Below are 46,301 nucleotides of genomic sequence, written 5' to 3'. Positions count from 1 at the left end.
GTGGGCGGTGGGCGGTGGGCATGCTGGACCGCGAGGTCCCGCGCAGGGGCCTACCGGCCGGTCCAGGCCGCAGGGCGCTTCTCCAGGAAGGCACGGACGCCTTCGGCGGCGTCGACGGAGTCGCGGATGGCGTCGAGGGCGGCGGCGGTGGCCTGCCAACCGGCGGCGTCGGCGTCGGGGGCGAGGGCGGCGTTGACGGCCGCCAGGCAGGCCCGCACGGCACTCGGCGCGTTGCGGCAGATCCGCTCGGCCAGGGCGACGGCCGCGTCAAGCGCTCCGCCGGGTTCGGCGAGCACGTTGACCAGGCCCGCCTCGTACGCGCGCCGGGCGTCGAAGGGATCACCGACGAGGATGAGCTCCCGGGCCAGGTTCAGCGGCAGGGCCCGCGGACCACGGAACAGCGCGCCGCAGGTAGGGACGACCCCGATCGTCACCTCCGGCAGGCCGAAGCGGGCGTCGGTGGCCGCCACAACGAGATCGCAGGCCAGCACGATCTCCAGGCCGCCGCCGAGCGCGGGGCCCTCGACCGCGGCGATGAGCGGCGTGCGGCGCCGGCGGCGGACCACCCCGTACTCCCCGCCCCGCTCGGTGACGTAGTCGCCGCCGGCGGTCAGGTCGCTGCCGGCACAGAACACGGTCGGGGTGCCGGTGAGCACGCCGACCCAGAGGTCGTCATCGTCGTCGAGCAGGTTCAGCGCGGCGTCGAGGGCGTCGGCCATCGCGCGGTCGACCGCGTTGCGCCGGCGCTCCCGGCGCATCGACACGACCAGCACATGGCCCTCGCGGCGGAGGTCCACCCGTTGCTCGTCCCGGTCCGTCATCGCCCGCTCCACGCCCCGTCCCGCCGTGCTCCCCGGCCCGGCCGCGATCCGGATGACCAGCGCCGGCTGGAGGCACAGAATAGTCTTCCAGGCTGGCAGGAACGATGTTTCCGATCCGGCCGCCGGCAGCGCGGCTCCGCCCGAGGAGATGGGTGCATGCAGGAACAGCGACGCGGCCGAAAGATCGCCATGGAGCGAGCGGAGGTCGACGCCTTCCTCGCCGAGGAGCGGGTCTGCCGGGTGGCGACGACCGGCCCCGACGGCCCACACCTGACCCCGCTGTGGTTCGTCTGGGATGGCCAGGCGCTGTGGTTGTGGTCGATCGTGCGCAGCCAGCGATGGACCGACCTCACCCGCGACCCACGGGCCGCCGTGCTCGTCGACGCCGGGATCGGCTACGGCGAGCTGCGCGGGGTGGAGCTGCGCGGCCGGTTCGCCCCGGTCGGCGAGGCGCCGCGCGCCGACGTGCCGAACCCCGGACTGGAGGTCCCGGAGCGCCTGTTCGCCGCCAAGTACGCCGGCGGCGGCACGACCGGGCCCGACGGCCGCCACGGCTGGCTCCGCCTCACCCCCGAGAAGATCACCAGTTGGGACTTCCGCAAACTTTGACATCCTTTCCATCCTGAAGGGACATCCTTCTTCACGAGCCTTCGCCCCCAGTCTGGGGGCCGAAGCACTAGCCCGCATTTCGGTAGCGGGCGGCGAGCTCGACGACAAAGCGGTGGGCGGCGTCGCACTCCGCCTTCGTCGTGGCGCGCGGCTCGGCCATCGCCGGCAGGTTGCCGGGCTTCTCGGTACCTTTACTGCCGGCCGGGAATCACCCCGGAGCGAGGTTCGAGGGCTTCCCGCGCCTTGGCGAGGAGAAGGTGTTCAGAGAAGGGCTTTTCCAACAGGATGACACCGGGATCGATTTTTCCCTGGGTGGTGAGAACGGGGTGCGCATAGCCAGACATGTAGAGCACTCTAATACCCGGCCGGATGGTGCGGATGCGGTCGGCAAGCTCCTTCCCCTGCATGTGCGGCATGATGACGTCGGTGAGTAGCAGATGTATCTCGCCGGGATGGCCGGCTGCGATGGGGATGGCATCGTGGGCGGAGGCTGTGGTGAGAACCTGGTAGCCGTTGCGAGTGAGCAGACGACGGGTGACCTCGAGGAGGGCGGATTGGTCCTCGACGAGGAGAACCGTTTCTCCGTTGCACGCGGAGGCTTTGGGGGTGGCTTCCTCCTCGGCGGTGACCGCCATAGCGGTGGCAGCAGGGAGGAGACATCTGATAGTGGTGCCGACTCCGGGCTCGGAGTAGATCGCAGAATGTCCGCCAGCCTGGCTGATTATTCCATAGACAGTGGCCAGACCGAGGCCAGATCCTTCGCCTTTCGGCTTGGTGGTGAAGAATGGCTCGAAGACCCGGGTGACAAGTTCCGGTGACATGCCGGTTCCACTGTCGGATACGCGGAACTGTGTGTAGCGGCCGACTTTCACGTCTGGCCGTTCGGCGGCGTATTCGTAATCCGCATCGATGTTGGTGGTGTCGATGGTCAGGACGCCGCCGCCGAACATGGCATCGCGGGCGTTGACGGCGAGGTTGGTCAGGACCTGCTCTATCTGGCCGGGGTCGGCCATGACGGGCCACAGGTCGGGCTGGAGACTGGTCTCCAGCATTATATGTTCACCCAGGGTACGGCGCAGCAGGTGCTCCATATCAGTGACGACCTGATTTAGGTCGATTACCCTGGGCTGTATGATCTCGCGGCGGCCGAAGGCCAGCAACTGGTGGGTCAGAGTGGTGGCCCGGCCGGCGGCTCGTTGGATCTCGTCGATATCGCGTTGGACATCGCTCCACCGATCTGTGCCTGCGTCCGCCGCCGCGGCCTGGGCGACCTCCTCGGCGACGAACGTGGCGTAGTTGATGACAACGCCGAGCAGGTTATTGAAGTCGTGCGCCACGCCACCCGCGAGCTGTCCGAGGCTCTCGAGCCGCTGCGACTGGTGCAGTTGGCCTTCAAGGCGGCCGCGTTGCGCCTCGGCGCGTAGCCGTTCCTTTTCGATGCGGGCATCCAGCCGTCCGGTCACATCCCGCACGGCCGCGGCGACAATGACACCGTCGGGGGTGTCGATGGAGGACAGCGAGATCTCCGCGGGGAACTCACTGCCGTCACGGCGACGCGCAGCAAGCTCCAGGCCGGCCCCCATCGGCCGCGGCCGCGGATCATCCAGATAGGCACGACGGTGAGCCGGATGCGCGGCGCGGGCGGCATCGGGAACCAGGATATCGATCGACTGACCGATTAGCTCATTACGGCCGTAGCCGAACAAACGCTCAGTCTGCGCGTTGACCAGAACAATCTTCCCGTCAGACCGGACCCCGATAATTGCATCCGGTGCCGCCTCCAACAAGCCGCCTGCCAGGTCAGTCGGCGAATCCTCCATCACGCCCCACCCTCAGGTATCCGCGCACCTACTTCAAGTGGACGGCGATTGACGCTAGCAGGTGAGTCGATGATTCGCCGCGCGTCGGGAGCGACGCCGAGCCATCCTGCTGGCAGGTAGGAGCCTTGCCGATCTCTCCGGGGTAGACCTGACAGAGCCGTTGCCAGCGGTCCTGACGAAAATTGCGATGTTTGCGGCGCAGGTGATTCCCGGCGCCGACGGCGCCGGCCCGACTTTGATCGAATCGGGCCAGCCGGGCACCGTGGCAGCGAGTGCGCCATTCGTGGTTCCTCGCGCTTGACTAGAACTTGTGATCAGACGATTACGGGATGCGCCTGGCCTGTTGTTACGATGTGTAGCCAGATTGGACGGGTGTGTCGGGACGCGGCGTAGCGGGCGCGGCGTTGCTGGTTGGTGACGTTGGTCAGGCCGAAGGCCACCCGGTAGACAAGTTTGATCAGCCGGTTGACTCCCTCCGCGGTCGCGTTGGACAGGCCGCGAAGCACCGCGTTGGCGATCTCGTGTCGCCAAGCCGAGATCGTCTCGGCGAAGGTCACGACTTCGGGGACGGTCACTCCGACGGTCGCGCAGGAGGTGAAGAACCTGGTCAGGGCGTTACCGATCCCGGCGCGGCTGGTCGGCCGGCCGGTGTGGGCCGGGACCGGCGCGAGCACGGCGCGCAGCAGTTCCCTGGCCTTGTGGACGGCGGTGAGCCGGCGGCCGCCGTCACCGGTGTCGGCCAGGGCCCACAGCATCCGACCGCGGGCAGCCCGGGACAGGGACTCGACGTTACGGACCAGCAAACCCCTGATCTTGTATTCGGGGTCGTCGGCGTGGCCGCGGCGGCCGTAGCGCTCGAAGATGACCCGGCGGCGGACGTCCCCGACCGCCTTGTTCGCCAACTGGACAATGTGGAACGGGTCGATCGCGTGCGGGAGCGCGGTGCGCACCGCCGACGTGTAGACGGTGGACATGTCGGTCGTCACCGCCCACACGTTCGCCCGCCACTGCGCCGGCTGGGCCGTGATCCAGGCGGCCGTCGCGGACGCGGTCCGGCCCTCGACCTGGCCGAGCAGGCCGTGGCCGCCCGACGAGTCGACGAACACGGTCTGCCACCGGTCGGCCACGGCGATGGTCGTCAGGCCCCAGCACCCCGACCAGCGGCAACGGCCCGGACACCGACCGGCGCGCGGGCGCGCCCGCCGGGACGGCCCGCTCGAACCCGCCGTGCGCCGCCACCGGCCCGTCCTCGGTGAAACTCGCCCGCCCGCAGACGGGGTTCCCACAGGAGAACCGGGTCTTGTGCAGGTCAGCGCCACCGGCGCCACCACCAGGTGCACCAGCCGCTACCCGCCGAGCTCCGTGACCCGGCCCGAGGCCGTCCCGCAGCCAGGGCCGCACACCACCGCGCCCGCCGCGGTCACCACATGCGCGGACCACGAGCCGTCCGCCTCGCGTTCCACCACCGTGACCTCGACCCCAGCCAGACCCGGCAACCCGGCCACCACAGAACCGCTAACCCCTGACACACGCATCCGCCCGTCTGGCGATCATGTTCCTCCCGAATTTCGGTATAGATCGCATCAACAGTCCACTCGCTCCTTACAACACCCGCCTCGAGCACCGAACGGAATCTTCCGCTCGGTTGCGCTTCCGCTCGGTGGCCAATTTATGTATGACTCCGAGAGAGAGTGGCAAGGACGTTTCCTGCGGAACGCGAGGCACAGCCAGCCCGTCACCCATCCGCCTTCGCGCCTCTGTTTGGTGGAATTTCAGGGTAGTGTGCGTCTCGCTCCGCTTGACGATTCGCGGCGGGGGGCGACAGGCAGCGCGGGGTCTCGCCCGCCGGCGCGCCGATCATGAAAGGCCTGTCGGTCCGTCGAGATAGCCCAAACCGATCATGCAGGCCACGCTCCACGCTCCGCAGGGCTTTTCGGCTCCTGAGGCCCTACGCCAACCGCAGCCTAGCGGGCGACGGCTGCCTGGTGGCCGAGTCGGGCGGCGAGCTCGACGACGGAGCGCTGGGCAGCATCGAACTCCGCCTTCGCCGTGGCGCGCAGCTCGGCCATCGCCGGCACCCGGAAGGCCAGCGTCGCATCGGTCGCCACGACCGTCACCGCCATCCCGAGGGAGCGGCCGAGGACCAGCTCGACGGGCGGGACCGCGTGGTCCCAGCCCGCCGTCGGGCTGCCGGGGCCGTACTGCGCGCCGCGGGCGGAGACGACGACGGCCGGGCGGCCGGCCAACGGCTGCTCCCGGGTGTCGAATGGTGCGGTGACGCCGAGGACGTGCACCTGGTCGATCCACGCCTTGAGCGTCGACGGGATCGACCAGTTGTACATCGGCGCGCCGATGACCAGCACGTCGGCGGCAAACAGCTCGGCGAGCAGGAGCTCCTGCGTCGCCGCGGCGGCGGGATCGGGCGTCTCCCCCGGGCGGCGCAGCCGCGGCGCCCAGTGCAGCGCGGCGTCGCTCAGATGCGGCGGCGGGTCGGCGTGCAGGTCGCGGTAGGTCACCGTGTGCTGCGGGCCGAGCCCTCGCCAGGCGTCGGCGAAGGTCCGGGTCAGCGCCCGCGTCGTCGAACCGGTGAGATCGGCGGAGGAGTCCAGGTGCAGCAGTCCGGGCATGCGCACTCCCTGCTCGCGGGCGGCGGGCACGGGTGCGCGGCGCAGGCCGCGGCGGCGCAGGCCGCGGCGGCGCAGGCCGCGGCGGCCCAGGCGTTCCCGCCCCCGCCGCGGAATCCGACCGCGTGACCGCGGCCGACGCAGCGCCAACTTTACGCCAGCAATCCGGCCCGAAGCAGACGCTTTACGCGACGCCGGGCAGCTTCACCAGCCGATACCTCGACCGATGCCGCCGTCGCGGCCGGGTCCGCGCCGCCCAGCATCACGGCGCTCACGGCGTCGTCCTGGAGGATCTGCCGAGTTCACCTAATGGTCCCGTTATCGCCATGCGCCCGACCGCTCACCGTCCGCCGGGCGCGACAGCATGACCGCCCGTGACTCCTCTGGCGGTTGAAGCCGTCAGCTTCTCAGGCCGCCTGCGCGCCAGCCCGAAGGACAAGCCCTGCCCGAAGAATGTTGACAGCCGCGTTCTCGTCCGCATCCGCGGTATGCCCGCACCGCACGCAGGCGAACTCGGCCCGGGTGGGCCGGTTCTCTCTGGCGACGTGGCCGCAGGTCGCGCAGCGTGGGGAGGTGCGGCGGGCGTTGACCTCGACGACGACCCGCCCGGCTCCTGTCACGGCCGCCCGTTCCGCGCGTCGATCCACCGTCGCACAGCCCCAGCAGACACGGCACCGACAGCGGCAACGAAGCACGACCAGGACCAGGACCAGGACCAGGACCAGGACCAGGACCACCAGACGAGCATCCCGGACCGCAGATGCGCGAACTCGGCGCAGCACGTGGGACGTGGGACGTGAAACCCATCACCTGGTTGGCGATCTACGACGGGGAATGCGTCGGGTGAGCCCCCTCGACGAACAGATGAACAGGGTCCAGTTCGATCCCCGACGCGACAACCGGCCAGCCGCACTCGGCGCGCCGCTCCCGGATGAGCACGTCAAGGCGGCCCCGGACCAGTCCGGACGGGACGGGCGGTACTTCGAGCACCACACGGCGTGATAGCCGAGGTCGTAGGCGCCACCCACGCCGACCGTCACCCGACAGCACATGCATCTGAACTACACCAGCGTTGCCGGTCCAACCGGTACGAGTCCGTACCGGATTTCCCTGACGCCTGAAGGCGACAGTCCCCTCCGGAGGTCTTTGATGGACGCGAATCCCACGGCCGGGTCGGCCAGTCCGTCCCGGCGCACCCTGCTGCGCACGGCTGCGATCGGCGGCGGGCTGACCGTCGCCGCCGGCCCCACCCTGTGGCGGCAGCCGGCGTTCGCCGGTACCGGCCCGGCCACCGTCCCCGAGCAGGTGCATCTGGGGTGGGGCGACGACCCGGCGACGGCGGTGACGGTGTCCTGGGTGTCACCGGCCGCCGTGCGCCGGCCGCGGGTGCGGCTCGGCACCGCGGCCGGCGGGTTCGGCCGGTTCGTCGACGCCGAGGAGCGGACCTACGTCGACGGGCTGAACGGCCAGCGCGTCGTGACCTACCACGCGAAGCTGCGCGGCCTCGTCCCGGGCACCGCCTACGTCTACCGGGTCGACACCGCCGATGGTCCTGCCGGCACCGATACCAGCCCCGGTGGGCCGGGAGCCCCTGGTGGGACGTTCACCACCGCGCGCCGCGGCCGGTTCCCGTTCCGCTTCACCAGCTACGGGGATCTGGCCACCGACAAGGCGTGGACGATCTCGTCTCCCAACGCGTTTCACGCCGTGGACGCGGTCGAACGCTTCGCGCCACTGTTCCACCTGCTCAACGGCGACCTGTGCTACGCGAACCTGGCTTTTGCCCAGCAGCCGGCGGTGTGGCGCGACTTCGGCGTCAACGTGGCCCGCTCCGCGGCGAACCGGCCGTGGATGCCGGCGCTGGGCAACCACGAGATCGAGTTCGGCAACGGCCCGCACGGCTACGACTCCTACCTGACCCGGTTCAGCCTGCCGTCGAACGGGATCCGCGGCCTCGCCGGCACCTTCTACAGCTACCGGGTCGGCTCGGCGCTGTTCGTCTCCCTCGACGCCGACGACGTCATCTACCAGGACGGCGGCGCCTTCGCGGCGACCGACGTCGTCCCGCCGAACGGCGCGGCGACGATCCCCGCCGGTCACAGCCAGTACAACCGGCTCTACACCGGCCCGCTCGCCGCCGGCCCGAACGGCACGCTCGCTCCCGGCGGCAACCTGCAGACCCGCTGGCTGGAGCACACCCTCGCCGCCGCGCGAGCCGACCGGACCATCGACTGGATCATTGTCCAGACGCACCAGTGCCCGCTGTCGAGCTCCGCCACCGGCAACGGTTCGGATCTTGGCCTGCGCCAGGCCTGGCTGCCGCTGTTCGACCGCTACCGCGTCGACCTCGTCGTCTCCGGGCACGACCACGACTACGAGCGGACGTTCCCGGTCCGCGGTTTCGACCGCGACCGCGGGACCGAGGTCGTCGGCGGCGCGACCGTGGACACGCTGCGGCCCCGCCCCGTGGTCACCGACCCTTCCGCGGACACCTTCGACACCGACGCCGGCACCGTCTACCTGGTCCTCGGCGGCGGCGGGACCAGCGGGCCCACCGACAGCTACGGCACCACTCCGGCCGGCGCCCGGCAGGGCAAGGTCATCACGAGGCGGACGGAGATCAGCCGCAACCCGTCGACCGGCGCCTACGCCAAGTCGCCCGCCGACGCCGTCGAGGAGGCCGTATGGTCGGCCCGCCCGGACGCGACCGGCCACCCCTATGGCATTGCCGTGTTCGACCTCGACCCCGGCAGCCGCCCCGGTGGCCCCACCACCATCACCGTCGAGTACCACCACGCACCCCGCGTCCAGGCTGGCGACCCGCCGCCCGCCTACACCCTGCTGGAACGCTTCACCCTGCGCCGCCGCCGCTCCGACTGACCGTCGACCGCGGGACCACCGGCGGTCCGCCGACCCGGCTAGGCTCGTGGGCGTGGAACTGCGTGAGGTGATGCGCACCGCCGGCGCCGTGCGGGAGTTCACCGCCGAACCGGTGCCGGACGAGGTGCTCGAGCAGGTCCTCGACGCCGCCCGGTTCGCCCCGAGCGGAGGCAACCAGCAGCCATGGGTCGTGCTTGTCGTGCGCGACCCCGAGTTGCGCCGGCGGCTGCGGGACCTCGTCCGCGAGGGCTGGCGGGAGTACGTGGCGCAGCGCCGTGCCGGGGTTCGCCCGTTTGCCCCCGGGCCGGACGGGCGCTGGCACGGGCCCGCGATCGACCTCGACGCCGCGGCCCGCACCCCGGCGCCGAGCGCCTTCGTCGACGCCTTCGACCAGGTGCCCGTCCTGCTGGTCCTCGCCGTGCGGCTCACCGCGCTCGCAGTGACCGACGTCGACCTGGACCGGCAGAGCGTCGTCGGCGGCGCGTCGATCTATCCGTTTGCGCAGAACGTCCTGCTGGCGGCCCGGGACGCCGGCCTCGGCGGGACGCTGACCACCTTCGCCGCCCGGCGCGAGCCCGCGGCGGCGGCCCTGCTGCACATCCCGCCCGACCACGGCATCGCCGCCGTGGTCGCCCTCGGGTATCCCGCGCGGCGCGCAGCCCGGCTGACCCGCCACCCGGTCGAAACCTTCACCCGCGTCGACACCTTCGACGGGCCCGCGTTCGGCTCGGTCTGACGCGCATCGCCGCGCGCATGGAGGGCGTCTTCGACCTGCTGGACGTGCGGACCGGGTGGTCGAACCGGCGGACGAGCTTCGCGCCGCGCCCGATCGTCCGCTCGCACGGACGGCGCCCACCGCGATCCCCCTGTGGGAGGAAGCGGACACCGCTCGCGAAGACCATCACCTGCCGTGCACCTGCAAGCCCGATAGCGAGCCGGCAGAAGGAGTGGCGCAAGATTGTGAACTTTTCCGTACCGGTGTATGGTCATGTTGTTTGGCGTCCCGCTCAACGGCGTGCCGGGAATGATCTATTCAACGGATCATGAAGGTGGCGGGTACTGATGACCGATATTGTCACGATAGTCGCCTCGATCGACGAGATTCCTACCGTCGAGGAAACCGACGCGATGCTAAACGAGCTGCGACCACTTTTCCGCGACGCGAGAACAGTCCAGCTGATCGACGATCTTCTCGAGTTGCGATCGCTGCTCGATGCGCCACGCCGAGGCCGCGCGCCGAGAAGCAAATCCTCCAGGGCGCTGGAGCCTTACCTCGAGGATCTGGAACGGCCCGCCAGCGAAGATACGTACCCGGAGGGCTAGACCACAGGCGAGTGCCGATCTTCAGTACGTCGGGTTGGGCGGGTCGCTGGTAGCCGGCGTCCGGCCGCCGGGCTTCGCAAACTGAAGCCTGGCGGCCGGGCTCGCGGCGGCCGGCCGCGGGGCCCGGTTCCGCGCTGGCCACGCCGATGGCCGGCCGGCGGTACCCCGCGCGGCGAGCATCCGCCGTCACAGCGCGAGCCGCTACTCAGCGCCGAGCCGGGCGAGCTCGGGCTGCCAGCCACAGCCCGCGATATCGCCGGAGCGCCTGATCGTCAATTTCGAATCATATGCGCTACCGCGTTCTGCACAAAGTCGCCCTCTATACAAAGTTCATTCCCTTCAAGCTAGAAACTCCGCACTCCATTCTGTCGGAATTAATGATATATATGCTATACAATTCCTCACCGCTTCGATCGATTTCCTTGAACTCCGATAAAATCTCGTACTGGCCTTTGTACTCATGTCCATCAATGATCGTGGAGATGATTCCCCAGGAGTAAATCCCACCGAGACGCCACAGGGCAGCCTGTCAACTTTGTCGACAAGTTTTCCGTAACTACATTTCCAGCTTCCCTGGATCTTCGCCGCAACAGAAGCGGTATCGAGAGAAGGGGAGATTCCACCGACCCGACAGCCGCCGGCGCTGCCAGACCACCGGGAAGGCGTCGGGGGTCCGGCGGGTTTGGCGAGGCCTACTGCTTTGAGAATTCGGCGCTGTGCGGTAAATTCGTCGATGCCGTACAGGTCGCAGTAGGAGACCGTGCTCAGCATCCCCGGCAGGGTGCAGTCTGCGACCCGCAGCGGGGTCGGCTTGCGTCCGCCCGGGGCATCGGTCCATTCCTGCGTGCGCCAGTGCGCGGCGAAGTACGCCGGTGAGCAGATCGCGATCGTCCGCGCGGCAACGGTCATCTGCTCGCCGATCCAGACCACGAAGTTCGTTCCCGCCGGGGAATCCCATGCCTGTAGCCGCACCTCCACGCCCGCCTCTTCCAGCACCCAGGCGACCCAGGCGGCCCACTTCTCATCCTCCTTGGTGTAGGAAACGAAGAAAATCACCGCTTTCGCCGAACCCGCGGTGCCGTCTGTCGGGATGGCTCCTGTGCCCATGGGGATGCAGCCTGCCATCCACTGACGAAGATGGATGTATCTCTCCACATCGGACAGAGACGCCGAGGCAGGAGGACCCGGTCGCGCTCTCCGTGCGGCAGAACCACGGAAGCGAACCGAGGCGTTCACGATTGAGATCACGTTGGTTACGAGGGTTCAGGGCCGGAAGGCGGATGGGCCGGTCGGATCGGGACCAGCGCACGCCGTCATGGCGGCAGGACGGCCGACGGTGCCTGGGCCCACGCGGTCAGCGGGGAGCAGGGGCAGGTAGGGGCCGAACTCGTCGGCGAGGCAGAGACGGCCAAGCTCGCGGTACTCCAGGCCGACCGCGACAATCACGTCTCGCGTGCGCACCGCCTGCAAGACACCATCACCGGCACGCCCTCCGTCCCGCGACGCCGGCGAGGGCGGCCTCACCGGCTCCGCGCCCGGCGCGGTGGGTGGAGCCGACCTCGTCGGGGTGGCGGCGTCCGGGGACACCATGATCGCGGTCGGCAGCGCGTCGGGCATGCAGGGTCCACCGACCCGCCCCCGACCGGTGATCAAGGTGTTCCGCGGAACCGGAACCGGGCGGAATCCACTCCAGTCCGACCCGGTGAATTAAAGATCAGTAGCCCTATTGACGCCTCGAAAGGCCAAGTCGGACGCCACAATGCAAAGACCGCCGGAGGACGCGCGAGAACGCGCGTCCAGATCACGCAGAAAAGGAGCAGAATGTCCACTGACATCGGGGGACCCGACGGGAGCCGGCCGGGCGAGCGCCCGCGGCACGGTCCGAACCGGCGGGCTGCCGTCGGCCTCGTGGCCGCGGCCGTCGCCGGGGCCACCACGGCGGCGCCGGGCGCGGCCGCGGCGGCCGTCTCGGACAGCACGGCCGTCTCGGACAGCACGGCCGACCAGGCCCGAACCGGGGCGACGGGCCGCATCGACGTGCACCATCACGCGATGCCGGCCGAGGTACGCGCCTGGCTGGTCGCCCACGGCCAGCTGCCACCCGTGGGCGGCCCGCCGTTCGCGAACTGGTCCCTGACGGCCGCGCTCGACACGATGGACCGCGGCGGGATTGCGACGGCCGTGCTGTCCGCGGCCATTCCGAGCGAGTTCACGTCGACCCCCGCACTCGCCGCGCAGCTCGCTCGGCTCGCCAACGACTCGATCGCCGCCGTGGTCCGCGAGCATCCCAGCCGGTTCGGCCTGCTCGCCTGCATTCCCCGGGCCACCCCGCAGATCGCCGTCGCGGAGATTCGCCACGCCTACGACGACCTGCATGCCGACGGCGTCCTACTCATGGCGCACGACGGCCTCACCTACCTCGGCGATCCGGCGCTGGATCCAGTGATGGCCGAGCTGAACGCACGCGACGCGGTGGCCCTGGTGCACCCGTTCGCTCTGCCCGGCGCGACCGGCATCGCCGTTCCGGCGTTCGTCGCCGACTTTCTGGCGGACACGACCCGCGCGGCGGTGCAGCTCGTCGTCAACGGCGTGCTGGATTCCTATCCACGGATTCGGTGGATCCTCGCCCACGGCGGCGGCTACTTCCCGTACCAGGCCGCCCGACTCGCCCTGGCCCGCGGCCTCGGCTACGGCACCGACCCCGCCACCGTCGACCGGGCCCTGCGCCGCTTCTTCGTCGACACCGCCGGGCCCATGTCCCCCTACAGCACGCCGACGCTGCTGGCCGCCATCGGCGCCGACCGGATCCTGTACGGCTCGGACTACAACGCCGTGCCCGCCGACGCCGTGTTTACGGGCCGCGACGCTTTCCTCGCCGATCCGGCGCTGACCCCGTCGGCCCGCCACCGGATCGCCCGGGGCAACGCGCTCGCCCTGTTCCCGACGATCGCCGCCCGCCTCGCCACCGGCCACACCTGACCGGGCCGCGCTGCGCCCGGCGCCCCGCGGCGACTCGTCGACTACCAGCGGCCGCGGTGGACGACCTCGTCGAAGGGGCGGCGGTCGAGGCGCTCCACCGGCCGCAGCGGCCCGTCGGCGGGATAGCCCAGGCCGATCATGTAGGCGACGCGGTGGGTCTCCGGCACGCCGAGGATCCGGCGGGCCTCCTCCTGGTCGCCGACAGCCGAGTGCCCGCCGCCGACGCCGAGGTCGGTCGCCGTGAGCAGCATCAGCATCGTCGCCTGGCCGAGGTCGTACTCGTCCATGAGCCGGTAGCGCTCCGTCTCCGGCTCGGGCAGGACCAGCACGATCGTCGCCGCCGAGCTCGCGATGTGACCGGCACCGCGCCAGATCGTCGCCAGTTCACCGAGAACCGCCCGGTCGGTGACGAGCACGAAGTCCCACCGCTGCCGGTTCGACGCCGAGGGCGAACGCCACCCGGCCTCCAGGATCCGCTCCAGGTCCTCGGCCGGCACAGGCCGGTCCTGGTAGCTGCGGACATTGCGACGAGCACGGATCGCGTCCCAGGTCTGCACGCCCTCGACCCTAGACCCGTCGACCAGTGAGTCCAGCGTCAGCGGTCGCCAGGGGATCTGCTCGCCGATGGTGGGGCGGCGGTGCTGGTCCGGTCTCGACGGCGACTTGGGATACTGGGAGACGCAGCACGCCCTGTCGATGCGGCCAGCGCCAGCGGCCAGGAGCGCGGGCGGACGGATGGGACGGGTGAAGGAGGACGTGGTGGAGGCGTTGGCGCCGTCCGGGCGGCAGGTGGAGCTCGTGCACGCGGACAGCAGCGTGACCATCACCGAGGTCGGGGGTGGGCTGCGCGAGTACACCATCGGCGGCGCGCCGGTTCTCGACGGCTACGACGTCGCCACGATGGCCAGCCGCGGGCGTGGGCAGCTGCTGCTGCCATGGCCCAACCGGATCGCGGACGGCCGCTACCCGTTCGGCGGCACCACCCACCAACTCCCGGTGAACGAGGTGGCGCTCGGCAACGCCAGCCACGGTCTGACCCGCTGGTCAGCCTGGGAGCTCGAACGCCTCGGCCCGGCCGCGGTCCGCGCCTCGTTCATCCTGCGCGCCCAGAGCGGCTACCCCTTCACCGTCGGCTTCGCCGCGGAGTACCGCCTCGCCGACGACGGGTTGACCGTCACCATGACGGCCACCAACCTGGGTGGCCAGCCGGCTCCCGTCGGGATGGGCGCACACCCCTACCTGACGGCGGTCGGGGCGGACGGTGCGACGGTGCGCGCGGACGACGTCGAACTCACCGTGCCGGCGGCGACGAGGCTGGAGACCGACGACCGTTCGATCCCGACCGGCGCACGGGCCGTCGCCGGCGAGCCATTCGACTTCCGCCGGCCACGCCCGGTCGGTTCCCTCGCCCTGGACACCTGCTATACCGACCTCGACCGCGATCCGGACGGGCGCGCACGCGTGCGGCTCGGGGCGCCGGGCGGTGGATCGGTGACGGTCTGGATGGACGAGACCTGGCGCTACGTGCAGGTCTTCACGGGGGACACGCTGGGCCCGCAGGAGCGGCGGCGCAGCATCGCCGTCGAGCCGCTGACCTGCCCGGCGAACGCCTTCAACAGCGGGGACGGCCTACGCGTCCTCGAGCCCGCCGCCAGCGTCGGCGGTACCTGGGGCATCCACCCCACCCGCGCCTGACCCCCGGGCACCGAACCCACTCCGGCACCACACCCGCTCCGGCATCGAACCCACTGCGGCACCGAACCCACTGCGGGCGGTCGGGTGGATACGGCGGCGCTGGACCGGTCGTGCCGCAGATGCGGATGCGCCCGGTCCCGGCCGGTGCGCGCGGCCGGCCGGGTGCCGCGTCATCGGCGACCGTCTTGTCCCTGGTGGACGGGAACGGGATCGAACACATCCCGGACCATCCCTCCACGCGCGTTACGTTCAGCGCACCCAAAAAGAACGAACCTGTTACGCGTCATCCGGTCGTAACGCCGAGACAACGGCCACCAGCCGGCCATCCCGCGCGAAATCTTCCGGCTCGAAGGGGAAACATCCGTAGATAATCGCCACATCGCCCTGATTTCAGCAAAAATTTCGCACGATCCGCCCCGCCGACCTCCACCGCCGAGGCAGGTTCCGGTCGGCGATGCGGCCACCCGAGCCGACCCTCCGTCGGGCGGCAGTCTGACTACTTCCGCAGATCAGGGCCCCTGTCCGCGTGACAGACGCAGATGCGGAGGCTATGGTGCATTCCATCCGCTTCCGCGGGTCTCAGATGCGCCGAAGCATCGCGCGCTCGCTCGCAGTTAGCACCCAGCGCACACCGTCCGTGCGCAGCTAATCACCATTTGTTTCCTTGACTCTATTCGCCCGGCGGGGGAAGAACGTGGCATCACGCTCGGCACTGTTTTCGCGACGCATCCTCGTGGGTTTGCCGACCCATCGGGACGGTCCTCACAGCTCGTCCCATCTCCCGTCCGTCGAACGCCACTCGGGAAGCGGGCGCACGAGCATGCCCGGACCGGTGACAATGCGTTCCCGCGGGTTGGCCCGGCCCACTGCGTCGCGGCGGTGGCTGACCCTGGGGATGGCCGCCGCGGTGGCGGCACTGGCCGCCGGCTGCGGCAGTTCCTCCTCGGACGCCAGCCCGCCGGCGCCCACCACCCAGGTGGTGACCAGCCTTTCCGGGGAGAAGGTGACGGTCCCCCTGAAGATCAACCGGATCGCGGAGCAGTTCCCCGCCCACACTGTCACCGACATCATGCTCGGCGTCGGCGACAAGCTGGTGGCCATCCCCCAGAATGTCAAGACGATCCCGTTCCTCCGGAAGGTCTACCCGGGCGTCAACGGCCTTCCGGAACTTTTCCGCAACGGCGGCAAGGTAAACATGGAGGAGCTTCTCAAGCTCAAGCCGGACGTCGTCTCCACCATCAGCGGCGGCGATACCCTCACGCCGTTCCAGCAGGCCGGCCTGCCCGCGGTCAACATGGATTTCAACACCTTCCCGCAGCTGGTCCCGTCCATTCAGCTCGCCGGAAAGGTGTATGGCGGCGCCGCTGCCGCCAAGGCCAAGGCATACAACGACTACGTGACCGCCAAGCTGGCGATGGTCCAGTCCCGGCTGGCGAAGCTGCCAGCGACCGAGCAGCCCAGCGTGGTGCACATCGCCAGCTATCCGCCTGTGGTCGTCGACGGCGGGAAGTCCCTCATCGACGGCTGGATCAAGATCGCCGGTGGCACCGACTCCGCGAGCGGCGTCAAGGGTACCCACGTCACGGTGTCGATGGAGCAGCTCCTGCAGTGGAATCCGGACGTGCTGATCGTCGAAACACCGGGTGGTGACCAGGGCCTGGCGGCCAACTCCGCCCAGTCCGTCATCGACAACCTGGCGAAGTCGCCGGGGTGGGCCGATCTGAAGGCGGTCAAGGCCGGTCGCGTCTATCTCAACCCGCAGGGTCTCTACCCGTGGGACCGGTTCGGTCCGGAGGAGGCCCTGCAGATCCAGTGGGCGGCGAAGGTGCTGCACCCTGATCTGTTCACCGACCTCGACATCCGATCCGAGACCAAGAACTTCTACTCGAAGTTTTTCAACTACCACACCACTGAAGCGGATCTCGATCAGATCCTGCAGGTCAGCTCCAAGTAAGTACCTCATCCCGGTATCGGCACCTCTTTCGGTTCGGAAAGGACCGCGCCCCGGCGCAGTGATGACCATCTCCATGCGATTCGGCCTGCCCGGAGGGCGCGGCGACCTCGACGGGGCGAGTTCCACCTCGACAGTGGAACTCGCCCGCGTCGCCGAGGCTCTCGGCTACGACAGCCTGTGGTTCACCGACGGCCACCTCAGTTCCGTCGGTTCCCGGACGATGAAAGCCCGCTCCTCACCGATCCCGCTGGCGGCCGCCGTCGCCGCGTCGACCAGCCGGATCCGGATCGGGTTCACCGCCCTGCACCTGACGCTGCACGACCCCATCCGGCTGGCGGCGGACCTCGCGACGCTCGACCGGCTTTCCGGCGGCCGGGTCACCCTCGGGGTCGGCTGGCCCATCGCCCCCTACACCAGGGCCTACCAGGGCGCCGATCCGGTCCGGGTCGACCTGCCCGACGCCCTCGACACGATCGTCGGCTACTGGCGGGGCCGGACCCGCCTGGCCGACGGCGCGCAGTTCCGGGTCGAGCCGACCCCCGCCCAGCATCCCCACCCGCCGATCGAGGTGGCCGCCAGCAGCGACGAGACCATCGTCTGGGCGGCCAGCCGCGGCTACGGGCTGCTGCTGTCGGCCGTGCAGACCGTCGCCTCACTCGCCACCTGCATAGAGCTCTACACCTCCCACGGCGGGACGGCCGGTGATGTCCGGGTGGAGAGGTTCTGCCTCGTCGCCGAGTCCGATGCCGCCGCCCGGGAACGTGCCACCCCGATCATCGTGCGCCTGACCCGGCGGCTGGCCGCACTCGGCGGCGACGAGCACGGCCACGAGGCCGTCGGGACGGCCGACCTCGACCCATTCCGGTTTCACGAGGAGACAGCGGTGATCGGTGGACCGGCAACAGTCGCCCGCAGATTCGCGGAACTACGCGACGAGCTCGGCGTGCAGCGGGTGAACCTGCGCCCGTCGTTCAGCGGAACCGCATCGCTGGCCCTGCAGCAGAGCACCGTGCGGATGTTCGCCGCGAAGGTGGCGCCGCTGCTCGCGCAGCCCGCCATCCGGCGGGTGAACTCTTGACCCGGCCCGCTGTCCCGACCGGCACGGACCCGGTCCCGGCGACCGAGCAGGACGGTGCCGGCGAGGTCGTCGACCAGGATGCCGGCGGGGTCATCGGCCAGCGCGTCGACCAAGGTGTCGTCGAGAGCGTCGGCGAGGGCGGTGACCCGGCGGTTCAGGACCGCAGGCCCGGTGCCCGGGCGGCCGCGAGCGCACGGATCCGCGCGACACTCGGCGATCACCTGCGCGTCGTGCTGCTCGCCGTGGGCCTGCTGGTCCTGATCGTGGTCTCCTTCGGGCTGGGCCGGTACACGCTGGGCCCGGTGAGCGTCGTGCGCGTCCTCGCCCACGAGCTGTTCGGCCTCGGGGGCGACGTCCCCGGGCAGAACCGGGCCGTGGTGATGGACATCCGGATGCCCCGGATCCTCGCCGCGCTGCTCGTCGGGGCGGCGCTGGCCTCCTCCGGCGCCGCCTACCAGACGATGTTCCGCAACCCGCTGGTCTCCCCCGAGATCCTCGGGGTGGCGGCGGGGGCCGGCTTCGGCGCCTCCGTGTCGATCCTCATCGGCCTGGACACGACGCTGCTGCAGATCATCGCGTTCGGCAGCGGGTTGCTCGCCGCGGTGCTGTCGCTGACCATCTCCCGGGTGGTCGGGAAGGGATCGCTGATCATCCTGGTGCTCGGCGGCATCATCATCGGCGCGATGTTCAACGCACTCATCTCCAGCGTGCAGTACTTCGCCAACCCGGAGACGACCCTGCCGGAGATCACCTTCTGGCTGTTCGGCAGCCTGGCCCGGGCGAGCATGCACGGGCTGATCGTGCCCGCGATCATCGTCGCGGTCTGCCTGGTGATCCTGTACGCGGTGCGCTGGCAGCTGACGGTCCTCGCCACCGGCGACGACGAAGCCCGGTCGCTGGGCGTCAACCGTACGCGGATCTGGGCACTGACGATCGGCGCCTCGACGCTCATGACGGCGACCGCGGTCAGCGTCGCCGGCATCATCGGCTGGGTGGGGCTCGTCGTCCCGCACCTGGCCCGGTTCGCCGTCGGGCCGTCGTTCAACCGGCTGCTGCCGGTCACCGCCCTCATCGGGGCCGGCTACCTGCTCGCCGTCGACGACGTCGCCCGCACCGCCTCCTCCCTCGACCTCCCCCTGGGCATCCTCACCGCACTCATCGGCGCGCCGTTCTTCGTCGCCCTGCTCGCGAAGGCAGGCCGGCAATGGCTGTGACAACCGAGACGCCGGACGTCGAGGTCAGTGGGCTGTCGTTCGGCTACGGCCGGCACGGCCACCGGATCACCGACGTCTCGCTGAGTGTGCGCGCGACCGAGGTCTGCTGCCTGCTCGGGCCCAACGGCGCCGGCAAGACGACTCTGCTGCGCTGCCTGCTCGGCCTACTCAAGCCGGAAAGCGGCACGGTGCGCATCACCGGGCGGGACATCGGCACACTGGCGCCGCGGGAACTCGCCCGCAGCGTGGCCTACGTTCCGCAGAGCACCTCCTCGCCGTTCCCGTTCACCGCGCTCGACATCGCCGTCATGGGCCGCACGCCCCATCTCGGCCTGCTCGAGGCGCCCGGCGCCGCCGATCGCCGCAGCGCCCTGGCCCAGCTCGACCGGCTCGGGATCGCCCGCCTGGCCGACCGGTCCTTCGCTGCGCTGTCGGGTGGCGAGCGCCAGCTCGTGCTGCTCGCCCGCGCGCTCGTCCAACAGGCGGCGATCCTCATCCTGGACGAGCCGACCGCCGCGCTGGACTACGGCAACGAGGTGCGCACCCTGCACGTCGTCGCCGAGCTCGCCCGGGAGGGGCATGCCGTCATCATGACCACCCACCAACCGTCGCATGCGCTCACCTACTCCAACCGGGCGGTGCTCATGCGCGACGGGGTGGTGATCGCCGACGGTCATCCCGACGACGTCGTCACCGGCGAGAGCCTCAGTGACCTCTACGGCGTGCCCGTCCACGTCACCGGCGTGACCCTGCCGCCCGGCTACGACCGGCGCGAGATGCGGACCTGCGTCCCGATCCCCGCGCCTTGGTCTGACCCGCAGCCTGAACCCCGAGCCCGTCCAAGGACAATCCCACGACCGGAGTAATCCGGCCGCCCGGGGAATCTTTCCGAAAGACCTCACAGCCCACCCCCGAGCACGTTATAGTTTCACATTGTCGGTCCGTTCCGGTCCACGGACCAAATCGGCAGGCGCCGCAGTCCGTCCGGTCCACGGCTTGCGTCGGGCGCCGCCTCCCAAGGCATTCGCGGTCACCGCGAAACCCCGCTGGCATGGAACTCAACGCACCAGCGCGCCGTCCTCACGAGGCTTCTCTGGGCCCTTTTGGGACCTTTTTCCGGCGCTCGATCCGGCCCGGCCTCGTCCGACATTCCACCGGCCCCGCGGCATCCATAGCCCAGGCCCGTGCGCGTCAGGAGGAGTACAAAGATGCCCGAGTCCGAGCTCGTCGTCGATCCCGCCAGGATTCGACAGTTCGGGGATCCGACCGACACCGTCTTCTGTCTCGTCACGAATGCCTCCCTGCTGGACGACATCCGGCTCGTCCGGACTGCCCAGTACCTGGACTACCGCATCCTGGAGTTCCGCGGTGGCGAGGATGAGTTCGCCCGGCTCATGCGTGAGGAAGTGCCGGAACAGGCCCATGTGCTGGTCATGTCGCCCGACTGCTTCTTTCAGTCGCCGCCCGTGGACGTCCTCGGTCCCCGCCGCAAACTGCTCGGGATGGCCTGCAACTCGACCCCGACCGACCGCGCGACGCTGCGGCACTTCCTGCGCTGCGTCGAGGCCACCGATCCGCAGGCCCAGGAGGATTTCTCCGACCGCTTCTTCGAGCTCGCCGAGCGCGGCGAGGCGCTGGAGTACCGCGACGCGCGCCACGGCACGGCCGCGACCCTGCGCCTGTTCGACCGCGAGCTGGTGTGGAACCAGCAGGCCGGTCTCGTCGACTGGGGCGAACAGCAGATCGTGCCCGCGGGCGAGATCAGTGTGCTTCCCATCGAGATCAGAGAGTTCGGGGACTATCTCCGGCTCCCCCTGGACGGCGAGATCGTGATCCAGGGATACCCGATCCTGCATTCCGGCACGCCGTCCTTCTCCCGGCGCGACCAGGAGCGTATTCACGGTGAACTCTGGCCGCTGCACGAGAACGCGGTCGTGGCCCGGGTCGAAAACGGTCTCATCACCGAAATGACTTCCCCCGACCCCGCCGGTCATGGTATCCTGGAGATGTTCGAGGCGCTCTTCCAAGTCGACTCCCGCTATCGCATAGTCTGGGAAATCGGGCACGCGCTGAACACCACCCTCGATCTGCTTCCTGGTAATCACGCCATGAACGAGGTCTACGGATCCTCCGAGGGCTGTCTACATTGGGGAATCGGGCTCACGCCCTACACCCAGTACCATCTCGACATCATTTCCCCGGGAACAGTCGTCACGAACGATCTGGGCGACGTCCTGCTCGGCACGCCGACGGTAACGTCCGCGATGCCCCTCAAGAGTCCGGTCGGTTTGGCCAACTGATCGGTCCGGGCGAGGGTCTCCCTCGTCTGTCCACCGCATTCCAACGGATTGACGGAAGGAGGTGATCACTGTGGAGAAGGTCGCGCAGAAGAAGATCCAGGTGAAGAAGAACGACCGCTACCTGGGCACCCTCCTCGGCTAATGCCGTTGAGAAGGGGTGGGTCGGCCGGACCGGGCCGACCCACCCCGACTGGGCCGCTCGCCCGGCCCGCGTTCGCACCGCCACCGGTCCGCCCCGGTCCTCCCGGTCCTCCCGCCAACCAGCCTCTCGCGCCGCGCCCCCTGGTGGTCCCCATGGCACAGTTCCTCGTGCGTCCCGACCTGCATCGGGAGTTCGCCGGCCCGAACTCCACGTTCTGCCTGCTGACCCAGGCCGACCGGGCCGCGGACTTCACCCTCGCGCCCAGCAGCCGCTACCGCAGCGTCGTGCACCGCACCCTCGACGCCGAGGAAAGCCTCACCGACGCCCTGCTCGCGCAGCGAATCCCCGCCGACGCCGACGTGTTCGTCGTCTGCCCGGACCGCTTCCTCGTCTCCCCCGACCCCACGACGGTCGGGCCGGGCCGGCGGATCGCGGTGATGCCCTGCGGCTCGACGCCCGTCACCGACTCCCAGGTCGCCTACTTCCTCACGGTGGTGGAGCAGACCGACTCGGTGGCGCTGGAGTCCCGCGCGGACCGGCTGTTCGACGCGCTCGGCGAGGCCGACCACGTCACGCTGGCGGACCTCGCCGGGCACGCCTCCGCCCGCTTCGTCATCTCCGGCGACTACGAGTGGAACCAGCAGGCCGGCGCGCTCGCGGCCGGCGAACAGCAGATCGCGCCGTCCGGCGAGGCCAGCGCCGTCCCCACGGACCTCTACCGGTTCGACACCAGCCGCCGGCTGGCGCTGGACGGGCAGATCGCTCTGCGCGGCGCCCCCATCGTGCACCGTGGTGACAACCCCGCGGTGCTCGCCGAGCAGGCCCGGCTCTTCGACGACCTGGACGTGCTGCGCACCGCCACGGTGGTGCTCGACCTCGCCGACGGCATGGTCACCGGCTGCCATGCGGTGGACGCCGCGGGCAAACGCGCGGTCGACGCACTGGACGAGCTGTTCGCCACCGACGAGGCCTACCGGGTCGTGTGGGAGTTCGGCATCGGGCTCAACCCCGTGCTCGACCAGCAGCCGGGGAACTGCGGGATGAACGAGATGTACGGCGCGGCCGACGGGATCGTCCACCTCGGGTTCGGGTTGACCCCGACGACCCGGTACGCGCTCACCTTCACCTGCGCCGACACGGTCATGTCCGACCCGGCGGGGACCCGGCTCGCCGGCCCCGCCCCGCGCCGGATGCGCCGGCGCCGCACTCCGACCTGCGGCTGCTGACCGGCCGCGGCAGCGCAGCACCACGGCTCGGCCCGCCGCGGGCACGTCGATTCCTCGGCGAGCCGGCCGCACACCGCCCACCGCCGAAGGAGCCCACCGATGACCGACGACCCGCGCACCTGGTACGGGGACCCGAGGGCGGCCGCCGCCGCCCGCACCGCTGACCTGACGGACCTGCGCACGCAGGTCGACACCATGCTCGACACGATGATCAAGAAGTTCTACGACGAGATCCCGTACGCGGACCACCAGGCCCGCGGCGAAGAGATCAACCTGGAGTACTACAAGCGCCACAACGTCGAGACCATCCTCCGGCTGCGCCGCAAGCGCACGATCGACGCCCTGGCCATCGGCTACTTCACCAAGCGCGACCCGGTGCGCGGCGCGGCGTGGGCCCACTACGTCGAGGACGAGATGCTCCACGACGAGTGGTTCGCCGGCGACCTCGCGAAGGTCGGCGTGACCAAGGCGGAGATCTACGCCACCGAGCCGTTCCAGGCCACCAAGCTGCTCACCGGCTACCTGCAGTACGGCATGGAGTTCGAGGGCACCCCGCTGGCCCTGCTGTGCAGCGTCTACTTCGTCGAGTACACGACGACGAAGACCCAGCCGTCCTGGGTGAAGAACCTGGAGGAGCAGCTCGGCCGGGAGAAACTCGCCGGCGCCCGGCGCCACGTCGGCACCGACATCGAAGACGAGCACGCCGACTTCGTCTGGGGGGTGCTCACCTCGCTGGTGGCCTCGCCCGCCGACGAGGCCAAGGTGCTCGCGCACATCCGGACCGTCGCGAACCTGTGGGTGGCCTACTTCATCGAGCTTTACCAGGCGGTGGTGGCCCCGGCGACCAGCGCGTTCGAGGCCGCGGGCAGCGTCGCGGCCAAGTTCGCCTGAACGATCCCGGCACCGCACCGACGGTCATCAGAACGGGGAGATGATGTCCATGTCGTCGCCGCCGGCCGCGTCGGCCGCCGCAGCCGAGGCCTCGCAGCCCTACGCAGTCGTCCGATTCTCCCAGGACTGCGAGCTCGGCTCGGCGGAGGACCGCTGGCTGCAGGAGGGGCTCGTCGCGGCCCTGCCCGACCTGCGGATGGCGGAGCTGTTCGCCGCCCGTCCCGGCCTGCTGCGCGAGGCCGAACATCTCGTCGTCAACGTCGACCGGGCCAGCGGGCAGCCGGTGTCCGTGCTGGGGGCGAGCTGGATGGCGACCGCGGCCGGCCGGCGGTTCCTCCACATCGGCGTGCAGTTCGTCAGCGCCCGGCTGCGTCGCGGACCGGTGTTCAGCACGAGCTGGCTGGCGCTGCTCGAGGACGCCGTCGTCACCGGCGGCTTCCCGGTACTGTCCGCGCTGCGCACCTACAACCCGGTCGCGTACTGCGCCATGCGGGCCTACGGCCGGCTGCCCGGCGCCGTGATGTACCCGGAGGTCGGGCCGGGCGGCCAGGACCCCGACGTGACCCGGTTGGCCGGCGAGATCGCGGCGACGCTCGCCCCGGCGGCACCGTTCGATCCCGACAGCGGCCGCCTCGCCGGGATCGGCGTCCCGCGCGGGCTCTACCTCAGCCGTCCGCGCTGCGACGACGCGGCGGTCAACGAGCACTTCGAGCGGCACACCGTTCCCGGCGACCGCATCCTCTGCGCCGTGCACATCCGTGAGACCGCGACGGTGGACGCGATCGTCGAGAACTTCCTGCGCCGCGCGGCGGGGTCGGCGCCGGCAGCAGCCACGCCGTCCCCCTGACGGGCGACCCCCCACCCGCCGATCACGGCGGACCCACCACGTAGACCGAGGCTTCGGGAGCTGGAGATGCTGGAACTGACAGACAGGGTCGCGGCGGTCGTCGGCGCGGCGTCGGGCATCGGACAGGCCATCGCGATCGCCCTGGCCGAACAGGGCGCCGTCGTCGAATGTGCTGACGTCGACACCACCGGCGTCGAGGAGACGGTGGCGACCATCGTCGCCGCCGGTGGCACCGCGAAGGCGTCCACCGTCGACGTGCGCGTCTCCGCCGAGGTGGACGACCTGTTCGCCCGCGTGGTCGCGGACCGGGGCCGCCTCGACATCGCCGTCGGCACCCCCGGCATCAACATCCGCAAGCCGCTGGTCGACTACACCGACGACGACTACACCGCGGTCACCGACGTCAACCTGCGCGGCAGCTTCCACGTCCTGCGCGGCGCCGGCCGGATCATGGCGAAGCAGGGCGGCGGAAGCATCATCGTCATCTCGTCGATCAGCAGCCGCGCGGTCGAACCCGGCCAGGTGATCTACGCGGGCACGAAGGCGGCACTGGCGCAGATGGTCCGGGTGCTGGCCGCCGAGCTCGGGCCGTTCGGGGTCCGCGTCAACGCGATCGCCCCCGGCCCCGTCGAGACCGCGCTGACGGTGCCGATCCGCGCCAGCGCCGCCTGGGCCGGCGCCTACGCCGACAAGGTCGCCCTCGGCCGCTGGGCCCGACCCGCCGAAATCGCCGGTCCCGCGGTCTTCCTCGCCTCCGACGCCGCCACCTACGTCAACGGCGAGGTCCTGTTCGTCGACGGCGGCTGGGTGGACCTCGACGCGCAGTTCGCGGACGAGAACACCGTCAGCTCCAGCTGACCCCGCGACGACAGCAGGTCGACGGACCAGCAGGTCAGCGGACCAGGAACATGGTGGAAGGGGACAAGCGCAGTGGACATCGCCGTCATCGGCGCGACCGGGGTCGTCGGCCGGGAATGCCTGGCCCTGCTCGAGGCGGGACTGCTGCCCGACGTGGGCCGGGTCGTTCCCGTCGCGTCGGGGGGCTCGGCGGGCCGCGATCTCGGTGCCGAGCTGGGACTGGAACTGAAGGTCGAGCCGGTCGTCGCGCTGGCGGACTTCGATCCCGCGGGGGTGGACGTCGCGGTGTTCAGCGCGGGCGCCCCGATCAGCACGCAGTGGGCGCCGGTGGTCGCCGCCGCGGGCGCGCTCGTCGTCGACAACAGCTCCGCGTTCCGGATGGACGACGACGTCCCGCTCGTCGTCCCCCAGGTCAACCCGCAGACGCTGCGCTCGCGCCCGGCCCGCGGCATCGTGGCCAACCCGAACTGCTCGACGATCCAGCTCGTGCGGGCCCTGCATCCCCTGCGCGCCCTCGGCGAGCTCGACCGAGTGATCGTGTCCAGCTACCAGTCGGCCTCCGGCGGCGGCCTGCGGGGACTGGAGGAGCTCGCCGGCACCACCCGGGCACTGCTCGACGGCGCCGATCCCGCCGACGCCCGGCCCGGGAAGTTCGGCCAGCCGCTGGCGTTCAACCTGATCCCCGAGATCGGCCTGCGCGACGCCGACGGGCACTCCCACGAGGAACGCAAGCTACGTCGCGAACCCCGCAAGATCATGGACATGCCGGGGCTGCGGGTCGCGGCGACCGCGGTGCGGGTTCCCGTGGTCAACGGCCACTCGGAGGCGGTGCACGTCAGCTTCACCGCCCCCGTCACCCCCGACGACGCCCTCGCCGCGCTGCGAGCCGCCCCGGACCTGCGGGTCTACGGCAACGACCCGGCGGATGGCTACCCGATGCCGCAGCCGGTCTGCTCGTCGCCGACCGAGCGCCGGCTCGTCCACGTCGGGCGGGTGCGGGCCGACGTCGACGACCCGTGCGCCCTGTGGCTGTGGGTCGTCGCCGACAATCTCACCGTCGGTGCGGCCCTCAACGCCCTGCAGATCGTGGGCCTGGCCGCCGAGATGTCATGGCTGTGACGCCCTCGACGCCCTCGACGCCGAGATCGTGGTGACCGGCCCGGGGGACGTCGTCGTCCTGAAGTTCGGCGGGGCGGCGTTCGCCGCGCCGGGCGCCCATCACCTCATCGCCCGCCACGTCGCCGCCCGTCTGCACGCCGACAGCTCCGAGCCCTCGACCGGTGCGGCGGACGCCCCGGGCCGGGCCGTCGTCGTGGTCAGCGCGGTGGCCGGCGAGACCGACCGGCTCGGCCGGGCGCTGCGCGCGGTCAGCCCCGAGCCCGACCGGGACCTGCTCGCCGCCGCGCTCATGACCGGCGAGACCGTCAACGTGGCACTGATGACCTCCGCCCTGCGCGACGCCGGGCTCGCCGCGGTCCCGTTGACCGCGGCCGACACCGGCTTCCTCGGTGCCGGCGATCCCCACCACGCCGAGCTGCGTTCGCTCGACCCCACCGCGCTCGCCAGCCGCATCGACCCCGCCGGGACGGTGCTCGTCGTCCCCGGCGGGCAGGCCGTCGGCGACGACGGGCGGCCGGTCATGATGGGCCGCAACAGCTCGGACCTGTCCGCGATCGCGGCCGCGATCGCCATCGGCGCTCCCGCCTGCGAGATCTTCTCCGACTCGCCGGGAATCTGCACCGCCGATCCGCGTCTCGTGCCGAGTGCGCGCACGCTGGCCACCATCGACTACGACACGATGATGACGATGTCGCGGCACGGCGCGAAGGTTCTCCACCACTCGGCCGTCGACTGGGCCCGCCGGCACGGCGTGGAGATCCGCTGCCGCTCCCTGCTGCCCGACGGTCGGCTCTACTCGGTCGTCCGCGCCGCCCAGACCAGCGCCGCCGCGGTCCTGGTGCACGGCACGGGCACGGTCTGGGCCGGCGAGCCGAACCTTGTTCAGGCGACGCAGGCGGAGTTGGCCGAGCTCGGCTCGGACGCCGTCGCCGTCCCGGAAACCGGCGCCGTCCCGGACACTGCCGCCGTCCCGGAAACCGGCGACATCGCGGCAACCGGCGCCGTCATGGAGTCGGCCGGCGGCCCCGTCGCCTATCTGGTGCTCGCCGACGCGGCGCGCGATCTGCGCCCCCGGGGACTGCGGCACCGGGCGGACCTCCGCCTGGTCACCACACTGTTCCCGGACGGGCGGCTCCATCATCGCCTCGTTCCCGCCGCCGAGGCACCCGCCGTGGCCCGTGCCGAACACGACCTGGTCGTACCCGCTTAAGGCAAGTAAGCCGAACCAGGGCGGGGGCCGGTCTTTACCTCAGCCCGTCCCGATCGACTCGGCGAGCACCCCGGCGGCGGCCTGGCCGATCACGGCGGTCCCTCGATCGAGCACGTCGGCGCGCCACTGCTCGTCCGGCGGGTCGAAGGCCTCCCGCATGAGCTGCCCGATCCGGGCGACCCGCTCGGCGTCCACCGGCTCACGCTGCTGCCAGAGCCAGTTGTCCGCCTGCAGCGCGCGCAGCACGGTCAGCCCGTCCTGGGTGCCGAACTCGCAGGTGATGGCCGTGATCTCCGCCTTACCGAGGTCCTGGAGCAGGGCTCGGGCGGAGTTGCCGCCGATCGGCGTCGAGCTCGACGTGCCCTCCTCGGAGTTCGTCAACGCGTCCCCGTACCAGGCTCGGGCCCGCCGCGGCGCGCCCGGGTCCAGGCCACCGCGGAAGATCGGCTCGGCAGCGGCCCGCTCGCCGAGCCCCGTATGCAGGTCGACATATGCGACCCGCTCGTATCCCGTCAGGTACTCGCGGATGATCGTGTGCCAGGTCTCGTGGGACCAGCTCGGCGCCGAACCGCCGTAGAACAACCCGTCCGGATGGGTGTACTGGCCGGAGGTGACGATCTGCTGCACCTCGCGCACCCCGAGCCGGCCGGCATGCGCGAGGAGCAGGGCGTCGGCCTCGGCGTGCCCGGGACCGTCCCAGTCTGTGGGCAGCAACGCGGAGTGCAGCATGCCGTAGCCGCCGTCGGGCGGCACGGCGGCGTGGTCGACGAAGTTGCGGTTGACGTCGATGTTGTCCTCGTTCACCCGGCGACGATGGGAGAAGCCGAACGGGTTGAGCGCGTGCACCAGGACGACCGGCAGGCCCGTCCACGCGGCCTCGTGCAAGGCCCGAAGCTGACAGGCCGACCCGGCGAATCCCTCCGCGCCATGGGTGCCGCTGACCAGGACGAGCACGGAGGGCCCGCGGCTCGCGCCGATCCGGGCCACGTCCGTGCTCAGCAGCTCGTCCCGAGCCCCCCGCAGCTCCCCGAGGGGGAACGACTCGAGGTGCGCGCCACGATCGCGGGCCGCAGCGAGAAAACGCTCTCGTGCCTCACCGTAGTTCGCGGAGAAGTACATCTGCCCCCCTGGCCGTGGCTGGTTCAGGCCGTGGCTGGTTCAGTCGTTCGATGGACCCGCGGCCGAGACTACGGCCGCCTCGACGCCGCCCGCGCCCGCGCCGGCGCCGCCCCCGTCGGCTGCGCGTCGAGCCGAGGCCGACCGCGAATCTGGCCGAGCGCCATGACGACGCCTGTGATCGCGATGAGCAGCACGAACAGCCCCCGGTAGCCGGAGGAGTGGACGACCGCCCCGGCGATGAGCGGAAAGACGAGGATCGCGACCTCGAACAGCAGGCCCGCCATCGGCAGCATCCGCACGCGTTCCTCGGGGCCGGCGAGGTTCACCGCGCGGGCCTGGAAGGCGGGCAGGCCCAGGCCGTAGGTGCAGCCGAGCAGCAGCGAGGCGAGGCAGTACAGCACCGGGCTCGTCCCGACGAACACGAAGGCCACCGCCGCCGCGGTCATCCCCACGGTCGTCACGGCGACCACCCGGTCGGATGCACTGTCGGGCAGCATCCGGGCAAGACCCAGCCGCACGGCGATGACCGCCACCGTGTAGGTCACGTAGAAGATGTCGAAGTCGAGCTGCCGGCTGTCCGCGAAGGTGGTCTGGAAGCTGTTCATGGTGGTGAACACGCACGCGCTGAGCAGCACCATCGCAAGTGGAACCACGCTGGGCGACCGCAGCGCGCCACGCCACCCGGTCCCCGCCGCGCGACCCGGGTGCCCCGGCTCCCGCACGGGCTGGGACAGGGGCTTCTCATCGGCGGCGTCGCGCTGTCCACCGGCCGCCGGCCCGGCGGCCAGGCGGCGCAGCTCGATGGTGAGCGGGACGACCAGCACGGCCGCGGCGAGCGCGAGTGCCGCCCCGACGGCGAACACCTGCTGGTAGGACATTCCGGCGTCACGCAGGGCATTGCCGAGGACGGGACCGATCCCGAACCCGGCCTGGATGGTCCCGGTCGCGTAGCCGATGAGCGTGGCCCGACTGCGGTCCGTGGCGAGCTCGGAGGCGATCATCGGCGCCGCCGTGTACGTCACCGCCCAGGCCGTGCCCATCACGATCGCCGCGACCACGAGCACGCCATTACGGGAATGCACCCCGGCCATCAGCGCCGCGGCGCCCGCGTACACCAGGCAGGACCCGGCCAGCAGCAGTTGCGGAGGCACTGCACGCGGAAACCGCAGCAGCAGCGCAAGCGCGGCGGCGGTCGGCACCGCCGCCGCGGCGGACAACGCGCCGTAGGTCGCCTCGCTGCCGCCGACCGTCTTCACGAACGGTCCGAGCAGCAGCAGCACCCCGTAGGCCGATGACGCCAGCAGAACGCAGGTCAGCAGCAGCCAGAGCACCGCCTGCTCGCCGCGGACGGAACGACGGCGCTGCAACCGCGGGGCGTTCGCGACGCCGTCTCCATGTCCACCTTCGATGACTCGCCCCGTCCTCCGACTGCATCAGTAATCAGCATCTGCGGAGACTCTGAGACGAATAACCCGCAGCTGCGGATGAAATTTAGCACGTTTGCCGAATGTTCGGATAGGAAAGGCCGCCGTGGACGGCGGTCGGCTGCCGTGGACGGCGGTCGGCGCATGCGGGCGAGGTAGCCGTCGGTGAGCAGCCAGGTGATGTTCATCCGGGCCGGCGCACCCGGGATGAGCGAGCCGCCGACCTGGCACCGGAGGCGGACCATGACGGCGGGCAAAAACCACGGTCACCGGGATCGACCGAGGGCCGCCGGCTCGTCCGACCACTGGCTAGTCTGCTCCGCATGGCCGAGATTCCCGACCCCCCGCCGACGCCGGGCCTGCGCGTCTCCGACGCGGAGCGGGAGGAGATTGCACAGCTCCTGCGCCAGGCGCTCGCCGAGGGGCGACTGACCTTCGCGGAGTACGACGAGCGGGTCGGTGCCGCCTACGCCGCCCGGACCCGCGCGGACTTCGCCCCCCTGACGATCGATCTGCCGAACCAGCCGAGCCTGTTCGCCGCAGTGGCTGAGTCGGCTGAGCCGCCCCGGCCGGCTCAGCCGACTCAGCCCGCCGGGCTGGCCCCTTCCGGCGACGCCGCGACCAGCTCGGTCGGACCCGACCACGCGCTGGACCCGACCCGGCGGGGACCGGCCGAGGTGGACTGGACGGTCGCCGTGATGAGCGGCAACGAGCGCGGCGGGCGGTGGCGCCCGAGCCGGCACACCCGTGCCGTCGCGGTGATGGGCGGCATCGAGCTGGACCTGCGGGAGGTCGCCTTCCCCACGGAGACGCTGATGATCACGGCGGTCGCGGTGATGGGCGGCATCGAGATCATCGTTCCGGAGGGGGTGGAGGTCGAGGTGACCGGCGTATCGGTCATGGGCGGCCGCACCGTCAAGGTGGCCGACACGCCACGCCGATCGGGAGCGCCCGTCGTGCGCATCCGGGCGGTAGCGGTGATGGGCGGCGTGGAGGTTCGCAGCAAGCCGCCGCGGGCGGCCACGGGATCGGCACACAAGAGCCTCGACCCGGGTCGGGGCGACGGGCAGCTCGGCCGCGACCGACCCGGCGCGCCCGAATGAGTCGCCCGTTCCGTCAGGTCGACGTCTTCACCACCACGCCCTACCAGGGCAATCCCGTGGCGGTGGTCCTGGACGGAACGGGACTCGACGACGACGCGATGCGGCGGTTCGCCCGCTGGACGAACCTGTCGGAGACCACCTTTGTCCTGCCGCCGACGTCACCGGCGGCCGACTACCGGGTCCGGATCTTCACCCCGTCGACCGAGCTGCCGTTCGCCGGGCATCCCACGCTCGGCACCTGCCATGCCTGGCTCAGCGAGCGGCCGGCGTCGGCTCGACCGGCCCGGATCGTCCAGGAGTGCGGGGTGGGGCTCGTGCCCCTGCGGCGGACGGCGGACGGCCTCGCCTTCGCGGCGCCGCCGTTGCGGCGCTCCGGGCCGGTCGAGGGGACACTCGTCGCGCGGATCAGCGCCATGCTCGGCATCGCCGCCGACGACGTCGTCGCGGCGGAATGGGTGGACAACGGCCCTGGCTGGATCGCCGTCCTGCTTGAGCACGCCGAGTCGGTCCTGGCGCTGCGACCGCGCGGCGTCGATCTGCCGCTCGGTGTCGTCGGGCCGTGGCCGCCCGGCTCGACGACGGCGTTCGAGGTACGGGCATTCGTACCGGCGGGCGACGCCACGGTGGAGGATCCGGTGACGGGCAGCCTGAACGCATCGCTCGCGCAGTGGCTACTGCGCACCGGCCGCGCGAGCGCGCCCTACACGGCCAGCCAGGGCTCGGTGCTGCATCGGGCCGGCCGGATCCATATCTCGACGGACGCCGACGGCACAGTCTGGGTCGCAGGCGGAACGGTTACCTGCTTGTCAGGCACCACCGAGCTGTAACCACCGCGGGGTGATCGCCGGCCCCGCAGGCCGCGGCTCGCCCGCCGTCGCACGCGCGCCGGTCAGTTCTCGACCCAGCCGTACTTCTCGGCGATCCGGATCAGCTCGCTCCTGATCCTGACGATCTGCGTCCCGGTGAGGGTGGGCTCGACACGCAGCAGCGTCTCGGTCACCTCCTGCGTGAGTTCACCGACCGGGAGGACGTCACAAAGACCGTCGGAATCGTCGGCATGCGCAGCTACCCGCGGCGCGGCGGGAGGAGCCGAGGGACCGGAGCTGACGATACGCGCCGCGCTGGCCTTTAGGCCACGCTCGCCCTCCTCGACGTCGAACTCCATGAAGGTTCCGGGAACGATGAGATTCTTCTCCACCAGAAGATCGTTTGCGTGCAGAAAAATATCGTCGCCGCCGTCACTGGGGGCTATGAAGCCGTAACCCCGCACGTGATCGAACCGAAGGACCTTACCTGTACTCACGACTCACCTCAACAGCACCAGAAAGACCATCATCTCGACCATGACGCCCCCGTCCGCCCAACCGCCACGCGGCGGACCTGGGTACCAGGCCGCCAATCATACCCGCTTCGGCACCATGCGGACCCCGACCCACCGAGCCCATCCCACCGGCCTGCGCATAGCGGCCGCCGATGCGAGTGACACGGCACGGGGTTCCTCGCCGGTCCGGCGGCGTATTCCTCGCTGTCACGACCACTTCCTCAAGAAACAACCACAGGGCCAAGAATGATGCGAACTAGTGTTCGACACCGCCGACCGGTCCGGTTATGCTTGTCGCTATCACCATGCCGCGGGCACGCCAGATCCGTTATCGAGAGGTGGTCAGTGCATGCGTTTCCCCGTCTCGCTCCTCCGGGTCATTTCCTGGTTGGCGTGCCTCGCGGTGTGGAACCGGAGTGGCGGTGTCGCCTCAGCAGATACGCGGGAGCTCCGAGCCGATCGGCAGGTCGATCACGCGGGTTCCACCGAGCCCGGTCCTGGCGACCACCATTCCCGCATTGTCCTCGGTGACGGTGCCGATCGCGGTGGCGTCCCGGCCGTCCGGATGCGCCCGCATCACCGCCAGCACCCGATCGGCGTCCGCCGCCGGCACCACGGCCACGAGTCTCCCCTCGTTGGCGATGGCGAACGGGTCGAGCCCGAGGATGCTGCAGGCGTCCGCGACCGCAGGCGCCACGGGGACGGCCCGCTCGGTGACGGCGATCCCCACCCGCGCACCCCGCGCGATCTCGTTGAGGGTCGCGGCCAGGCCGCCACGGGTGGGGTCGCGCAGCGTGTGGATGTCCGCGCCGGTGTCGAGCATGGCGGCGACGAGACCATTCAGCGGCGCGGTGTCACTGTGGACCTCCGTCGAGAACTCCAGTCCCTCGCGGCAGCTGAGGACGGCGATCCCATGCGCCCCGATCTCGCCGCTCACGAGGACGGCGTCTCCCGGGCGGGCTCGTCCCGGTCTGATGTCAACGCCGTCGGGAACCAGCCCGAGGCCGGTCGTGTTGATGTAGACCCGGTCACCGTGGCCGGCGTCGACGACCTTCGTGTCCCCGGTGACGAGCCGGACCCCGGCCACCCGAGCCGCCGCGCCCAGAGCCTCGGCGACCCTGCCGAGCTCGGCGAGCTCGGTGCCCTCCTCCAGGATGAAGGCGGTTGCCAGGTAGCACGGTGTCGCACCCACCATGGCCAGGTCGTTCACAGTTCCGTTGACCGCGAGGTCACCGATACAGCCGCCGGGGAAGAACAGGGGGCGCACGACGAAGGAGTCGGTGGTGAAGGCCACCCGCGCGCCGCCGAGCGCGACAACGGCGGCGTCCCCCAGCTCGGTCGCGGCGGCCGGGTCCCGGAACGCCGGCAGGAACAGGTGCTCGACGAGCTCGGCGGACATCGCGCCGCCGCCGCCATGTCCCATGACGATGGTGGGGGAATCCGCCAGCGGGGCGGGACAGGTCCAGGCGGCGAGGTCAGGCACGGGCCACCTCACGCGCGGGTGGGGCGCCGGCCCGGGCCGTCGCGTTCGGCTGGTCGAGCCGCCGGTAGAGATAGTAGGCCGCGCACGCCCCCTCGGCGGACACCATCGTGGCACCGAGCGGCGTCCGTGGCGTGCACCGGTGCCCGAAGGCGGCGCACTCATGCGGCTTGATCAGGCCCTGCAGTACCTCGCCCGAGCGGCACACCGAGGACTCCGCCGTGTGGATGTCGCCGACGGCGAAGCGCGTCTCAGCGTCGAACTCCCGGTAGGCCTCCGACAGCCGCCAGCCGCTGTTCGGTATCACCCCGATGCCGCGCCAGGCCCGGTCGGTCACCGTGAAGACGTCCCGCAGCATCGCGATGGCGGCCGGGTTCCCGGCCGCCGGCACGGCCCGTGGGTAGGCGTTGTCCAGCTCGTGGCGGCCCGCCTCCAGTTGCATCACGGTCCGCCGGATGCCCTCGAGGAGGTCGAGTGGCTCGAATCCGGTGACGACGATCGGCACCCGGTACCGGCGGGCGAGGTCCGGGTACTGCCCGGTGCCCATCACGCTGCACACATGTCCGGCGGCGAGGAAGGCCTGGACACGGCAGCTGGGCGATTCCATGATCGCGGCAATCGCCGGCGGGACCAGGACGTGCGAGACGAGCAGCGAGAAGTTGCGCACCCCGCACCGCCGCGCCTGGTAGACGGTCATCGCATTGGCCGGCGCCGTGGTCTCGAACCCGATCCCGAAGAACACCACCTGCCGGTCCGGCTTCTGCCGGGCGATCGTCAGGGCGTCCAGCGGCGAGTACACCACCCGCACGTCGGCGCCCGTGCTCTTCACCCGGAACAGGTCCCGGCCGCTGCCAGGCACCCGCAGCATGTCGCCGAACGAGCAGAAAATGACCCCTGGTCGGGAGGCGATCTCCAGAGCACGATCGATGATCTCCAGCGGGGTGACGCAGACGGGGCAGCCGGGGCCGTGGATCATCTCGACGCCCGCGGGCAGCAACTGGTCGATCCCGTGCCGGATCAGCGAATGGGTCTGCCCGCCGCAGACCTCCATGATCGACCATGGCCTGGTCGTCACCGCATGAATCTGTTCCAACAGCCGACCGGCCAGCTCCGGGTCGCTGAACTCCTCGAGGTATTTCACCGATTCACCCCCTCCGTCTGGGCGGCACGGGCCGACGGGCCCGACCCACCGCCGAATTCCTCGGCGAGCAGCCCCATCCGGGCGATGGTGGCCAGCGTCTCCAGTGCGGACTGCTCGTCGAGCCGCTGGAGCGCGAACCCGACGTGGACGATCACGTACTCGCCGATCCTGGTGTCCGGCAGGTACTGCAGGCAGACGTCCTTGCGCACTCCCCCGAAATCCACCTCGGCCATCGGGATGCCGTCCCGTTCCCCGATGGCGACGACCCGTCCCGGAACCGCGAGACACACCGCTGCTCACCCCCTCGCTCGCCGGCGCAGCGGGCAGCCCCGCCGCCGGATCGGATTCGACATTTCAACCACTTCCCTGCACGTGCGCCTCAGCCGCAGCGGCCGCGCCGACCGCGAGCTGGCCCAGCGCGAGGCCGCCGTCGTTCGGCGGCACCCGCCGGTGCCTCAGCACTGTGAAGCCGTCTGCACGCAGCGCCCGCGCGGCCGCCGTCGCGAGCAGCACGTTCTGGAACACCCCCCCGGTCAGCGCCATGACATCGAGTCCCCGGTCGGACCGGGCTCGCCGCGCCAGATCGACGACCAGGGCCACCACTGCGCCGTGCAGGCCGGCGCTCATCGCCTCGACGGCGAGCCCACGCCGGGTGTCGCGCACGAGCCCACAGATGACGGGCGCCGCATCGGCGATCAGCGGACCATCCGGCACCGGTCGGCCGATCGCGAAGGCGTACCGGTTGCGCCAGGCGTGCAAGGCGTGCAAGGCGTCAGGGTCACGGCGGGCGCGGGCCTCCAGCTCGATCGCCGCCTGGGCCTCGAAGTCGGCGCGGTGGCGGACGCCGAGCAGGGAGCTCACCGCATCGAACAGCCGTCCCATGCTGGTGGTGGGCACGCAGGCCAGCCCGGTGGCGAGCTGGTGGGCCAGGACGCGCCGCTCCGCCGGGGGGCAGGCCGCCACGGGAGGCAGGTCCCCGTCCCAGCCGACGCCGGCGGCCCACAGGTGCGCGAGGGCCATCCGGTACGGGCGGCGCACGGCCGCGTCCCCGCCGGGCAGCGGCACGTAGGCGAGGTGGGCGAAACGCTCGAAGCCGCGATAGTCGGCGATCAACGCCTCGCCGCCCCACACCGCCCCGTCGGTGCCGTAACCCGTGCCGTCGAAGGCGAAGCCCACGACGGGACGGTCCCCGGCCAGACCGTGCTCCGCCATCACCGCCACCACGTGCGCGTGGTGATGCTGCACCGTACGCACGGGTCGCCCGGCCGCGTGCCGCCAAGCCCACTGCCGGGATCGGTAACCCGGGTGCGCGTCGGTGACGAGCGTGGCCGGGCGGATGCCCGTGAGCCGTTCGAGATGATGTTCGGCGGCGGTGAAGGTCCGCAGCGTGTCGGCGTCGTCCATGTCCCCGATGTGACCGCTGAGCCAGGCGGAGCGATCGGCGCCCAGCGCGCAGGTGTTCTTCAGGTCGGCGCCCACCGCCAGGGTCGGCGTCACGGCGAACGGCAACGGCACCGGCAGGGGGGCGAATCCCCGGGAGCGGCGGACCGGCAGCACGTCACCGTCGACGACCCGGACGACCGAGTCGTCGCAGGGCACGTGGATCGGTCGGTCGTGACGCAGCCAGCCGTCGGCGAGAGGTTCGAGCCGGCGGCGGGCGTCGGCGTCGTCGACGGCGATGGGTTCGCCGCCGAGGTTGCCCGACGTCATCACCAACGGCCCCGGCGATGCACCGGCCGCTGCCACCGCGGCGAGCAGCAGATGGTGCACCGGGGTGTAGGGCAGGAACAGGCCGAGGTCGGGACTGTTCGGCGCGACCGCGGCCGCCAACGTGGGTCGGCCGTCGTCCCGCCGGTCGACCAGAACGATCGGGCGGGCGGGGCCGGCCAGCACCATCGCCTCCCGCGGGCCGAGGCGGGCGAGGCGCCGCGCGGCGGTGAGGTCGGCGACCATGACGGCGAACGGTTTGTCCCCGCGCCGCTTGCGACGCCGCAACGTCGTCACAGCCGCCTGGTCCGTGGCGAGGCAGGCCAGGTGGTAGCCGCCGATGCCCTTCACCGCGAGGACATCTCCGCAGGTCAGCAGCCGGGCCGCCGCAGCCAGGGCGTCGTCGCCGGGAACCGCCGGTCCCGTCGCCGGGATGAACTCCAGGCGGGGCCCGCAGTCCGGGCAGGCAATCGGCTGCGCGTGGAAACGGCGGTCCCGCGGGTCGCGGTACTCCCGCTCGCACGCGGCGCACATGGGGAATCCGGCCATCGTCGTGGCCGGCCGGTCATACGGCAGCCCGGTGATGATCGTGAATCGCGGTCCACAGTTGGTGCAGGTGATGAACGGATGGCGGTAGCGGCGGTCGGCCGGGTCGGCGAGTTCACGCAGGCAGTCCGGGCAGGTCGCGACGTCCGGGGACACCATCGTGCGCGGGGTGTTCCCCGCGTGGGAGCGGGCGATCGTGAACGCCGAATCACCGCGGGGTGCCAGGTCCGTCGCCGTGACCTGCTCGATCACGGCCAGCGGTGGGGCGTCAGCGGTCAGCCGCCGGCCGAACTCCTCCACCGCGCCGGGGGCGCCCTCGACCTCCACGATCACGCCGTCGCTGTCGTTGCAGACCCAGCCGGCGAGGGCCAGGTCGGTCGCGGCCGCGTGGACAAAGGGACGGAACCCGACACCCTGCACAAGGCCGCGGACGGTGATGCGGCATCGCCGCCGGCCGCCGGGCTGCCCGGGGCTGCGCCCGGCGGGCCTGGCCGGCGCGGGTGCGGACCGGGTGGGGCCGGCCACCATCACATCCGCTTGATGCGCAGGTACCGGACCATGGACGGGTACTCCCGCCACACCATGCCGGCCAGGCCGGCGCCGGCGGCGACCAGGAGCTTCTTACGGCTGCTCATCGATTCCCTCCTCGGAACGACCCTCTGGTGTGCGCAGCGGTGCGCCGCGCGCCGGCTAGCCCGGTGGCAGGTTGGGCATGCTCGGCAAGATCGGATTGCGGTCATGCGGCCGGATGCCGGTCGATCGGCGGGCATCGGCGGTGCCGTCGAGGTGGTGACCCGGCTCCATCTCGTAGGAACCGAGGGCGTTGCCCTCCCGGACCCCCCTGACGTGCGAGGTCGCGTCCGGATGGACGTCGGGCTCGCCGACTCGGATCGGTGTCATGGTGTTTTCCCTCCCTGGTCAGTCGCCCGCGTCGCCGGGCGTGGTGCTGCGGCCCAGCGGGGAGCCGCGGCCCAGCGGGGAGCCGCGGCGGGAACGGGCGGGCAGCGCGGCGAAGAAGTCGTCGACCGCGGGCCAGACGTGGCTGCCCCCCGACAACCCCGTCCACTCGCGTCGGACGATCGCGACAAGTCGGTAACAGTCGTCGATCGGGACGATCCAGAACTCCCGGCGGTTGCGTACGGTGTTCGCCAACAGCGCCTCGACCCGGGGGGTCAGGCCGGCCAGCACCGGAGCCCTGGCGACGAGCCGCCGCCAGGCGACGGGTTCCAGGTCCCAGTGGGTCGCGCCCATCGGGCTCGGGTAGCGGGCGCGTACCTCGCCGTCGTCGCCAGGGACGACGAACGCCAACCCGACCGGGATACCCAGTGCTCGGGGATCGGACCCGTCCCGGTCCAGGTCGACCACGCGCAGTCGCCGTTGCGGGATGAGCCGGTAATGGCCGCGCGCGGCGGCGTCCCGGTCGAACAGCAGCGCGCAGGCCCGGCACAGGCACAGCACCGAATCGCGCGACTCGTCGAGCAGATGCCGGTGATCGTTCGGCACGGGGGCGGCGCACAGATCGCACCGCTCACCGTCCTGCCCGGCCCGGACGACACCGGCCCGCACCACCCGGTCCAAGGCACCGCCGGGGGCGGTCGCGGGACGCAACTCGGTCGTCACGGCCGCACGCTCCCGGCCAGCGGCGGGGTGAGCACCGCCTCGAGGGGGACGAAGGCGGTCCGGTGGGCGCCACCCGAGACGGCCTGGCGCCGGACGTCCGACAGCTCGGGCGCGACCGCCAGCACGGCCTCGCGCACCGCGTCCAGGACCTCCCCCGCCGCCGAGCCGCATCCCCCCAGGGTCAGGCTGACCTCCGCCACGCCCCGCTCGATGCCGACCAGCTCGAGCTCGCCGCCCCGGTCGCGGACCGCCGGTCGCAGCCGCTCGATCGCCCGGGTCACCCGCTGGCCCACCGACTCGGGGTGCGCGTCGTGCAGGACGAGCAGATGTCCGATCAGCTCGTCGGCGGTCAGCGCGGCGGTCATGTCGGCGGCGCCGGCGGCGTATCCGGCCACCCGCGCGAGTGCCTCGCCGTACACCGACGCGAGCGTGGCCACCGCGTCCAGAGCCAGTTCGCCGCTCGGCCCCGGGATCCGCTCCACCTGGGCAAGCGCCTCGTCGAGGTGGGTCAGCCGCTCCCGCACCGCCCGGTCGTCGAGGCGATGGCCGCCCTCGACGACCGGATCAGCCATGACTCGCCCCGAACATCGGCGAGTGCACGGTGCGCAGCGTGCGGCCCCCGCCCAGGTACATGTGGACCCCGCAGGGCAGGCAGGGATCGAAGCTGCGCACCGCGCGCATCACGTCGACGCCCTTGAACGACTCCGGGCCGTTCTCCTCGAAGATCGGCATGTTCTGGACCGCGTCCTCGTAGGGGCCCGGCGTGCCGAACGAGTCCCGTGGGCTGCCGTTCCACGGCGTCGGCGGGTACGGATGATAGTTGGCGATCTTCCCGTCCCGCACGACCATGTGATGGGACAGGACCCCGCGCACCGCCTCGTGGAAGCCGCAGCCGATCGTCTCGTCCGGCACCTCGAAGTCGGTGAAGGTCCGGGTGTCGCCGGAGCGCACCCGCGTCATCGCCCGCTCCAGGAAGTGCAGTGCCATTCCCGCGGCGTAGGCGACGAAGTACACCCGGGCCCGGTCCCGTTCGATCGCGTTCGACCAGGCGGGCGGGGACCACTTCAGGTCCATGGCGGGCAGGGTGCGGCTGCGGGGCAGCGAGATCTTCACCGCGCCGTCGCGCGCGGTCACGTACGGCGTGTCGACCAGGCCCGCGAGCGCCGTGACGTAGAGGCGGGCGAACGGGCCGCCGCCGGTGTCGAGCGCCAGATGGTCGCCGCTGCCCTCGTCGAACCAGCGCGGGCTCATCACCCAGCTGTACTTCTCGCCGAAGTCCCGCTTCTGGGGATCCGGGAAGGTCGTCTGGTTCCACGGGTGACGCATGTCGACAGGGTTACCCAGCGGATCCCGCTCGACGAAGGGCTCCTCGTTCACCCAGTCCCGGTAGAAGGAACTGCCGAGCAGAATGCGGATACCCAGATTTATCTTCACCAGATCGGTGGTCAGCAGTTTTCCGTCGACGACGATGCCGGGAGTCACGAACATCGCGCGCCCCCAGTCCGTCATGTGCTCGTACCGGTAGTCGACCACACTCGGATCCTGGAAGGCCCCCCAGCAACCCAGCAGGACGCGCCGGCGGCCGACCTCCTCGTATCCCGGCAGCGCGTCGTACCAGAAGTCGAACAGGTCGTCGTTCAGCGCCACGGCCTTCTTGATGAAGTCGAGGATCTCCATCAGCCGGGTGAGGTAGTCGGTGAAGACGGACGGTTCGGGCATCGTGCCGACCCCGCCCGGATACAGCGTCGAGGGGTGGACGTGCCTGCCCTCCATCAGACAGAACATTTCCCGGGTGATGCGGCTGACCCGCAGCGCCTCGTTGTACACCTGGCCCTCGAACGGGTTGAGCGCCCGCATGATGTCGGCGATCGTGCGCAGGCCGTGCACCCCGGCGCGCGGCGACGCGGTCGCCTCGGCCCGCGCCAGCACGCCGGGGTTGGTCTCCTTGACCATCGCCTCGCAGAAGTCCACGAACACCAGGTTGTCCTGGAAGATTGTGTGGTCGAACAGGTACTCGGCGGCCTCACCCAGATTGATGATCCACTCTGCCATCGGCGGGTTGGCGATCCCGTACGCCATGTTCTGGGCGTAGACCGAGCAGGTGGTGTGGTTGTCACCGCAGATGCCGCAGATCCGGCTGGTGATGAAGCCGGCGTCCCGCGGATCCTTTCCCTTCATGAAAACCGAATATCCACGGAACAGCGAGGAGGTGCTGTGGCATTCGGTTACCCGCCGGTTGGCGAAATCGATTTTCGTGTAGATCCCGAGATTACCGATGATGCGCGTGATGGGGTCCCACGCCATCTCGACGATCTGGCCGGGCTTCTCCGCGGCCCTCATCTGCTCGGTGGCCGTCATCGCACACGTCCCTTCAGTGAATCATGGCCGGTAACTCGGGTTATAGCCGGTGGTCAGCAGGTCCCGGTTGTGCCGCCATCTCGGCTCCCGGTTCACCGTCGAGTTGGTGATGCCTCGAAGGCGCCGGATGATCGACCCGTACGGTTTCACCGCGAGCGAGGACAGGCTCGCCCCCGGCGGCATGTCCATGAACGGCATGAACTTGTCGGGGAACCCGGGCATCGTGCAGGCAATGCAGATGCCCCCGACGTTCGGGCAACCGCCCACGCCGCCCATCCAACCCCGCTTGGGGACGTTGCAGTTCACCACCGGACCCCAGCAGCCGATCTTCACCTGGCATTTCGGCGAGTTGTAGTCCGTCGCGAAATCGCCCTGCTCGTAGTAGCCCGCACGGTCGCAGCCCTCGTGCACGGTCCGCCCGAAGATCCACTGTGGCCGGAGCTGGTCGTCCAGCGGCGGCGGCGGGGCGGCCCCGGCCGCGTGGTACAGCAACCAGGTCAGGGTCTCCATGAAGTCGTCCGGCTGCACCGGGCAGCCCGGAACGTTGACGATCGGCAGGTTGCCGGCCGAGGTGAAGTCGCGCCCCAGATAGTCGAGCAGGCCCATCGAGCCGGTCGGGTTGCCCGCCATGGCGTGGATACCGCCGTAGGCGGCGCAGGTGCCGATGGCGATGACCGCCCAGGCCCGCGGCGCGAGCCGGTCGATCCACCAGTTGATGGTCAGCGGCTGACCAGTGTCCGGGTCGTTGCCGAACGACGTCCAGTAGCCATCGCCGTTGATCTTCTCGTTGGGAATGGACCCCTCGATGACGAGGACGAACGGCCCCAGCTCGTCGCGGGCCGCGGCGCGGAAGGGGGCCAGGAACTCCTCACCGCCCATCGTCGGCGAAAGCACCTTGTTGTGCAGGTGGACCGTCGGCAGACCCGGTATGACACCGGTGACCACATCCTCGATGGCAGGCTGCGAGGCTGCGGTCACCGAGACCGTGTCCCCGTCGCAGCTCATCCCCTCGGAGATCCAGAGGATGTGGACCTCGTCGACGCCGCCCCCCGGCCGTGCCTGCGTGGCCGGCCGCTCGTCCGTGGCCGTCATCTCGACCCCTCCCTTGCGTCACGTACCGTGCCCGGCTCCCACCAGTCGGGGGTCCCGGAGAATGGCGCCGATGAGGTCGACCGCGTCATCGACGGCCGCGCGCACCGCGCCGGACAGCTCCATCCGCTCCGCCACGACGGCGGGACGGCAGCCGACGACGATGACCCGACCGATCTCTCCACCGAGATCACGCACCAGCCGCAGCACCACGTCCGGGGACATGCCATGCGCGTCGACCACCGGGGCACCCATCGCCGAGGCACCCATCGCCGGGGCGTCGGCTGCCTGGGCGTCCACCGCCGGAGCCGTGCCGACGTCGGGCCGCAGGACCGTGAGGGTCCCGGGTGGTTCGCCGGTCGGCAGCGCATCGACGATGATCACCGTGTCATAGCGGCCGTCGAGCAGCGCGAAGGCGAGGTGCAGGCCCCGGATGCCGTAGTCGGCGACGTCGACCCCGTCGGGCAGGGTCGCCGGATCGAGCCGGCGGACAACCTCGACGCCGAATCCGTCGTCGCCGAGGAAGATGTTCCCGACACCGGCGACGAGCGTCCGTGATGTCCCCGAGTCAGGACAGGCGACGGTCATGGCGCACTCGTCCGATCCGCGTCCGTCGGGACGTCGAGCGGGTCAAGCTCGTCGGGGGCGAAGTAGAAGTAACGGCCGGCGGCCCGATGAAGATCACCAGCCCCGTCGCCGTCGAGCGTCACCGCGGCGTGCCGGGTGCCGTCGACGTCGAGGAAGATCGCCTCCACCCAGGCGACACGGCCGGCGAGGAACATGTCGTGGGCGTCGGAGCCCCGTGGGCGGGGGCGCAGCCGGACCCGGCTGCCACGCGCGACGGTGACGCCGGCGACCAGCACACTGTCCCGGTCGGGGTGGACCGACCGGTCGGCCTCCGGTTCCCACCACACCGGATGCGGATCAGGATCCGGGTGCCCGGCCGCCGCCGGCTGTGGCTGTGCGTCTGCGCGCGCCCCGGCGTCTCCGCGCGCCCCGGCGTCCGCCGGCGGCGGGGCGGGGGGCGGCTCGACCGGCCGCAGCGAGCGCACGGCGCCGTGCAGGCGGTCGAGCATGGCGCGCGGGATGCCGTCGACCCGGTCGAGGATCTCGGCGGCACGGCGGTCCGTCGCCCGCGCCTCACGCTTCTCCTCCTCGGTCAACGCAGCGGTGCGCAGCGAGAGGATCTCGTCGATCTCGGTGGCGTCGAACAGATCCCCGGGGCTTTCCGGGGCCGTCCGGGGATCGTCGTAGAGGATGATCGGCGAACACAACATGACGTCCCTGGCGCCGCCGGCGAGGACGGGGAACACCCTCAGGTTCTCGCACGCACGGGCCGCGGTCGCCGCCCAGGCGGGCGGGTCGAGCAGCGACAGGAACCGCCCGCCGCGCACGCCGAGCAGACTGTGCGCCGCGACCAGCGAGCGGTGCAGCGCCTCGGCGCGCGGCCGGCCCGCGGCCAGATCCGCGACCGTGTTCTCGACCACCACCCGCAGGCGGTGGAGCCGGAACGGCGCCTCGGCCCGGGTCGCGGACAGGTGCACGGCGGCCGTCACCGGCCACCGGCGGCGCACCACCCGCGCCTCGCCCGGCCGCCGACCCAGCGGTTCGGCGTCGACGCCGCCTGGGACGAGCACCGGAATCGACAGCGGTCCGTGTTCCGGGTCGATCAGGTCGGACAACGCCACGGTGAGGTCAACCTCGCAGGGGCGCCCCTCGTCGAAGCTCAGCTCGCGGGTGCCATCCACGTCGAGCTCGTCGACCGGCACGAAACGCCCGCTGGCATCCCGCTGCTCGACGCGGCGCCGGATCACCTGCAGGAACCTCAGCCGCAGGAAGACCGTCGCCGACCCGGGCGCTTCCAGCAGGCAGTCGGCCTGCTGGAACGACCCGTCGGCCGAGCCCGAGACGCCCGGCGCCCCCGCCGCGGGCTGCTCTGCGGTCCATCCCGGCGGTGCCAGCACCCCGAACTGCCAGCGCATCCGGTTCTTGCCCGAGGACCGGCGGTAGGGGTAGAGCAGGTAGCCCTCGTAGAGCACCGCGTCGGCGACCGCGCGCGCCGCGTCGAACCCGGCGGGTACTTCGGTCGTCGCGCCGGCCGCTGTCATCGCGACCGTTGCCCACAACGGGCCTGCTCGAGGCTGCCCACGACGGTGTCCCTTCCGGCGGGGCCGCGACGCGACCGAGCTGCACACCCCCACCATGAATAACTCGACGTGCCCGTGAAAGCACTTTTAGTTGCCTGTGGACGGGCTGCCCGGGGCCGGTCTCGCCAAACCCCGCCCACCCGCACCGGTCCGCGGCCGGGGATCCACCCGCGCACGACGCGCACGCAGCCAGGCGTACCAGGCGGAGAGGCCGGGCTCCGCGTCTGCGCCGGCAGAGTCGGCTGGCAGGTGAAGCGCGGACAGCGTCAGGACATCAGCCGCGGGGTTGACCCGACGAATCAACCTGATGTTGCGATCGACGTCCACGGCCAGGAACGGCACCAGGTCACACTTCGTGAGCAGGACCAGGTCGGCCTGCGCGAACATGTGCGGATACTTCAACGGCTTGTCTTCACCTTCCGTTACCGAGGTGAGGACCACCCGGGCGCCCTCTCCCAGATCGAACAGCGCCGGGCAGACCAGGTTGCCGACGTTCTCGACGAACACGACCGCATCCACGGGCGGCTCCAGGACCCGCAGCGCGCGGTCGACCATGTCCGCATCGAGGTGGCAGCCACGCCCGGTATTGATCTGCACGACCGGGATGCCACCGGCCCGAATCCGCTCGGCGTCCCGCGCGCTCTCCTGATCGCCCTCCACCACCGCGAGCGGCCACCCCTCGGCGAGATCCCGAACGGTCCGCTCCAGCAGGGTGGTCTTGCCGGAGCCGGGCGAGCTCATAAGGTTGACCGCGAGCACGTTGCGCGCAGCCAGCCACGCCCGGGTCCGCCGAGCAAGGTCATCGTTCTTCGCCAGCACCCGCTGCTCCAAGTGCAGCGTCCGGTCATCGGCATCGGCATCGGCGAGAGGGTGCTCGTGGGGGTGCTCATGCCCCGAGCGGCCAGCCTCTCCGGCGTCGGCCGGGAACGAGGTCAGTCGGGGCGCAGCCGTCGGATCGTCGCAACCGCAGGTCTCGCACATCGGTCGGTCCCCTCCCCGTGGGCGTCAGCTGGCTTTCGCTGCGGGCGTCAGGCGCACGGAGGCGATCCGCAGGTCGTCGCCGCCGTCCACGGCCACGTCCGCGCAGCCGCAGCCGCAGAGAACGAGGACGTCGTCCGCCACGAACTCGGCGCCGCACCGCCGGCACCGGGCCCGGCCCGCGGGCTCGTCGATGGTCAGGACGGCATCCGCCAGCGGTGTATCAGCGGTCACCAGGTCGAAGCAGAACCGGATGGAGTCCGGCACGACGCCCGACAGCCGCCCGATGACCAGCCGCACCGCGTTCACCCGGGCCGGGCCGGTCCGCTCCACGATCGCGTCGACCACACTCTGCGTGATGGCGAGTTCGTGCATGGAGGCTCCTCGACGGCGTCGGCGCGCCAGGCACGCGGCGGTGGCGCCCGGCGTGCATCGAGGAGCCCCTACCCCGCGAGGGCGATGCCCAGACGCAGACGCGCCGCTGGGGACGGGGGCGAGGCATGAATGCCGCCCTCGGGCCGCAGATCGCGTCAACCTCCGTGCGAGTCCCGGCCACAGTGCGACCAGCCATTGCTGGAGGTTAGTCCCGGTTCGCCTGCCCGTGAGCGTCATCAACCTCCAGCAATGGCCGACGCAACCTCCGGGAGCGGGGGAGACCACCGGACCTTGGATCCGGCA

47 protein-coding genes and 1 pseudogene are annotated in these 46,301 nt (G+C 70.9%); 20 read left to right on the top strand and 28 right to left on the bottom strand.

The features are described 5' to 3' along the window. Positions 1 to 50 precede the first annotated feature (50 nt). Positions 51 to 821: an enoyl-CoA hydratase-related protein gene (locus NBZ85_RS00840; protein WP_261556741.1), complete on the bottom strand. Its 771-nt coding sequence runs from the start codon at positions 819 to 821 to the stop codon at positions 51 to 53. A 156-nt stretch (positions 822 to 977) separates the two neighbouring features. On the opposite strand from NBZ85_RS00840, the gene NBZ85_RS00835 reads away from it, so the two are divergent. Continuing rightward, positions 978 to 1,430, top strand: coding sequence for a pyridoxamine 5'-phosphate oxidase family protein (locus NBZ85_RS00835; protein WP_261556740.1), 453 nt, complete (start codon positions 978 to 980; stop codon positions 1,428 to 1,430). A 191-nt stretch (positions 1,431 to 1,621) separates the two neighbouring features. Here NBZ85_RS00835 and NBZ85_RS00830 read toward each other — a convergent pair whose 3' ends face one another. From NBZ85_RS00830 to NBZ85_RS00815, 4 genes are all read right to left on the bottom strand, one after another. After that, positions 1,622 to 3,250, bottom strand: a complete 1,629-nt coding sequence (locus NBZ85_RS00830) for a PAS domain S-box protein (RefSeq protein WP_261556743.1) — start codon at positions 3,248 to 3,250, stop codon at positions 1,622 to 1,624. Positions 3,251 to 3,564: 314 nt separating this feature from the next. Further along, positions 3,565 to 4,377 carry a transposase gene (locus tag NBZ85_RS00825; protein ID WP_261556739.1) on the bottom strand — a complete coding sequence of 271 codons (813 nt, stop codon included), beginning with the start codon at positions 4,375 to 4,377 and terminating at the stop codon, positions 3,565 to 3,567. A 219-nt stretch (positions 4,378 to 4,596) separates the two neighbouring features. Beyond that, entirely contained in the window at positions 4,597 to 4,746 is a 150-nt protein-coding gene (locus tag NBZ85_RS33645; protein WP_372517730.1) for a hypothetical protein, read from the bottom strand. 468 nt (positions 4,747 to 5,214) lie between these two features. Next, positions 5,215 to 5,877: an FMN-dependent NADH-azoreductase gene (locus NBZ85_RS00815; RefSeq protein ID WP_261556738.1), complete on the bottom strand. Its 663-nt coding sequence runs from the start codon at positions 5,875 to 5,877 to the stop codon at positions 5,215 to 5,217. On the opposite strand from NBZ85_RS00815, the gene NBZ85_RS00810 reads away from it, so the two are divergent. Continuing rightward, on the top strand, positions 5,860 to 6,003 hold the full coding sequence (locus NBZ85_RS00810) for a hypothetical protein (RefSeq protein WP_261561357.1): 144 nt from the start codon (positions 5,860 to 5,862) through the stop codon (positions 6,001 to 6,003). The genes NBZ85_RS00815 and NBZ85_RS00810 overlap by 18 nt on opposite strands. Before the next feature lie 278 nt (positions 6,004 to 6,281). On the opposite strand, the gene NBZ85_RS00805 is transcribed toward NBZ85_RS00810, so the two are convergent. Together NBZ85_RS00805 and NBZ85_RS33640 are read right to left on the bottom strand one after the other, a co-directional pair. Beyond that, positions 6,282 to 6,494: a zinc ribbon domain-containing protein gene (locus tag NBZ85_RS00805; RefSeq protein WP_308204994.1), complete on the bottom strand. Its 213-nt coding sequence runs from the start codon at positions 6,492 to 6,494 to the stop codon at positions 6,282 to 6,284. Further along, positions 6,491 to 6,926, bottom strand: a pseudogene (locus tag NBZ85_RS33640) (IS200/IS605 family transposase). Before NBZ85_RS33640 ends, NBZ85_RS00805 begins: the two are co-directional and overlap by 4 nt. A gap of 97 nt (positions 6,927 to 7,023) precedes the next feature. Between NBZ85_RS33640 and NBZ85_RS00795 the strand changes: the two are divergent. The 3 genes from NBZ85_RS00795 to NBZ85_RS00785 all read left to right on the top strand — a co-directional run bounded on the left by NBZ85_RS00795 (position 7,024) and on the right by NBZ85_RS00785 (position 10,077). Beyond that, complete coding sequence (locus tag NBZ85_RS00795) at positions 7,024 to 8,754, top strand: purple acid phosphatase family protein (RefSeq protein ID WP_261561356.1); 1,731 nt, start codon at positions 7,024 to 7,026, stop codon at positions 8,752 to 8,754. 52 nt (positions 8,755 to 8,806) lie between these two features. Continuing rightward, the gene (locus tag NBZ85_RS00790) at positions 8,807 to 9,490 is read left to right on the top strand and encodes a nitroreductase family protein (protein WP_261556735.1); all 684 of its coding nucleotides are present in this window, start codon (positions 8,807 to 8,809) and stop codon (positions 9,488 to 9,490) included. 326 nt (positions 9,491 to 9,816) lie between these two features. Then, entirely contained in the window at positions 9,817 to 10,077 is a 261-nt protein-coding gene (locus NBZ85_RS00785) for a hypothetical protein (protein ID WP_261556744.1), read from the top strand. A 339-nt stretch (positions 10,078 to 10,416) separates the two neighbouring features. Here the strand turns inward: NBZ85_RS00785 and NBZ85_RS00780 are convergent, their stop codons facing one another. Both NBZ85_RS00780 and NBZ85_RS00775 read right to left on the bottom strand, forming a co-directional pair. Continuing rightward, complete coding sequence (locus NBZ85_RS00780; protein ID WP_261556734.1) at positions 10,417 to 11,184, bottom strand: toll/interleukin-1 receptor domain-containing protein; 768 nt, start codon at positions 11,182 to 11,184, stop codon at positions 10,417 to 10,419. A gap of 156 nt (positions 11,185 to 11,340) precedes the next feature. Beyond that, positions 11,341 to 11,694: a hypothetical protein gene (locus NBZ85_RS00775; protein ID WP_261556733.1), complete on the bottom strand. Its 354-nt coding sequence runs from the start codon at positions 11,692 to 11,694 to the stop codon at positions 11,341 to 11,343. Between the two features lie 204 nt (positions 11,695 to 11,898). Here NBZ85_RS00775 and NBZ85_RS00770 point away from each other — a divergent pair, with 204 nt between their 5' ends. Further along, positions 11,899 to 13,056: an amidohydrolase family protein gene (locus NBZ85_RS00770; RefSeq protein ID WP_261561355.1), complete on the top strand. Its 1,158-nt coding sequence runs from the start codon at positions 11,899 to 11,901 to the stop codon at positions 13,054 to 13,056. Between the two features lie 41 nt (positions 13,057 to 13,097). Here the strand turns inward: NBZ85_RS00770 and NBZ85_RS00765 are convergent, their stop codons facing one another. Further along, positions 13,098 to 13,613, bottom strand: coding sequence for a nitroreductase family protein (locus NBZ85_RS00765; RefSeq protein ID WP_261556731.1), 516 nt, complete (start codon positions 13,611 to 13,613; stop codon positions 13,098 to 13,100). Between the two features lie 202 nt (positions 13,614 to 13,815). Here NBZ85_RS00765 and NBZ85_RS00760 point away from each other — a divergent pair, with 202 nt between their 5' ends. Beyond that, complete coding sequence (locus tag NBZ85_RS00760) at positions 13,816 to 14,751, top strand: aldose 1-epimerase family protein (protein ID WP_261556742.1); 936 nt, start codon at positions 13,816 to 13,818, stop codon at positions 14,749 to 14,751. Positions 14,752 to 15,513: 762 nt separating this feature from the next. Here the strand turns inward: NBZ85_RS00760 and NBZ85_RS00755 are convergent. After that, positions 15,514 to 15,813 carry a hypothetical protein gene (locus NBZ85_RS00755; protein ID WP_261561354.1) on the bottom strand — a complete coding sequence of 100 codons (300 nt, stop codon included), beginning with the start codon at positions 15,811 to 15,813 and terminating at the stop codon, positions 15,514 to 15,516. 7 nt (positions 15,814 to 15,820) lie between these two features. On the opposite strand from NBZ85_RS00755, the gene NBZ85_RS00750 reads away from it, so the two are divergent. The 11 genes from NBZ85_RS00750 (at position 15,821) to NBZ85_RS00700 (ending at position 27,590) form a co-directional block, all read left to right on the top strand. Next, positions 15,821 to 16,705 (top strand): ABC transporter substrate-binding protein, encoded by an 885-nt coding sequence (locus tag NBZ85_RS00750; RefSeq protein ID WP_261556729.1) that lies wholly within the window; start codon positions 15,821 to 15,823, stop codon positions 16,703 to 16,705. Positions 16,706 to 16,778: 73 nt separating this feature from the next. After that, a complete protein-coding gene (locus NBZ85_RS00745) occupies positions 16,779 to 17,783 on the top strand; it encodes an LLM class flavin-dependent oxidoreductase (RefSeq protein WP_261561353.1) in 1,005 nt (334 codons plus the stop codon). Continuing rightward, on the top strand, positions 17,780 to 18,997 hold the full coding sequence (locus NBZ85_RS00740; protein WP_261554685.1) for a FecCD family ABC transporter permease: 1,218 nt from the start codon (positions 17,780 to 17,782) through the stop codon (positions 18,995 to 18,997). Before NBZ85_RS00745 ends, NBZ85_RS00740 begins: the two co-directional genes overlap by 4 nt. After that, positions 18,988 to 19,863 carry an ABC transporter ATP-binding protein gene (locus tag NBZ85_RS00735; protein ID WP_261554686.1) on the top strand — a complete coding sequence of 292 codons (876 nt, stop codon included), beginning with the start codon at positions 18,988 to 18,990 and terminating at the stop codon, positions 19,861 to 19,863. Before NBZ85_RS00740 ends, NBZ85_RS00735 begins: the two co-directional genes overlap by 10 nt. A gap of 342 nt (positions 19,864 to 20,205) precedes the next feature. Next, positions 20,206 to 21,297, top strand: coding sequence for a hypothetical protein (locus tag NBZ85_RS00730; RefSeq protein ID WP_261554687.1), 1,092 nt, complete (start codon positions 20,206 to 20,208; stop codon positions 21,295 to 21,297). 294 nt (positions 21,298 to 21,591) lie between these two features. Then, the gene (locus NBZ85_RS00725; RefSeq protein ID WP_261554688.1) at positions 21,592 to 22,665 is read left to right on the top strand and encodes a M29 family metallopeptidase; all 1,074 of its coding nucleotides are present in this window, start codon (positions 21,592 to 21,594) and stop codon (positions 22,663 to 22,665) included. 99 nt (positions 22,666 to 22,764) lie between these two features. Further along, positions 22,765 to 23,556: an iron-containing redox enzyme family protein gene (locus NBZ85_RS00720; RefSeq protein WP_261554689.1), complete on the top strand. Its 792-nt coding sequence runs from the start codon at positions 22,765 to 22,767 to the stop codon at positions 23,554 to 23,556. Positions 23,557 to 23,605: 49 nt separating this feature from the next. Beyond that, a complete protein-coding gene (locus NBZ85_RS00715) occupies positions 23,606 to 24,403 on the top strand; it encodes a hypothetical protein (RefSeq protein ID WP_261554690.1) in 798 nt (265 codons plus the stop codon). Between the two features lie 66 nt (positions 24,404 to 24,469). Continuing rightward, positions 24,470 to 25,261: an SDR family NAD(P)-dependent oxidoreductase gene (locus tag NBZ85_RS00710; RefSeq protein WP_261554691.1), complete on the top strand. Its 792-nt coding sequence runs from the start codon at positions 24,470 to 24,472 to the stop codon at positions 25,259 to 25,261. 72 nt (positions 25,262 to 25,333) lie between these two features. Continuing rightward, complete coding sequence (locus tag NBZ85_RS00705) at positions 25,334 to 26,380, top strand: aspartate-semialdehyde dehydrogenase (protein ID WP_261554692.1); 1,047 nt, start codon at positions 25,334 to 25,336, stop codon at positions 26,378 to 26,380. Between the two features lie 31 nt (positions 26,381 to 26,411). Beyond that, entirely contained in the window at positions 26,412 to 27,590 is a 1,179-nt protein-coding gene (locus NBZ85_RS00700) for an amino acid kinase family protein (protein ID WP_261554693.1), read from the top strand. A gap of 39 nt (positions 27,591 to 27,629) precedes the next feature. Here the strand turns inward: NBZ85_RS00700 and NBZ85_RS00695 are convergent, their stop codons facing one another. Then, the gene (locus tag NBZ85_RS00695) at positions 27,630 to 28,709 is read right to left on the bottom strand and encodes a M14 family metallopeptidase (RefSeq protein WP_261554694.1); all 1,080 of its coding nucleotides are present in this window, start codon (positions 28,707 to 28,709) and stop codon (positions 27,630 to 27,632) included. A gap of 68 nt (positions 28,710 to 28,777) precedes the next feature. After that, positions 28,778 to 30,076 (bottom strand): MFS transporter, encoded by a 1,299-nt coding sequence (locus NBZ85_RS00690; protein ID WP_261554695.1) that lies wholly within the window; start codon positions 30,074 to 30,076, stop codon positions 28,778 to 28,780. A 380-nt stretch (positions 30,077 to 30,456) separates the two neighbouring features. Here NBZ85_RS00690 and NBZ85_RS00685 point away from each other — a divergent pair, with 380 nt between their 5' ends. Both NBZ85_RS00685 and NBZ85_RS00680 read left to right on the top strand, forming a co-directional pair. Then, on the top strand, positions 30,457 to 31,236 hold the full coding sequence (locus NBZ85_RS00685; RefSeq protein WP_261554696.1) for a DUF1707 SHOCT-like domain-containing protein: 780 nt from the start codon (positions 30,457 to 30,459) through the stop codon (positions 31,234 to 31,236). Further along, positions 31,233 to 32,063 (top strand): PhzF family phenazine biosynthesis protein, encoded by an 831-nt coding sequence (locus NBZ85_RS00680; protein WP_261554697.1) that lies wholly within the window; start codon positions 31,233 to 31,235, stop codon positions 32,061 to 32,063. Before NBZ85_RS00685 ends, NBZ85_RS00680 begins: the two co-directional genes overlap by 4 nt. 62 nt (positions 32,064 to 32,125) lie before the next feature. Here the strand turns inward: NBZ85_RS00680 and NBZ85_RS00675 are convergent, their stop codons facing one another. The 15 genes from NBZ85_RS00675 to NBZ85_RS00610 form a co-directional block, all read right to left on the bottom strand. Continuing rightward, positions 32,126 to 32,539 (bottom strand): cold-shock protein, encoded by a 414-nt coding sequence (locus NBZ85_RS00675; protein ID WP_261554698.1) that lies wholly within the window; start codon positions 32,537 to 32,539, stop codon positions 32,126 to 32,128. Between the two features lie 448 nt (positions 32,540 to 32,987). Further along, positions 32,988 to 33,980 carry a hydrogenase expression/formation protein HypE gene (hypE, locus tag NBZ85_RS00670; RefSeq protein ID WP_261554711.1) on the bottom strand — a complete coding sequence of 331 codons (993 nt, stop codon included), beginning with the start codon at positions 33,978 to 33,980 and terminating at the stop codon, positions 32,988 to 32,990. Positions 33,981 to 34,032: 52 nt separating this feature from the next. Then, positions 34,033 to 35,178: a hydrogenase formation protein HypD gene (hypD, locus tag NBZ85_RS00665; RefSeq protein ID WP_261554699.1), complete on the bottom strand. Its 1,146-nt coding sequence runs from the start codon at positions 35,176 to 35,178 to the stop codon at positions 34,033 to 34,035. Further along, a complete protein-coding gene (locus NBZ85_RS00660) occupies positions 35,175 to 35,468 on the bottom strand; it encodes a HypC/HybG/HupF family hydrogenase formation chaperone (RefSeq protein ID WP_261554700.1) in 294 nt (97 codons plus the stop codon). Before NBZ85_RS00660 ends, hypD begins: the two co-directional genes overlap by 4 nt. Before the next feature lie 64 nt (positions 35,469 to 35,532). Next, positions 35,533 to 37,959 carry a carbamoyltransferase HypF gene (gene hypF / locus NBZ85_RS00655; protein WP_261554701.1) on the bottom strand — a complete coding sequence of 809 codons (2,427 nt, stop codon included), beginning with the start codon at positions 37,957 to 37,959 and terminating at the stop codon, positions 35,533 to 35,535. Next, entirely contained in the window at positions 37,959 to 38,066 is a 108-nt protein-coding gene (locus tag NBZ85_RS33635; RefSeq protein ID WP_438803056.1) for a DUF6893 family small protein, read from the bottom strand. The genes hypF and NBZ85_RS33635 overlap by 1 nt, the downstream gene beginning before the upstream one ends. A gap of 55 nt (positions 38,067 to 38,121) precedes the next feature. Further along, the gene (locus tag NBZ85_RS00650) at positions 38,122 to 38,331 is read right to left on the bottom strand and encodes a hypothetical protein (RefSeq protein ID WP_261554702.1); all 210 of its coding nucleotides are present in this window, start codon (positions 38,329 to 38,331) and stop codon (positions 38,122 to 38,124) included. Positions 38,332 to 38,349: 18 nt separating this feature from the next. Continuing rightward, positions 38,350 to 39,051, bottom strand: coding sequence for a DUF5947 family protein (locus NBZ85_RS00645; protein WP_261554703.1), 702 nt, complete (start codon positions 39,049 to 39,051; stop codon positions 38,350 to 38,352). Further along, positions 39,048 to 39,623, bottom strand: a complete 576-nt coding sequence (locus tag NBZ85_RS00640; protein WP_261554704.1) for a NifU family protein — start codon at positions 39,621 to 39,623, stop codon at positions 39,048 to 39,050. Before NBZ85_RS00640 ends, NBZ85_RS00645 begins: the two co-directional genes overlap by 4 nt. Beyond that, positions 39,616 to 41,409 (bottom strand): nickel-dependent hydrogenase large subunit, encoded by a 1,794-nt coding sequence (locus NBZ85_RS00635; protein WP_261554705.1) that lies wholly within the window; start codon positions 41,407 to 41,409, stop codon positions 39,616 to 39,618. The genes NBZ85_RS00640 and NBZ85_RS00635 overlap by 8 nt, the downstream gene beginning before the upstream one ends. A gap of 21 nt (positions 41,410 to 41,430) precedes the next feature. After that, positions 41,431 to 42,501 (bottom strand): NADH-quinone oxidoreductase subunit B family protein, encoded by a 1,071-nt coding sequence (locus NBZ85_RS00630; RefSeq protein WP_261554706.1) that lies wholly within the window; start codon positions 42,499 to 42,501, stop codon positions 41,431 to 41,433. 18 nt (positions 42,502 to 42,519) lie between these two features. Continuing rightward, positions 42,520 to 43,086 carry a hydrogenase maturation protease gene (locus NBZ85_RS00625; protein WP_261554707.1) on the bottom strand — a complete coding sequence of 189 codons (567 nt, stop codon included), beginning with the start codon at positions 43,084 to 43,086 and terminating at the stop codon, positions 42,520 to 42,522. Further along, a complete protein-coding gene (locus tag NBZ85_RS00620; RefSeq protein ID WP_261554708.1) occupies positions 43,083 to 44,606 on the bottom strand; it encodes a hypothetical protein in 1,524 nt (507 codons plus the stop codon). The genes NBZ85_RS00625 and NBZ85_RS00620 overlap by 4 nt, the downstream gene beginning before the upstream one ends. A gap of 126 nt (positions 44,607 to 44,732) precedes the next feature. Beyond that, positions 44,733 to 45,626, bottom strand: a complete 894-nt coding sequence (gene hypB / locus NBZ85_RS00615; RefSeq protein WP_261554709.1) for a hydrogenase nickel incorporation protein HypB — start codon at positions 45,624 to 45,626, stop codon at positions 44,733 to 44,735. A 24-nt stretch (positions 45,627 to 45,650) separates the two neighbouring features. Beyond that, positions 45,651 to 45,998 carry a hydrogenase maturation nickel metallochaperone HypA/HybF gene (locus NBZ85_RS00610; protein WP_261554710.1) on the bottom strand — a complete coding sequence of 116 codons (348 nt, stop codon included), beginning with the start codon at positions 45,996 to 45,998 and terminating at the stop codon, positions 45,651 to 45,653. Positions 45,999 to 46,301 lie beyond the last annotated feature (303 nt).

It is taken from the genome of Frankia tisae (assembly GCF_025403405.1).
GTDB lineage: Bacteria > Actinomycetota > Actinomycetes > Frankiales > Frankiaceae > Frankia > Frankia tisai.
The sequence above is the reverse complement of the archived record's forward strand: the minus strand, read 5'-3'. Positions and strand labels throughout refer to the sequence as shown.

Excerpts from the sequence above, each read along its gene's own strand:
- NBZ85_RS00840 (WP_261556741.1), bottom strand. The coding sequence starts at position 821 with ATGACGGACCGGGACGAGCAACGGGTGGACCTCCGCCGCGAGGGCCAT.
- NBZ85_RS00835 (WP_261556740.1), top strand. The coding sequence starts at position 978 with ATGCAGGAACAGCGACGCGGCCGAAAGATCGCCATGGAGCGAGCGGAG.
- NBZ85_RS00830 (WP_261556743.1), bottom strand. The coding sequence starts at position 3,250 with ATGGAGGATTCGCCGACTGACCTGGCAGGCGGCTTGTTGGAGGCGGCA.
- NBZ85_RS00815 (WP_261556738.1), bottom strand. The coding sequence starts at position 5,877 with ATGCCCGGACTGCTGCACCTGGACTCCTCCGCCGATCTCACCGGTTCG.
- NBZ85_RS00795 (WP_261561356.1), top strand. The coding sequence starts at position 7,024 with ATGGACGCGAATCCCACGGCCGGGTCGGCCAGTCCGTCCCGGCGCACC.
- NBZ85_RS00785 (WP_261556744.1), top strand. The coding sequence starts at position 9,817 with ATGACCGATATTGTCACGATAGTCGCCTCGATCGACGAGATTCCTACC.
- NBZ85_RS00780 (WP_261556734.1), bottom strand. The coding sequence starts at position 11,184 with ATGGGCACAGGAGCCATCCCGACAGACGGCACCGCGGGTTCGGCGAAA.
- NBZ85_RS00775 (WP_261556733.1), bottom strand. The coding sequence starts at position 11,694 with ATGCCCGACGCGCTGCCGACCGCGATCATGGTGTCCCCGGACGCCGCC.
- NBZ85_RS00770 (WP_261561355.1), top strand. The coding sequence starts at position 11,899 with ATGTCCACTGACATCGGGGGACCCGACGGGAGCCGGCCGGGCGAGCGC.
- NBZ85_RS00750 (WP_261556729.1), top strand. The coding sequence starts at position 15,821 with ATGCTCGGCGTCGGCGACAAGCTGGTGGCCATCCCCCAGAATGTCAAG.
- NBZ85_RS00745 (WP_261561353.1), top strand. The coding sequence starts at position 16,779 with ATGCGATTCGGCCTGCCCGGAGGGCGCGGCGACCTCGACGGGGCGAGT.
- NBZ85_RS00735 (WP_261554686.1), top strand. The coding sequence starts at position 18,988 with ATGGCTGTGACAACCGAGACGCCGGACGTCGAGGTCAGTGGGCTGTCG.
- NBZ85_RS00730 (WP_261554687.1), top strand. The coding sequence starts at position 20,206 with ATGCCCGAGTCCGAGCTCGTCGTCGATCCCGCCAGGATTCGACAGTTC.
- NBZ85_RS00725 (WP_261554688.1), top strand. The coding sequence starts at position 21,592 with ATGGCACAGTTCCTCGTGCGTCCCGACCTGCATCGGGAGTTCGCCGGC.
- NBZ85_RS00720 (WP_261554689.1), top strand. The coding sequence starts at position 22,765 with ATGACCGACGACCCGCGCACCTGGTACGGGGACCCGAGGGCGGCCGCC.
- NBZ85_RS00715 (WP_261554690.1), top strand. The coding sequence starts at position 23,606 with ATGTCGTCGCCGCCGGCCGCGTCGGCCGCCGCAGCCGAGGCCTCGCAG.
- NBZ85_RS00710 (WP_261554691.1), top strand. The coding sequence starts at position 24,470 with ATGCTGGAACTGACAGACAGGGTCGCGGCGGTCGTCGGCGCGGCGTCG.
- NBZ85_RS00695 (WP_261554694.1), bottom strand. The coding sequence starts at position 28,709 with ATGTACTTCTCCGCGAACTACGGTGAGGCACGAGAGCGTTTTCTCGCT.
- NBZ85_RS00685 (WP_261554696.1), top strand. The coding sequence starts at position 30,457 with ATGGCCGAGATTCCCGACCCCCCGCCGACGCCGGGCCTGCGCGTCTCC.
- NBZ85_RS00680 (WP_261554697.1), top strand. The coding sequence starts at position 31,233 with ATGAGTCGCCCGTTCCGTCAGGTCGACGTCTTCACCACCACGCCCTAC.
- hypE (WP_261554711.1), bottom strand. The coding sequence starts at position 33,980 with ATGGGACATGGCGGCGGCGGCGCGATGTCCGCCGAGCTCGTCGAGCAC.
- hypF (WP_261554701.1), bottom strand. The coding sequence starts at position 37,959 with ATGGTGGCCGGCCCCACCCGGTCCGCACCCGCGCCGGCCAGGCCCGCC.
- NBZ85_RS33635 (WP_438803056.1), bottom strand. The coding sequence starts at position 38,066 with ATGAGCAGCCGTAAGAAGCTCCTGGTCGCCGCCGGCGCCGGCCTGGCC.
- NBZ85_RS00650 (WP_261554702.1), bottom strand. The coding sequence starts at position 38,331 with ATGACACCGATCCGAGTCGGCGAGCCCGACGTCCATCCGGACGCGACC.
- NBZ85_RS00640 (WP_261554704.1), bottom strand. The coding sequence starts at position 39,623 with ATGGCTGATCCGGTCGTCGAGGGCGGCCATCGCCTCGACGACCGGGCG.
- NBZ85_RS00635 (WP_261554705.1), bottom strand. The coding sequence starts at position 41,409 with ATGACGGCCACCGAGCAGATGAGGGCCGCGGAGAAGCCCGGCCAGATC.
- NBZ85_RS00630 (WP_261554706.1), bottom strand. The coding sequence starts at position 42,501 with ATGACGGCCACGGACGAGCGGCCGGCCACGCAGGCACGGCCGGGGGGC.
- NBZ85_RS00625 (WP_261554707.1), bottom strand. The coding sequence starts at position 43,086 with ATGACCGTCGCCTGTCCTGACTCGGGGACATCACGGACGCTCGTCGCC.
- NBZ85_RS00620 (WP_261554708.1), bottom strand. The coding sequence starts at position 44,606 with ATGACAGCGGCCGGCGCGACGACCGAAGTACCCGCCGGGTTCGACGCG.
- hypB (WP_261554709.1), bottom strand. The coding sequence starts at position 45,626 with ATGTGCGAGACCTGCGGTTGCGACGATCCGACGGCTGCGCCCCGACTG.
- NBZ85_RS00610 (WP_261554710.1), bottom strand. The coding sequence starts at position 45,998 with ATGCACGAACTCGCCATCACGCAGAGTGTGGTCGACGCGATCGTGGAG.